The 57671-nt window shown below is 68.2% G+C and carries 49 protein-coding genes, 1 tRNA gene, 1 pseudogene and 1 riboswitch (1 of these 52 running past the window's edge); of the genes and pseudogenes, 15 read left to right on the top strand and 36 right to left on the bottom strand.

Going from position 1 to position 57671, the window contains the following annotated elements; translation table 11 throughout:
• Positions 1-1967: the 3' portion of a protein kinase gene (locus ABZ824_RS13720; protein ID WP_356963540.1), read on the top strand. The gene continues 733 nt to the left of window position 1, outside the view; 1967 of the gene's 2700 nt are visible here — the last part of the coding sequence; its start codon lies beyond the left edge, outside the window; the stop codon is at positions 1965-1967.
• Entirely contained in the window at positions 1964-2680 is a 717-nt protein-coding gene (locus ABZ824_RS13715; protein ID WP_355079177.1) for a cyclase family protein, read from the top strand. The genes ABZ824_RS13720 and ABZ824_RS13715 overlap by 4 nt, the downstream gene beginning before the upstream one ends.
• Before the next feature lie 4 nt (positions 2681-2684).
• Here ABZ824_RS13715 and hpt read toward each other — a convergent pair whose 3' ends face one another.
• Genes hpt through ABZ824_RS13695 form a run of 4 tightly spaced genes read right to left on the bottom strand, consistent with a single transcriptional unit; the run spans position 2685 to position 6990 of the window.
• Complete coding sequence (hpt, locus tag ABZ824_RS13710) at positions 2685-3239, bottom strand: hypoxanthine phosphoribosyltransferase (protein ID WP_039794624.1); 555 nt, start codon at positions 3237-3239, stop codon at positions 2685-2687.
• Position 3240: 1 nt separating this feature from the next.
• A complete protein-coding gene (tilS, locus tag ABZ824_RS13705; RefSeq protein ID WP_356963539.1) occupies positions 3241-4368 on the bottom strand; it encodes a tRNA lysidine(34) synthetase TilS in 1128 nt (375 codons plus the stop codon).
• A 59-nt stretch (positions 4369-4427) separates the two neighbouring features.
• Complete coding sequence (locus ABZ824_RS13700; RefSeq protein WP_356963538.1) at positions 4428-5537, bottom strand: zinc-dependent metalloprotease; 1110 nt, start codon at positions 5535-5537, stop codon at positions 4428-4430.
• Positions 5538-5550: 13 nt separating this feature from the next.
• The gene (locus ABZ824_RS13695) at positions 5551-6990 is read right to left on the bottom strand and encodes a D-alanyl-D-alanine carboxypeptidase (RefSeq protein ID WP_356963883.1); all 1440 of its coding nucleotides are present in this window, start codon (positions 6988-6990) and stop codon (positions 5551-5553) included.
• A 217-nt stretch (positions 6991-7207) separates the two neighbouring features.
• On the opposite strand from ABZ824_RS13695, the gene ABZ824_RS13690 reads away from it, so the two are divergent.
• The gene (locus tag ABZ824_RS13690; RefSeq protein ID WP_355079184.1) at positions 7208-7699 is read left to right on the top strand and encodes an inorganic diphosphatase; all 492 of its coding nucleotides are present in this window, start codon (positions 7208-7210) and stop codon (positions 7697-7699) included.
• Between the two features lie 125 nt (positions 7700-7824).
• Here ABZ824_RS13690 and ABZ824_RS13685 read toward each other — a convergent pair whose 3' ends face one another.
• Positions 7825-8067, bottom strand: a complete 243-nt coding sequence (locus tag ABZ824_RS13685; RefSeq protein ID WP_067794586.1) for a hypothetical protein — start codon at positions 8065-8067, stop codon at positions 7825-7827.
• Between the two features lie 187 nt (positions 8068-8254).
• Complete coding sequence (locus tag ABZ824_RS13680; RefSeq protein WP_356963537.1) at positions 8255-9076, bottom strand: crotonase/enoyl-CoA hydratase family protein; 822 nt, start codon at positions 9074-9076, stop codon at positions 8255-8257.
• Between the two features lie 182 nt (positions 9077-9258).
• Between ABZ824_RS13680 and ABZ824_RS13675 the strand changes: the two genes are divergently transcribed.
• The 3 genes from ABZ824_RS13675 to ABZ824_RS13665 all read left to right on the top strand — a co-directional run bounded on the left by ABZ824_RS13675 (position 9259) and on the right by ABZ824_RS13665 (position 10683).
• Positions 9259-9579, top strand: coding sequence for a 2-oxo-4-hydroxy-4-carboxy-5-ureidoimidazoline decarboxylase (locus ABZ824_RS13675; protein ID WP_355079187.1), 321 nt, complete (start codon positions 9259-9261; stop codon positions 9577-9579).
• Positions 9580-9633: 54 nt separating this feature from the next.
• Complete coding sequence (locus tag ABZ824_RS13670; protein WP_356963536.1) at positions 9634-10110, top strand: YbaK/EbsC family protein; 477 nt, start codon at positions 9634-9636, stop codon at positions 10108-10110.
• Between the two features lie 105 nt (positions 10111-10215).
• Positions 10216-10683, top strand: coding sequence for a flavin reductase family protein (locus ABZ824_RS13665; RefSeq protein ID WP_356963882.1), 468 nt, complete (start codon positions 10216-10218; stop codon positions 10681-10683).
• Between the two features lie 10 nt (positions 10684-10693).
• On the opposite strand, the gene ABZ824_RS13660 is transcribed toward ABZ824_RS13665, so the two are convergent.
• The 3 genes from ABZ824_RS13660 to ABZ824_RS13650 form a co-directional block, all read right to left on the bottom strand.
• Positions 10694-10945 carry a helix-turn-helix transcriptional regulator gene (locus tag ABZ824_RS13660; protein ID WP_356963535.1) on the bottom strand — a complete coding sequence of 84 codons (252 nt, stop codon included), beginning with the start codon at positions 10943-10945 and terminating at the stop codon, positions 10694-10696.
• A 34-nt stretch (positions 10946-10979) separates the two neighbouring features.
• Positions 10980-11336, bottom strand: a complete 357-nt coding sequence (locus ABZ824_RS13655) for a type II toxin-antitoxin system RelE/ParE family toxin (RefSeq protein WP_355079195.1) — start codon at positions 11334-11336, stop codon at positions 10980-10982.
• Between the two features lie 68 nt (positions 11337-11404).
• Entirely contained in the window at positions 11405-12724 is a 1320-nt protein-coding gene (locus tag ABZ824_RS13650; protein WP_356963534.1) for an aminotransferase class V-fold PLP-dependent enzyme, read from the bottom strand.
• A 47-nt stretch (positions 12725-12771) separates the two neighbouring features.
• Positions 12772-12885: riboswitch (SAM riboswitch) on the bottom strand.
• 534 nt (positions 12886-13419) lie between these two features.
• Between ABZ824_RS13650 and ABZ824_RS13645 the strand changes: the two genes are divergently transcribed.
• Positions 13420-17331 (top strand): Pls/PosA family non-ribosomal peptide synthetase, encoded by a 3912-nt coding sequence (locus ABZ824_RS13645; RefSeq protein ID WP_356963881.1) that lies wholly within the window; start codon positions 13420-13422, stop codon positions 17329-17331.
• The gene (locus ABZ824_RS13640) at positions 17331-18674 is read left to right on the top strand and encodes a M1 family metallopeptidase (RefSeq protein WP_356963533.1); all 1344 of its coding nucleotides are present in this window, start codon (positions 17331-17333) and stop codon (positions 18672-18674) included. The genes ABZ824_RS13645 and ABZ824_RS13640 overlap by 1 nt, the downstream gene beginning before the upstream one ends.
• On the opposite strand, the gene ABZ824_RS13635 is transcribed toward ABZ824_RS13640, so the two are convergent.
• Both ABZ824_RS13635 and ABZ824_RS13630 read right to left on the bottom strand, forming a co-directional pair.
• On the bottom strand, positions 18675-18860 hold the full coding sequence (locus ABZ824_RS13635; protein ID WP_355079203.1) for a hypothetical protein: 186 nt from the start codon (positions 18858-18860) through the stop codon (positions 18675-18677).
• Between the two features lie 28 nt (positions 18861-18888).
• A complete protein-coding gene (locus ABZ824_RS13630; RefSeq protein WP_356963532.1) occupies positions 18889-19347 on the bottom strand; it encodes a DUF2752 domain-containing protein in 459 nt (152 codons plus the stop codon).
• Positions 19348-19582: 235 nt separating this feature from the next.
• On the opposite strand from ABZ824_RS13630, the gene ABZ824_RS13625 reads away from it, so the two are divergent.
• Entirely contained in the window at positions 19583-20635 is a 1053-nt protein-coding gene (locus ABZ824_RS13625; RefSeq protein ID WP_356963531.1) for an alpha/beta hydrolase, read from the top strand.
• A 290-nt stretch (positions 20636-20925) separates the two neighbouring features.
• Positions 20926-21381, top strand: coding sequence for a hypothetical protein (locus ABZ824_RS13620; RefSeq protein WP_356963530.1), 456 nt, complete (start codon positions 20926-20928; stop codon positions 21379-21381).
• 8 nt (positions 21382-21389) lie between these two features.
• On the opposite strand, the gene ABZ824_RS13615 is transcribed toward ABZ824_RS13620, so the two are convergent.
• The 5 genes from ABZ824_RS13615 to ABZ824_RS13595 form a co-directional block, all read right to left on the bottom strand.
• The gene (locus ABZ824_RS13615) at positions 21390-22031 is read right to left on the bottom strand and encodes a hypothetical protein (protein ID WP_355079213.1); all 642 of its coding nucleotides are present in this window, start codon (positions 22029-22031) and stop codon (positions 21390-21392) included.
• 166 nt (positions 22032-22197) lie between these two features.
• Complete coding sequence (locus ABZ824_RS13610; RefSeq protein WP_356963529.1) at positions 22198-23778, bottom strand: MFS transporter; 1581 nt, start codon at positions 23776-23778, stop codon at positions 22198-22200.
• A 379-nt stretch (positions 23779-24157) separates the two neighbouring features.
• The gene (locus ABZ824_RS13605; RefSeq protein ID WP_356963528.1) at positions 24158-25150 is read right to left on the bottom strand and encodes a small ribosomal subunit Rsm22 family protein; all 993 of its coding nucleotides are present in this window, start codon (positions 25148-25150) and stop codon (positions 24158-24160) included.
• A 98-nt stretch (positions 25151-25248) separates the two neighbouring features.
• Entirely contained in the window at positions 25249-26499 is a 1251-nt protein-coding gene (locus tag ABZ824_RS13600; protein ID WP_356963527.1) for a SpoIIE family protein phosphatase, read from the bottom strand.
• A complete protein-coding gene (locus ABZ824_RS13595) occupies positions 26496-27305 on the bottom strand; it encodes an alpha/beta hydrolase (protein ID WP_355079221.1) in 810 nt (269 codons plus the stop codon). The genes ABZ824_RS13600 and ABZ824_RS13595 overlap by 4 nt, the downstream gene beginning before the upstream one ends.
• Positions 27306-27641: 336 nt before the next feature.
• Here ABZ824_RS13595 and ABZ824_RS13590 point away from each other — a divergent pair, with 336 nt between their 5' ends.
• Positions 27642-27977 (top strand): DUF4333 domain-containing protein, encoded by a 336-nt coding sequence (locus tag ABZ824_RS13590; protein WP_355079223.1) that lies wholly within the window; start codon positions 27642-27644, stop codon positions 27975-27977.
• A 35-nt stretch (positions 27978-28012) separates the two neighbouring features.
• Here ABZ824_RS13590 and ABZ824_RS13585 read toward each other — a convergent pair whose 3' ends face one another.
• Positions 28013-28882: an SDR family NAD(P)-dependent oxidoreductase gene (locus ABZ824_RS13585; RefSeq protein WP_356963526.1), complete on the bottom strand. Its 870-nt coding sequence runs from the start codon at positions 28880-28882 to the stop codon at positions 28013-28015.
• An 85-nt stretch (positions 28883-28967) separates the two neighbouring features.
• Entirely contained in the window at positions 28968-30602 is a 1635-nt protein-coding gene (locus tag ABZ824_RS13580) for a GMC oxidoreductase (protein WP_356963525.1), read from the bottom strand.
• A gap of 376 nt (positions 30603-30978) precedes the next feature.
• Here ABZ824_RS13580 and ABZ824_RS13575 point away from each other — a divergent pair, with 376 nt between their 5' ends.
• Positions 30979-32073 (top strand): cytochrome P450, encoded by a 1095-nt coding sequence (locus ABZ824_RS13575; protein WP_355079229.1) that lies wholly within the window; start codon positions 30979-30981, stop codon positions 32071-32073.
• Positions 32074-32166: 93 nt separating this feature from the next.
• On the opposite strand, the gene ABZ824_RS13570 is transcribed toward ABZ824_RS13575, so the two are convergent.
• The 6 genes from ABZ824_RS13570 to ABZ824_RS13545 all read right to left on the bottom strand — a co-directional run bounded on the left by ABZ824_RS13570 (position 32167) and on the right by ABZ824_RS13545 (position 39902).
• Positions 32167-33972, bottom strand: a complete 1806-nt coding sequence (locus tag ABZ824_RS13570; RefSeq protein ID WP_356963524.1) for a serine/threonine-protein kinase PknD — start codon at positions 33970-33972, stop codon at positions 32167-32169.
• Between the two features lie 338 nt (positions 33973-34310).
• Positions 34311-34386, bottom strand: a tRNA-Thr gene (locus ABZ824_RS13565).
• A 63-nt stretch (positions 34387-34449) separates the two neighbouring features.
• A complete protein-coding gene (locus tag ABZ824_RS13560) occupies positions 34450-35655 on the bottom strand; it encodes a DNA polymerase III subunit delta' (protein ID WP_356963880.1) in 1206 nt (401 codons plus the stop codon).
• Positions 35656-35929: 274 nt separating this feature from the next.
• Positions 35930-36436, bottom strand: a complete 507-nt coding sequence (locus ABZ824_RS13555) for a DUF664 domain-containing protein (protein WP_355079233.1) — start codon at positions 36434-36436, stop codon at positions 35930-35932.
• Positions 36437-36473: 37 nt separating this feature from the next.
• On the bottom strand, positions 36474-39320 hold the full coding sequence (gene topA / locus ABZ824_RS13550; RefSeq protein ID WP_356963879.1) for a type I DNA topoisomerase: 2847 nt from the start codon (positions 39318-39320) through the stop codon (positions 36474-36476).
• 375 nt (positions 39321-39695) lie between these two features.
• Positions 39696-39902, bottom strand: coding sequence for a cold-shock protein (locus ABZ824_RS13545; protein WP_011206895.1), 207 nt, complete (start codon positions 39900-39902; stop codon positions 39696-39698).
• Positions 39903-40401: 499 nt separating this feature from the next.
• On the opposite strand from ABZ824_RS13545, the gene ABZ824_RS13540 reads away from it, so the two are divergent.
• Positions 40402-42723, top strand: coding sequence for a DEAD/DEAH box helicase (locus ABZ824_RS13540; protein ID WP_356963878.1), 2322 nt, complete (start codon positions 40402-40404; stop codon positions 42721-42723).
• 291 nt (positions 42724-43014) lie between these two features.
• Here ABZ824_RS13540 and ABZ824_RS13535 read toward each other — a convergent pair whose 3' ends face one another.
• The 7 genes from ABZ824_RS13535 to ssd form a co-directional block, all read right to left on the bottom strand.
• Positions 43015-43362, bottom strand: coding sequence for an Rv3654c family TadE-like protein (locus ABZ824_RS13535; protein ID WP_356963523.1), 348 nt, complete (start codon positions 43360-43362; stop codon positions 43015-43017).
• Between the two features lie 163 nt (positions 43363-43525).
• On the bottom strand, positions 43526-43840 hold the full coding sequence (locus ABZ824_RS13530; RefSeq protein ID WP_355079237.1) for a TadE family type IV pilus minor pilin: 315 nt from the start codon (positions 43838-43840) through the stop codon (positions 43526-43528).
• A 38-nt stretch (positions 43841-43878) separates the two neighbouring features.
• The gene (locus ABZ824_RS13525; protein WP_355079276.1) at positions 43879-44064 is read right to left on the bottom strand and encodes a DUF4244 domain-containing protein; all 186 of its coding nucleotides are present in this window, start codon (positions 44062-44064) and stop codon (positions 43879-43881) included.
• A gap of 546 nt (positions 44065-44610) precedes the next feature.
• Entirely contained in the window at positions 44611-45234 is a 624-nt protein-coding gene (locus ABZ824_RS13520; RefSeq protein ID WP_355079239.1) for a type II secretion system F family protein, read from the bottom strand.
• Positions 45235-45630: 396 nt separating this feature from the next.
• A complete protein-coding gene (locus ABZ824_RS13515) occupies positions 45631-46425 on the bottom strand; it encodes a hypothetical protein (RefSeq protein WP_356963522.1) in 795 nt (264 codons plus the stop codon).
• A complete protein-coding gene (locus ABZ824_RS13510; RefSeq protein ID WP_356963521.1) occupies positions 46422-47606 on the bottom strand; it encodes a TadA family conjugal transfer-associated ATPase in 1185 nt (394 codons plus the stop codon). The genes ABZ824_RS13515 and ABZ824_RS13510 overlap by 4 nt, the downstream gene beginning before the upstream one ends.
• Before the next feature lie 10 nt (positions 47607-47616).
• Complete coding sequence (gene ssd, locus ABZ824_RS13505) at positions 47617-48726, bottom strand: septum site-determining protein Ssd (RefSeq protein ID WP_356963520.1); 1110 nt, start codon at positions 48724-48726, stop codon at positions 47617-47619.
• Between the two features lie 576 nt (positions 48727-49302).
• Here ssd and ABZ824_RS13500 point away from each other — a divergent pair.
• A pseudogene (locus ABZ824_RS13500) lies at positions 49303-50079 on the top strand (HAD-IB family hydrolase); the annotation flags it as partial.
• Positions 50080-50568: 489 nt separating this feature from the next.
• On the opposite strand, the gene ABZ824_RS13495 reads toward ABZ824_RS13500, so the two are convergent.
• From ABZ824_RS13495 to ABZ824_RS13475, 5 genes are read right to left on the bottom strand one after another with little or no spacing between them, the layout of a single operon-like run.
• Positions 50569-51315, bottom strand: coding sequence for an oxidoreductase (locus ABZ824_RS13495; RefSeq protein ID WP_356963519.1), 747 nt, complete (start codon positions 51313-51315; stop codon positions 50569-50571).
• Between the two features lie 51 nt (positions 51316-51366).
• Positions 51367-53043, bottom strand: coding sequence for an ABC transporter ATP-binding protein (locus ABZ824_RS13490; protein WP_356963518.1), 1677 nt, complete (start codon positions 53041-53043; stop codon positions 51367-51369).
• Positions 53040-53996, bottom strand: a complete 957-nt coding sequence (locus tag ABZ824_RS13485) for an ABC transporter permease (RefSeq protein WP_355079251.1) — start codon at positions 53994-53996, stop codon at positions 53040-53042. Before ABZ824_RS13485 ends, ABZ824_RS13490 begins: the two co-directional genes overlap by 4 nt.
• Positions 53989-54915: an ABC transporter permease gene (locus ABZ824_RS13480; RefSeq protein WP_355079253.1), complete on the bottom strand. Its 927-nt coding sequence runs from the start codon at positions 54913-54915 to the stop codon at positions 53989-53991. The genes ABZ824_RS13485 and ABZ824_RS13480 overlap by 8 nt, the downstream gene beginning before the upstream one ends.
• Before the next feature lie 54 nt (positions 54916-54969).
• On the bottom strand, positions 54970-56559 hold the full coding sequence (locus ABZ824_RS13475; protein WP_356963877.1) for an ABC transporter substrate-binding protein: 1590 nt from the start codon (positions 56557-56559) through the stop codon (positions 54970-54972).
• 379 nt (positions 56560-56938) lie between these two features.
• Here ABZ824_RS13475 and ABZ824_RS13470 point away from each other — a divergent pair.
• Positions 56939-57671, top strand: a 733-nt coding sequence (locus tag ABZ824_RS13470) for an AMP-binding protein (RefSeq protein WP_356963517.1), incomplete at its 3' end; no start/stop codon positions are given.

Below are 57671 nucleotides of genomic sequence, written 5' to 3'. Positions count from 1 at the left end.
CCACCCTCGCGGCCGTCCCATCCAGCTGGACAAGCCACCCCAGCGACGACGAGACCATCGTGGCGCCGACAACCCGAACGACGAGCCACCCCAGCGACGACGAAACGGTCCCCGGCCCGCGCACGCACAGCGCCGAGAGGCGCGCCCCGACCATCACGGGTGACGCGACAGCCACCGCGCCAGAAGGTATCGATGACGAGACCGTGGTCAGCGCGCCCGACACGACCGCTGCGGTCCGCCCACACAGTGCTCTGATTCCCTGTTCCGGACGATCGGCCGAACCTCGTGACGCCGCCGCGGTTCCGGCTCATCCGGACGCGGTGACCGAGCGATCGAGCGATCCGGACGACATCGCATCCGCGCCCCCGCGACCGCCCCTCGCACCGGAGTCCAGGACGACCGCCCTCCCGCGTCTGGTCTACATGCAATACCTCCCCGGCGGCACGGCGGTCGACCTGCTCGAGCAACGCCGTCGCGGCCCCGTGACCGATGGCGGCGCCCTGCTGCTGCGCGCGGTGGACACCGCCATGGAGGCCAAGGGCGAGATCCGGCCGTCGGATTCGAGCGTGCGCGCCGAGATCGCGCGGCTGAACTGGCCGGAGACCGTGGCGTGGGTGGGCAGGCGGCTGGCCGACGCGCTGGATTACGCCGCACACCATGGCGTGCTGCACCACGACATCAAACCGGCGAACGTGCTGTTCACCGCGGAGGGCATTCCCAAGCTGGCCGATTTCGCCCTCGGTGAGGTACCTGGGCGCACCGCGCCGCACGGTCCCGGCGGGACCGACGCACTGGTCTACCGCTCCCCGGAGCAGCTGAGCCGCTACCTCGACCCCGACGCGCCCGCCCCCGGCGACGCCAGCGACGTCTACTCCCTCGGTGTGCTGCTCTGGGAAATGCTCACGGGCGCAACCCCCTTCGACGATCCGCCACTGGAGCAGAACAGCCCCGGCACCGAGACGTACACGCGGATGCTCGCGGAGCGCCGCGGCGGCGTCTCGGCCGCGGCGCTCGCGCGCCTGCCGGAAGACACGCCGGCCACGCTGCGCCGCGTACTGCTGGACTGTCTGCACGAAGACCCGCAGCGGCGCTGGCGCGGCGGCGCCGAACTCGCGGGACAACTCGACCTCTGCCTGGACACCCGCGCGCGCGACCTGGTCGATCCCCCGCCCGGCAGCCTCGCCCACCGCGCCCGCGGGTGGTTGCTTCCGGTCGCGGCGCTGTGCGTCGGCGTACCGAACGTGCTGGCCAGCTTTTACAACATCCAGCTGAACCAGACCCTGATCATCGACCGGATGTCGACCGCGGACCAGGAGAAGTTCACGGCGGTCGGATTGATCAACAACCTCATCGCGTTCCCGGTCGCCGCGCTGCTGCTGTTGTTCATGACCCGGCGGCCGCTCGCCATCTCCTACCGCCTCGGCCGTGGCGACGGCTACTCCGCGCGCACACTCGCGAAAGCACGCCGCGACACCTTGCTGATGGGTGACTGGGCGGTGTGGATACCCTTCGGCTTCTGGCTGGTCGCGGGCATCGTCTGGCCGCTCGGGCTGGCCTTCTCCGGAGTCGACCTGCCGCGTGGCACCTTCTTGCACTTCTTCGCCGCGCAGATCGTGTGCGCGGCGATCGCGCTCGCCTATCCGTTCTTTCCGATCATGGTCTACTCGGTGCGCGCGATCTATCCACAGCTGCTGGTGCGTGGCGGTATCGGTCCCGACGACGAACGCCAGCTCCGCGCGCTGGCCAGGCGCGGCAGCTTCTACCTCGGTGTGGCGGCATCGGTTCCGCTGCTCGGCGTGGCGAGCGCGACCTTCGTCGAGGCCGACGACCTGGAGCTGGTGATCGTTCCGGTGCGTGTGCTGAGCGTGGGTGGCATCCTGGCATTCGTGCTGACATATCGACTGTTCCGGCTCCTGGAAGCGGATCTGCTCGCTCTGGCCAGGGCGATTCCCCAGCGGACGCGATGACCACACCCCGCCCGCTGGGACGGCTGGTGAACCTGTCGCACGTCCACGATCCGGTCACCACACCGCTGTACCCGGAGGATCCGGAATTCCGCACCGACATCGTGGCCACGATCGCGAACGACGGCTACCTCCTGCGCTATATCCAGCAGGGCGAACACACCGGAACCCATTGGGGTGCGCCGATTCATTTCCGCGCGGACGGACTGGCCGCCGACGAACTCGACCTCGACGATCTGCTGCTGCCCGCGGTGAAGATCGATCTCCGGCAGCGCTGCGCGAACGATCGCGACTACGCGATCACGGTCGACGATCTGAAGCGGTGGGAGGCCGAGCACGGCCGGATCCCGGACAGCGCCGCGATCGTCGCCTGGACCGGGTGGGACGCCAAGTGGGGCACGCCGGAGTTCGTCGGCACGGGCGAATCAGCCGGTCGGCAACCCGGTTTCGCGGTGCAGACGGTGGAATGGCTGCTGCGCGGCGGCAGGCTCGGCCGCCGCGGCGCGCTCGGCATCGACACGTTCGGCCCCGACGTGGGCACCGACGAGACGTACGCGGTGTCGAAGCTGCTCTACGGCGAGCACCGGATCAGCTTGGAATGCTTGGCGAACCTGGCGGCACTGCCCGCAACCGGGGCGTGGGTGCTGGTGGGCGGACCGCTCTATCGCGGCGGTTCCGGTTCGCCGGCAACGATTTTCGGCATCCTGCCCGGATGAGGTCTCAGCCGCCGTAGACCTTGGGGTTGAGGGTGCCGATGTAGGGCAGGTCGCGGTAGCGCTCCGCGTAGTCGAGGCCGTAGCCGACGACGAATTCGTTCGGGATGTCGAATCCGACGTGCGCGACCTCCACCGGCGTGCGTAGCGCGTCGGGCTTGCGTAGCAAGGTGACCACTTCGAGCGAAGCCGGGTTACGGGTTGACAGGTTGCGCTTGAGCCACGACAGCGTGAGCCCGGAGTCGATGATGTCCTCGACGATCAGGACGTTGCGGCCCGCGATGTCCTTGTCCAAGTCCTTCATGATGCGCACCACACCCGAGGACGAGGTCGACGACCCGTAGGACGAGACGGCCATGAACTCCATCTGGGTCGGGATCGGCAGAGCCTTGGCCAGGTCGGTCATGAAGAAGATCGCGCCCTTGAGCACGCCCACCAACAGCAGATCGCCCTCCGGAGCGTCGGGTGGATACCGCTTGGCGATGAGTTCGGCCAGCTCCTGGGTCTTGGCGGCGATCTGTTCCGCGGTGATCAGCACCGACGCGATGTCATCCCCGTACACGTCAGCTGGATTCCCTTCCGTGGTGGTGAGCCCGTTCGGCCGGTTCGGTCTGCGTCATCGGTCCGATGCCAGCCTCACCCAGCCGCAGTGTCAGCCTGCCATGTTCGCGCCCCGCGACCAACCTGCTACCCGGCCTGCCGCCGCCGACCGCGACGCCGCCCTGTCCGCGCCAAGCCGTAACCAGTTCGTCGACTGCCTGTAAATGCTTGGTGGTCAGGGCTTTCGCACCGTGCTCGAGCAGCCATGCCCGAATCGCCCGTTTCCGCAGAGCCGCGGGTGCAGTGGCGAGGGTCTCGATCACCAGCGCCCGCCCATCACCGGCGGTATGCCGCAGCTCGGCGGCGAGCGCGTCGAGAACCGCCCCGTCCTCCCGCAGTTGTTCGGCCGTACGCGCCAGCGCCGGGGCCACACCGCCGCCGAGGATCTGCTCCAACAGCGGCAACGCCTCGGTGCGTAGCCGGACCCTGGTGAACTCCGGCGCCACGTTGTGCGGGTCGTCGTGCGGCGTCACGCCCAGATCGGCGCACACGCGCCGGGTGGTTTCCCGGCGCACGCCGAGCAACGGCCGCCCCCACGGCTCGGCGCACGCGGACATCCCTTGGATCGAGCGGCCACCGGAGCCGCGTGCGAGCCCGAGCAGCACCGTTTCGGCCTGGTCGTCGAGGGTGTGCCCGAGCAGCACCGGAAGACCGTGGCGCGCGGAGTCCAGCGCGGCATAGCGCGCCCGGCGCGCGGCGGCTTCCACACCGCCCTCGGTGCCGACCTGGACCGCGAGCACGCGCGCGGACCGGCAGCCGAGGGCGAGTGCCTGTGCCGCGGCCTCGGCGGCGACGGCGCCGGAACCTGGTTGCAGGCGATGATCCACCACCAAGGCGTCGACCGCGCCCGCCTCGACCACTGCCGCCGCGGTGAGGGCCAGCGAATCCGCGCCGCCGGACAGCGCCACCGCGACCGCCTGCTCCTCGGTCTCACGCGGCCCGAACCTGCTCAGCCAATCCCGGACCGCTCGACGAACGGCCAGCACAGCGGCGGTCTCGGGCAATCGCCGGGCGGCGGACGGCCGCCCGGATCCGGATGTCCCGCTCGCCGGCCCGAAGCGCCCGGGTGTCGTTCCTGGCGCACGCCCCATGGGCGCAGCCTACCGGCCGACCGCGCACGGCGAGTCGCCGCCGAGCCGGGAACCCTCGTTCAGTCCAGTACTCGTTCGATCCAGCGCTGCGGCTGCTCGATCTCGTCGGTGCGCGGCAGCGTGTCGGCTTCGGTCCACACCGTGTTGAACCGCGTCATCCCGACGGTGGCGACCACCTCATCGACGAATTTCTTGCCACGCACGTACTGGGCGACCTTCGCGTCCACGCCGAGCAGCGCGCGCAGGAGTCGCTGCACCGGGTTGGTCGGACGCCTGCGGCGCTGGTCGAAAGCGGTGCGGATCTGCTCGACCGACGGGACGACCGCGGGACCGACCGCGTCCATGACGTGATCGGCGTGCCCCTCCAACAGGGTGCCCAGCATGAGCAGGCGGTCCAGCGCCGCACGCTGCGGCGGCGCCTGGGTAGCACGCAGCAGCCCGACCACACCGCGCGCGGCCGGATCGTCGGGGGCGGTTCCGCGACGGCGGTCGCGCACCTCTTCGACCAGCCGGGACAGCATGTCGCTCACCGGCTCGTCACCGGCCTCGCCGAGTACCTCGACGTTCGCGCGCATGTATTCGCCGAGCCAGGGCGCGGAGGAGAACTGCACCCGGTGGGTCACCTCGTGCAGGCACACCCACAGCCGGAAATCGCTCGCCGACACCCCGAGCGCCCGCTCCACCGCGACGATGTTCGGCGCGACCAGCAACAGAGTGCCGTCCGGCCCCGTGAACGGGTCGTATTGACCGAGGATCGCGGTGGACAGGAAGGCGAGCATGGCGCCCGCCTGCACCCCGGCGGGTTTGCCCGCGAGGAGCTTGCGGTCGGCCTGCGCCTCATCCGCCCCGGTGAGCTGGGCCATCGAGTCGGCGGCGGCCGTGATCCACCCCGGACGGTCGACGATTCTGGCCGCCGGGACCGGCCGGTCGTCCAGCAACCCGCTGACCTCGCGCACCGGCGCCTCGGCCCGCACGGAGGCATCGGCGAGCTCGGCGACCACCTGCTCGGCCGAATAGCGCGACGTGCGCGGACCCGCGGGCACCAGAACGGAGCCGGTCCGCGCGGCCAAACGCCAATCGACCACGCCGGACAAGCCCGAGCGCGGTTTTCGCCGCTCGACCGTGCCGGCGGAGCCGAAATCGGCTGTCTCGGAACCTTGCTGGGTCATGATCAACCACCCGTCACGAGCATCCACAGTTTCGCAGCGTGCCTGCGATCGCGTCCAACGCGGGCCTGCTCACCTCCGGTGGTCGATCGTTCGACATCAGTGCGAAGGTCAGCACCCGCCCATCGGCGTCCAGCACATATCCGACCAACGCGCTGGAGACCGACAGAGTTCCGGTCTTGGCTCGCACCCAGCCCGCCGCCTGACGATCCCGGGTGACGTAGCGGCTGGTCAGCGAGCCCGTGGCACCGGCGACCGGCAGGTTGTCGAGCATCGGCGTCAAGGTCGCCGCGACCCGGCCGTTCTCGGGCTTGGCCTTGGTGCCTGCCGGTCGCACCGCCGTGGCGCCGGTGGGCTCGGCCGCGGTCGCCACGACCCGGTCGAGCAATCGCGCGGGAATCCGGTCGTCTACCGAAAGCCCGCTGCTGTCGTGCATATCCAGGCCGGACAGATCGAAACCGGCCTTGCTCAGCGCCGTGCGCACCGCGGTGACCCCGCCGGTGAACGAGGCCTCGCCGCCGGTGGCGGTCGCGATCTCCCGTCCGATCGCCTCGGCGAGCACGTTGTCGGAGTAGACCATCATGTCGCGCAGCCGGTCGCGCAGCGGCGCCGAACGCACCGAGGCGACCTCGGCCGCGCCCGCGGGTGCGGCGCCCGCCCGGACCCGCGCCGGGTCGAGCCCCAGTTCGGTGGCCAGCCGCCGTCCCGCGTCCAGCGCGGGCGTCGCGGTGCGCGGCGAGTACTCGACGAGCGGTTGCAACCGGCCGCCGTCGATCATCACCGGCTCGATCGGGGCGATGGAACCCTCGGGGATGTCGACCGGGTCCCAGCCCTGCGCCATGGTCGGGCCGGTGTAGGCGGAGAGGTCGACGACGATCGTGTCCACCGCGCGGCCCGCGGACTTGATCTGGGTGACCAGATCGGACAGACGCGGTCCGTTCGGGTAGTACCCCTTGCCGTCCGGCTGCGCGGTGAGCGTCGGATCGCCGCCGCCGACCAGCACCAGTTCGTTCGGCGCCGCACCGGCGACCACCTTCGTCGTCACCCGTTGCTCGGCAGGCAGCGTGAGCAGAGCGGCCGCGGTGGTGAGGATCTTGGCGGTGGACGACGGGATCATCGGCCGGTTCGCGTCGCCGCTCCACAGCACCGTCCCGCTGTCGGCGTCGGTCACCTGGCCCGCGAACGCGCCGAGGTCCGGATTGGCGATCACCGGGGCCAGCGCGGCGGCGATCCCGGCGGAACTCGGCGCGGAACCGGTGGGCTGGGCCGGGACGACCTGCCCGGACGGCTCGGTCGGCGCGGGCGGGGCGGCGATGGTCAGACCACCGTGCCGGAACTCCTCGGTCCACGGCCGCACCGCGAGCAGTGCCACCGCGGCGGCCACGGCCAGCACGACCAGCACGGTCGAGATCAACAGCCATCTGTTGCGGCGCCGCCGGGCGGCCAGCCCACCGATGTTCTCGTTGCCACCAAACACGTCGCCGCCGCTCTCCTGACCGATTCCCGCAGCAGCCGCCTGCCGCACCCATGTCCCCGACGACCACACTATCCTCGTTGCGCAACCGTTCCCCTGAACAACCTGGCGAGTCGGCGCACTCCGCAGCGGCCGAGTCGGCAGTCGCCGAATAGCAGCCGAGTCGCAGAACTCGGCACCGATGCACGAAGGAGATGGCGTGGAGTTCGACGTCACGATCGAGATCCCCAAGGGTTCCCGGAACAAGTACGAGGTCGATCACGAGACCGGCCGGGTCCGGCTCGACCGGTTCCTGTACACGTCCATGGTCTATCCCGCCGACTACGGCTACATCGAGAACACCCTCGGCGAGGACGGCGACCCGCTGGACGCGCTGGTCCTGCTGCCCGATTCGGTGTTCCCCGGCGTGATCGTGGAGGCCAGGCCGGTCGCCATGTACAAGATGACCGACGAGGCGGGCGGCGACGACAAGATCCTGTGCGTGCCCGCGGGCGACCCGCGCTGGGACCACATCCAGGATCTGAAGGATGTCCCGGAGTTCGAGCTGGCCGCGATCAAGCACTTCTTCGAGCGCTACAAGGATCTCGAGCCCGGCAAGTTCGTCAAGGGCTCGGAGTGGGTCGGGCGGGCCGAGGCCGAGGCCGAGGTGCAGGCGTCCATCCAGCGGTTGAAGGACCAGGGCGGGCACTGAAGCCCCTCGGGCACAACGAAAGCGGGGAGTCCGGCAGGCACCGGACTCCCCGCTTCGCGGTCATGGTCACGAAAGGCGAAAAGGGACACCCGGAATCCGGATGCCCCTTCTCTGTGACAGGTGGCTCAGTAGTAGATGTACAGGTCGTAGCCGTCCCAGGTCTCGATGCACTCCCAGTAGTAGCCGCCGGTGCTCGGCGACTCGCCGTCGGCCCGGCACGCGCTCAGCGTGGCGTAGGTGCCGACGTAGGTGCCGCCGTAGGCGACCTCCTGGTAAACCGGTGCGGCGGAGGCCGAAGCGGCCGTCGACACCCCGGCGACGGCAGCGGTGGCCAGCAGACCAGCGGCGAAGAAGGACTTGATACGCATCGCTCTTGCTCCTGAATGCGAGATGAAATTTTTGACGCCTCAAACGATATGGGCGATCGGCATCTCGCACAGCCACCCCTAGGGTGAGGGCAACGCAACCCTGAGGCGAATCACCTTGCCCACCCTCGATACCCACCCTTGGGGTCGGTGACGGCGCACCCGCCCGGATGCGAGCGCGCCGCCGGTGTCAGTGGCCGCGGAATTCGGGCGCGCGCTTCTCGAAGACGGCCTTGACCGCCTCGGCGAGGTCCTCCGACGGCAGGAACGCGGAGTTCCACGCGGAGACGTAGCGCAGGCCCGCGGCGATCTCGTCCTTGCGCCGCTGCTCCAGCACGTCTTTGACGCCCTGCACCACCAGCGGCGGGTTCGCTGCGATCTCCCGCGCGGTGGCGTGCGCCGCGTCCAGCACCGCCTCTTGGTCAGGGAAGACGTCGTTGACCAGGCCGATCTTCTCCGCGCGCGCGGCGTCGATGTCCTTGGCGGTGTAGGCGAGTTCGCGCAGGTGCCCCTCACCGATGATGCCGGGCAGCCGTTGCAGCGAGCCGACGTCGGCGACGATCGCGACCTTCGCCTCGCGCAGACTGAACTTCGCCTCCGCGCTGGCGTAGCGGATGTCGGCCGCCGCGATGAGATCCAGCCCGCCTCCGATGCACCAGCCGGACACCGCCGCGATCACCGGCTTGCGGCAGTCCGCCACGGCCGTGATCGCGGCCTGCATCTTGCGCACGTCGACGAGGAAGTCGGTGCGAGGGGCGGCCAGCGCGCGATCGGCCAGCAACGGGCCGAACGTGCCGCTCATCGCGGGCAGGTCCAGACCGTAGGAGAAGTGTTTGCCGGAGCCGGTCAGCACGATCGCGCGCACCTCCGGATCGGCGTCCAGCGCCTGGAACACTTCCGGCAGCTCGCGCCAGAAGTCGGGACCCATCGCGTTGCCCTTGCCGGGGCCGATCAACGTCACCTGCGCGACGTGATCCTTCGTTTCGACGGTGAAAGCCTGCCAATCTGTCATTTGTACAGCGTATCGAGACAAATCGGAGCCCGTGTCCCGACCCGGTGATGCGCGACTCGGACAGAAAACCTCGCCGCGTGTAAACCCTGCGCAAATTCGCAATGGTGTACTGGTCCGCGGTGGACAGAACAGCGGATCATGAGCAAGTCAGCAAACCTCATTCACCGGCTTCGGAGGACGTCATGCTGATGCATCGCGGGATCGGTCTCGACCGCTTCAACGAAATGCCACGCGGCCGCGCGGTGCACGCGCTGTACGAGTGCTGCTGCAACGTCACGTGGGCCGCGACACTGGCCGACGCTCGACCCTATTCCGATCGGGACGCGCTGCTGAGCAAGGCCGATGTCGAACTGCTCGCGCTGTCCCAGCGGGACGTCGACCGCGCCTTCGAAGGGATTGCGCACGAACCGGTCTCGGCGCGAGACGTGACCGAACTCGCGCGGATAACCCGTGGGCGGATCGCCGGGATGCTCGGCCCGGCCGAGGGCTATCCGGAATACTGAGCCGACCGCGTGACTTCCCCGGCGTCCCGACCGCAATCGCTCTACCCTGGTGGGATGCGCAGGTCGTCATTGCCACCGGTCGCCTGCCGGGTCGCGGACACCCTCATCTCCCGGGGCCATCACGGTCTCATCGTGGCCCAGCCGGAGCCCACCCACACCGCCGACGACGCCGCGCGGGCGCTCGGCGTCGACGTGGGCGCGATCACGAAGTCACTGGTGTTCCTGCTCGACGACGACCCGGTGTTGCTGCTGGTCTCGGGGGCGCACCAGGTCGACCTGGAGAAGACCGGCGCGCGTCTGGAAGGGACGCTGACCCGCGCCCCCGCCGATATGGTGCGCCAGGTGACCGGTCAGCCCATCGGCGGCGTCGCGCCGGTCGGCCACCCGACCAACCTGCCCACTTGGGTCGACAACGCGCTGGCGCACCATCGGGAGGTATGGGCGGCGGGCGGGCATCCGAACACCATTTTCCGCACGTCGTTCCCGGAATTGCTGCGGATCACCGCGGGTCTTCCGATCGACGTGGACTGACCGGCGCGAGCGTCCCAAGATCATGGGCCACGAGACCGGGCGTAGTTTCGTGATGTGACCGAAGCGGATCCGAGCGGCATCACCGCGGAGCAATATCGTGCGTCGATGCGCCACTATCCGGCCGGAGTCACCGTCGTCACGCTGCGTTCGCCGCAAGGGCCGGTCGGCTTCACCGCGACTTCCTTCGCCTCGCTGTCGCTGGACCCGCCGCTGGTGTCGTTCAACATCGCGCACACCTCCTCCAGCCTGTCCGGCATGCTGGACGCCGAGTCCGTCGTCATCCATTTCCTCGGCGAACACCAGCAGCACCTGGCCCACCGGTTCTCCCGAACCGCGGAGGAGCGTTTCACCGACCGATCGCTGTGGACCGCCCTCGACACCGGCGAACCCGTCCTGCACGGCACCCCCATCTGGCTGCGCGCCACCGTGCACCAACTGATCCCCATCGGCGACCACACCTTCGTAGTCGGGTTGGTCACCCGGGTACACGACAACACCGACGAGAAGCCGTCCGCCGCGCCGCTGCTGTACTACAACGGGCGCTACTACCGGCCGACCGCCCTCGGCGAGTGATCCGAGTTCGCTACGCCACCCTCGGCCGCACCTGCACCACCAACTCGGCGTCGAGCGCACGGGCCAGCCGCTCCAGCACAGGAAGGCTGGGCACCGTCCCACCCGCCTCGAACCTGGCGACCGCGGACTGGGTCATACCTGCGGCATCGGCCAGCCCGGTCTGACTCCAGCCCCGCTCCTCGCGCATCCGCCGAATTGTCCGCCCCAGTTCATAAGCCAACCGAGCCGCTTCGTAAGCCTCCGCAGCGCCGGGTTCCTTCATCCGGCGGTTCCTGATTTCCGCCCAATCACCACGCTCAGCCATTGATCTCATCCTCCTCGGCCGTATGCCGCTCCGCGATGCAGCGGTCGAGCGCTCGTCGCGCTCGCTCGACCTCGGCATGCTCCCGCATCCTCGTCTTGACGAATACGGTCAGCATCACGATCCGACGACCAGGTGCAATCCAGTAGGTGAGCCGGACCGCGAAACTGTCCAAATAGAACCGCAGTTCCCGCAGCTTACCGTCCAGCTGCCGGGTATACGGCTCGCCGAGCAGCGGTCCCTTGTCCCCGAGCAAATCGATGTAGAACGCCACCCGGGCGAATGCGACCGAGGGGAGCCTTTCCACCCAATCGCGCACCTCCGGTTCCAACTCCACAATACCCCAACCCATAGCATCAATGCTATATCGGCTGGGAGCCTTAGTACCCTTTTCGACGAGATCGAGGAACAAGCGTCGTTTCAGCCGACTAGGCAGGGAGCCGCGCCGGTGGGGGCGGTGGAGGTGAAGGGGCGCGTTTCCGGGGTGGGGTTCCATACGCCGTTCTCGGCGGCGTAGTTCCAGGTGGGGCCCGTCGCCACGAGGGTGGCGATCGCATCGATCAGGCGGTCCACGTCGGCGGAGGTGGTGCCGAGGCCGATGCTCGCGCGCAGGGCGCCGTCCAAGCCGAGGCGGGTGAGCAGCGGGTGGGCGCAGAAGCGTCCGTCGCGGACGCCGATACCGTGTTCGGCGGAAAGAAAGGCGGCGACCTGGCCGGGGGCGAAATCGTCCAGGGTGAACGCGACGATGCCGACGGAGTCGGGGCTGTCGGTCCAAATGCGCAACAGCCGAACGCCAGGAATCTCGGCCAAGCCGTCGCGGAGACGGTCGGCGAGTCGATGTTCGTGCGCGGCAAGGGTTTCGGCGTCGATGGCACAGAGCGCGTCACAGGCGGCGGCCAGCGCGGCGGCGCCGAGCACGTTCGGCGACCCGGCTTCGTGCCGCTGCGGAGCGGGCGCCCACTCGGCCGCGTCGGTACTCACCTCACGCACCGCGCCCCCGCCCGCGAGGTAGGGCCGCGCCGCGTCGAGCCAATCCCGTCTGCCCACCAGCACACCCGAGCCGAACGGCGCGTACAGCTTGTGGCCGGAGAACGCCAGATAGTCGATTCCGCTGGCGCGCAGGCTGATTCGACGATGCGGAGCCAGCTGGGCCGCGTCGACCAGGATTCGGGCGCCGCACTGGTGCGCGACGGTGGCCAGCCGCTCCAGCGGAAGCACCTCGCCGGTCACATTCGACGCACCGGTCACCGCGAGCAGTGCGGCGGGCCTACTGCACAGTTCGGCGACCAGCCTGCCGATGGTCTCCTCCACCGTGTCGGCGGCCTGCACGACCCGCCTGCCCTGCCTGGTCCAGGGCAGGAAGTTGGCGTGGTGCTCGATGTCGAGCACCACGGTGTCGCCGGGCACGCAGGACGCGAGCAGGTTCAGCGAGTCGGTGGTGTTGCGGGTGAATACCACCACTTGATCGTCGGCGGCGTCGAGGAACCGGGAGACCGACCCGCGGGCGGCCTCGTAGCACTCGGTGGAGATCCGGGAGGCGTAGCCCGCGCCGCGATGCACGCTCGCGTAGTACGGCAGCAACTGCTGCACCCGGTCGGTGACCTGCGTCAACGCCGGCGCGCTCGCCGCGTAGTCGAAGTTGGCGTAGGTGGCCGTTCCGCCTTGCACCAGCGGAACGAGCAATTCGTCGCCGGAGACCCGGGCGAGAGCGGCACAGGTGTTGTCGACAGTGGTAGTCATCACGTGAATCCCGTCGGCTCAGGGACCCGCAATCGCATGATTCGTCGAGTCCGCGCTTGCCGCGCCCGGTCGGGCGGCGGCCGGGTCGTCACCCGGAGCACCCCACCGCGGAGGAGGGTTGCCGGCCAGCAAGCCGGGGCTTCGCGCTGGCACTCATGACCTGACCCGAGGGTGGCAGAAGCGCCCCGGCGCTGTCAACCACGTTCGACCCCGAGTCCCCAGGAGCACCGCGTGGAGATAACCACCAGGCGTGAGCCTTTACAAGCATCCCGACCACAGCACGCGAGCCGCTGCCTCGGGATCCCACGCGCCCCTCGGCAACTGACGCCTTCGACCGCGCTCCGAGGCGGCGGACCGGTCGCAGGCGCCACGAGCCTCGACGCCGCACGCGCCCATCCCGAGGTCCGCACCGCTTCGATGAGCGGAATCACACCCGCACACGAGCGATCTCCCGGCGAACCCGAGGGTCGACGGACCGACCAGCGATTGCCCTGTCGCGGCGGCGAATATCGATCCCACCTGCAACAACGCGCACGGCGCCCGCCGATCCGGCGCCCGCTCGGGTGAACAACGAACGACGACAACCCCGGGTACCGTGGACAACTGGCCATCGTGGCGTTTGCCCTTTGGTAACCCAGCTATGACACAACAACGGGAAAGTGTGAGGCGAGTCGATGGGAGGTGCGCAGAGCACCATGCTCGAGATAGACGTCGACGCGCCCGCGGGCCCGTTGTCGCGCGGTGACCGCGCGCCGGAGGCCAGGACACTGGTCGACATCCTGACCGCGACGGCGCTCGCCCACCCCGACGCCCCTGCCATCGATGACGGCCGAGTAGTGCTCTCCTACCTGGAGCTGGTCGTCGAGATCGAGAAGACCATGGCCCGTCTCGCCACCGCTGGTGTGCGACCGGGCGACCGGGTCGGCGTACGCATACCCTCGGGCACCCGTGAGCTCTACGTGACCATCCTCGCCGTCCTGTACTCCGGCGCGGCCTACGTGCCGGTCGACGCGGACGACCCGGACGAGCGCGCCCAACTGGTCTTCGGCGAGGCGCAGGTCACCGCGATCGTGACCGCGGCGGGCATCGAGACCACCGCCGCGGGCATCCGCGCGGCGGAAGAGCAGCGCGAGGAAAACTGGTCGACGCTGCCGACTCCCCGCGACGACGCCTGGATCATCTTCACCTCGGGGTCCACCGGCACCCCGAAAGGCGTTGCCGTCACCCACCGCAACGCGGCCGCCTTCGTCGACGCTGAAGCCGACCTGTTCCTTCAGGACGCCCCGATCGGCCCGAGTGACCGTGTACTCGCCGGATTGTCGGTCGCCTTCGACGCGTCCTGCGAGGAGATGTGGCTGGCCTGGCGCAACGGCGCCTGCTTGGTGCCCGCTCCGCGTGAGCTGGTGCGCACCGGCGCCGATCTCGGTCCCTGGCTGGTGCGGCGGCGGATCACCGTGGTCTCGACCGTCCCGACCCTGGCGGCGACCTGGCCGGTCGAGGCGCTGGAGGCGGTGCGCCTGCTCATCTTCGGCGGCGAGGCCGTCCCGCCGGAACTCGCCGAGCGTCTCGCCGGAAACGGTGATGTGGCGCGCGAGGTGTGGAACACCTACGGCCCCACCGAAGCCACGGTCGTCGCCTGCGCCGCGCGGTTGGACGGCCAGTGGCCGATCCGAATCGGATTGCCGCTCAACGGCTGGGATCTGGTCGTCGTCGATGCGGCGGGTAACCCGGTGGCCGAGGGGGAATCCGGCGAACTGGTGATCGGCGGCGTCGGGCTGGCCCGCTACCTCGACCCGGCCAAGGACGCCGAGAAGTACGCGCCGCTGGCCTCCGTCGGCTGGGAGCGCGCGTATCGCAGCGGCGACCTGGTGCGCAACGACAGCGCCGGTCTGGTCTTCCTCGGCCGCGCCGACGATCAGATCAAGCTGGGCGGGCGGCGCATCGAACTCGGCGAGATCGATAACGCTCTGCAACGCCTGCCCGGAGTCACCGGCGCCGCGACGGCCATCCGCACCACAAAAGCGGGCAACAAGCTACTGGTCGGCTATCTGACCGGACCCGGACCGGATTTCGATGCCAAGGCCGCGCGCGCGGTCCTCGCCGGACAGTTGCCCGCGCCGCTGGTGCCCCGGCTCGCGGTGGTCGACGAACTGCCCACCCGCACCTCCGGCAAGGTCGACCGCGACGCGCTGCCCTGGCCGCTGCCCAACGCCGCCGAGGACGACGACGACAACGACCTGACCGGCACGGCCCTGTGGATCGCCGGACTCTGGGACGCCATCCTCGGCGCGGAGGTCGGCGATCTCGACGCGGACTTCTTCGACCTGGGCGGCGGTTCACTCGCGGCGGCCCAGCTGGTCACCGCCTTGCGCGAACGGTATCCGCAGATCGCCGTCGCGGACGTCTACGACCATCCCCGCCTGGGCGCGCTCGCCGAGCTGCTGGAGCAGACCACGCCCACCGTGGCCGTCGCCGACCGGACGGTGCGGCCGACGCCACCGCTCGCGCAAGCCGCGCAGGTACTCGCCACCATCCCGCTCACCACCCTCACCGGCCTGCAGTGGCTCAGCTGGCTGGCGATCGTCGGCAACATCGCGGCCTGGTCCGGGTCGCTGCCATGGCTGCCACAGCTGTCCTGGTGGTGGACGCTGGTCGCGTTCCTGCTGTTCATCTCGCCGCTCGGCCGGATGACGATCTGCGTGGCGGGCGCGCGGCTGCTGCTGCGCGGCGTCCGGCCGGGGCGCTATCCGCGCGGGGGCTCGGTGCATCTGCGGTTGTGGGCGGCCGTGCGCCTGTCCGAGGCCAGCGGCGCGGAGAATCTGTCCGGCGCCCCCTGGATGGTGCCGTTCGCCCGCGCGCTCGGCGCGAAGATCGGCAAGGGGGTCGACCTGCACAGCCTCCCGCCGGTGACGGGGATGCTCGAACTTGGCGACGGTTGCAGCGTGGAGCCGGAGGTCGACCTGTCCGGCTACTGGATCGACGGCGACGTGGTGCATCTCGGCCCGATCACCGTCGGCCCCGGCGCGGTGGTCGGCTCGCGCTCGATCTTGTTGCCCGGCACGAAGATCGGCAGGAACGCCGAGGTGGCGCCCGGCTCCGCGGTGGCGGGCAAGGTGAAGGCGGAACAGGAGTGGGCCGGTTCGCCCGCGGTGAAGGTGGGCAAGGCCCAGCACCGCTGGCCCGCGCACACGCCGGCTCGAGCCCGCCGCTGGGTCGGCGTCTTCGGTGTCACATCGATGGCGCTGGCCGCCATGCCGATTCTCGGCATCGGCGCCGGTGGCGCGTTCCTCGCCTGGTTCGTTCGCGACACCCGCACGCTCGCGGGCGGCGTCGCGCGCGCATTCGCCGTGCTTCCCTTCGCGACCCTGCTCAGCCTGGGCGTCTACGCCGCGGCGACCATCGTCGCGGTCCGGCTGCTGAGCATCGGCCTGACCGAGGGCTATCACCCGGTGCGCAGCCGGGTCGGCTGGCAGGCATGGGCCACCGAGCGCCTGCTGGATTCCGCACGCACTTTCCTGTTCCCGCTGTATGCCAGCCTGCTCACCCCGCTGTGGCTGCGCTTGCTCGGCGCGAAGGTGGGCAAGAGCGTCGAGGCCTCCACGGTGCTGCTGCTGCCGAAGTTCACCACCGTCGCCGACGGGGCGTTCCTGGCCGACGACACCATGATCGCCGGTTACGAACTCGGCGGCGGCTGGCTGCACATCGGTGCGGCCAAGGTCGGCAAGCGCGCCTTCCTCGGCAACTCCGGCATGACCGCCCCCGGGCGACGGGTCCCGAAGAACGGGCTGGTCGCGGTGCTGTCGGCGGCGCCGTCCAAAGCGAAACCCGGCTCGTCCTGGCTGGGCAGCCCACCGGTCCGGCTGCGCCGCGCCACGGAGAACGCCGACACGGCGCGCACCTTCGATCCGCCCGCCCGCCTGCGCGTCGCCCGCGGCATCGTCGAGACGTGCCGCTTGATCCCGGTTCTGGTGACCTTCGCGATCGGTCTCGGCGTGCTGTGCACCCTCGCGTGGCTCGCGCAAACCTTCGGCCACCTGACCGCCGGGCTGCTCAGCGGACTGGTGCTGCTGGCGGCGGGTGGCGTCGCGGGGGCGACCTCGGTGGCCGCCAAGTGGTTGCTGGTGGGGCGGATCCGCGCCGAGGAGCATCCGCTGTGGAGTTCGTTCGTCTGGCGCAACGAGGTTTCCGACACGTTCGTGGAAACGGTTGCCGCACCATGGTTCGCGCGCGCGGCGACCGGGACGCCCGTCCTGAACCTCTGGCTTCGCGGTCTCGGCGCAGGCATCGGGCGCGGGGTATGGTGCGAGTCCTACTGGCTACCGGAGGCGGACCTGGTGACTCTCGGCGACGGCGCGACCGTGGAACGCGGATGTGTGGTGCAGACCCACCTGTTCCACGACCGGATCATGGCCATGGACACCGTCACCCTCGGCGCGGGCGCCACCCTCGGTCCGCACTGCGTGGCACTGCCCGCCTCGACGCTCGGCGACGGCGCGACCATCGGCCCGGCTTCCCTGGTCATGCGCGGCGACGCGGTGCCCGCCTCGACGCGCTGGTGGGGCAACCCGATCGCGCCCTGGTTCACGGGCGATCCCGGGGCACGCTGATGGCGGGCAAGTTCTACGAAGCCCCCATCGACGAGTACCTCCCGCAGAACGGCAACCGGGGGTATCGCGTTTCCCGGTACGAGCTGGAACTGGCCTATCGGGTGTCCGCCAACCGGCTCACCGGGCGCGCCGAGATCACCGCCGTGACCACCGAGGCGCGCACTCGGTTCGCACTCGATCTCGGCCAAGCGCTGAGCGTGTCGAAGGTGTCCGTCAACGGGATCAAGGCCGCGAAATTCGCCCATCAGCACGGCAAGTTGGTCGTCACGCCGCAACAGCGGATTCCGGCGGGCGGCGCGCTCGCGCTGGTGGTGCAGTACGGCGGCACCCCGAAACCGGTGCGCGGGCCGTGGGGCGAGGTCGGGTGGGAAGAACTCACCGAAGGCGCGATCGTGGCCAGCCAGCCCAATGGCGCGGCGTCCTGGTTCCCGTGTGACGACCACCCGAGTTCCAAGGCCAGCTACCGGATCTCGATCACCACCGATTCGCCCTACTACGCGGTGGCCAACGGCACCTTGCTGCGCAAGCAGACCAAGTCCAGTCAGACCACATGGGTGTACGAGCAGGCCGAGCCGATGTCGAGCTACCTGGCCACCATCCAGATCGGTCACTACCGCAAGCACCGCATCGGTTCTTCGCACGCGGTGCCGATGCAGGCGATCCTGCCTGCGCGGCTGCGCGCCAACTTCGACCACGACTTCGCTCGTCAGCCGAGGATGCTCGAGGTCTTCAGCGAGAAGTTCGGCCCCTACCCTTTCGCGGACTACACCGTCGTCGTCACCGACGACGAACTGGAGATCCCGATCGAGGCGCAGGGCATCTCCATCTTCGGCGCCAATCACTGCGACGGCCGCCGCGGCGCGGAACGACTGGTCGCGCACGAGCTGGCCCACCAGTGGTTCGGCAACAGCCTGACCATCCGGCAGTGGCGGGACATCTGGCTGCACGAAGGCTTCGCCTGCTACGCGGAATGGATCTGGTCGGAGGCCGCGGGCGGGCCGACCGCCGATCAGCTGGCCCGCGCCGCACGGCACAACCTGGCCCGCGAGCCCCAGGACATCGTCATCGGCGATCCGGGACCGCAGCGGATGTTCGATGACCGCGTCTACAAGCGGGGTGCGCTCACCCTGCACGCTTTGCGCCTGGAACTCGGCGACTCGACCTTCTTCGACCTGCTCCGGGAATGGACCATTCGCTACCGCCACTCGTCGGTGACCACCGAGGAATTCACCGACCTGGCCGGGCACTACAGCCTGGTGTCGCTACGCCCACTGTGGGACAGCTGGCTGCTCGCCGAGCGACTACCGCAGCTGCCCCCCTACGGCGGCGCATCGACGGCCTGATCAGAACACCAGATAACGCGCGGCGAGTTCCTCGACCAGCGGATCGTCCTCCGGCACGTTGGCCAGCGCGTCCAGATCGGTCTCCACGGCGATCTGCCGGGGGTCGTCGTGCTCGGTGTCCCGGGGGTCCTCGATGAGCTGGCGCAGCAGTTTCTGCTGCACCCTGGTCTTCAGCGAATCTCTCATACCTTGGGGCTGCCCGTACATTCGCGTGTTACACCGGTGTGAACAGGGTTCCCCACGGCGTATTGCGTACCACCGTGTAGATCGCCAGCAACGCGAAGAACGTCCACATGGTCGTCCGGCTGATCGACGGCAACCGCATCTTCCGGCCGCGCCACCCCTGAACCGTCCAGTCCAGCACCCACACCGCGAACGCGAGAACCAGCGGAAGCGCGAGCAAGTTGCTGTGCAGAGCATCGATGACATGCCCGTCGGTGAGGTTGTGCACGGCGCGCATCCCGCCGCAGCCGGGGCAGTAAAAGCCGGTCAGCGCGTACACCGGACAGGTGCCGTAGGAACCCTCGACGTGCGGATCGCGCAGGTGCAGCAATACGCCGACGCCCACGCCGACACCCGCCACCAGCAGCGGAAGCGCCGCCCCGCGCCACCCGGTCTTCGGCTCGGTTCCCGGGTCCGTCACGGGCCCGGATGCAGGGTGCGCGATGTCCACGAGTCAACCGTAACCGGGCGATGAGGCGCGCCGCCACGGCAGCGCCCCGATCGTGGCATCGCGGTCCGACAGCCCAAACGAAGCGCGTCTGACTTTTTCTTTCGAAATGATCTTTTGCCGTACCGAATCCGGGGGTACTCCCCGATATAGACCAGGAATACCGTCGTACAGCGCTAACACTAGCAAGCACCGCTGCTTGCACTGTACGGTGACGGTGGACACAAAGGAGTGCCTGATGCTGGTGAAGTCGATGAGGACGCTGGCGGACGCGCATAACGGTGCGCTCACCGCCGATTACCGTGCCGGACTGCGGTCCCGCACCTTCCGTACCGCGTCGTTGAACGCGCCGACCGCTCGCCACGCGGTCATTCCGGTCACCACCCAAGACGGCGCTCGCTTGCGAGTACACGCGTACGGTCCGGCCAAGGGCGATGTCATCGTCCTGATCCACGGCTGGAGTTGCAGCATCGAGTACTGGAACCCGCAGATCAACGCGTTCGCCGACCGGTACCGCGTGGTCTGCTACGACCAGCGCGGGCACGGCGCGAGCGAACTCGGCAAGTCCGTCCCCAGCAAGGAGTCGCTGGCCGACGATTTGTCGGCCGTGCTGAACGCCACGCTGCGCCCAGGACAGCGGGCCGTGCTCGTCGGCCACAGCATGGGCGGTATCACCGTGCAGGCGTGGGCCGCTCGCTATCCGGAGCAGGTCCGCAAGCAGGCCGCGGCCGCCGTCCTGTTGAACAGTACGTCGGGCAACATCCGCTACGACACCGATCTGCTTCCGCTGCTGAACAAGCCGTTGACCTTGGCGGACCGCCCGATCACGGTGTTCGGCGCCACGGTACGGATGCCCATGATCGTGGCCGAGACGCTGCTCACCGCCCCCGTCCCGCTGCCGGGCGGCTGGCCGACGAGCGCGCTGCTCAAGGCGCGCGTGATGAACCCGCACGCAACCGCGGACCAGGTCGAGTTCGCGCTCGGCATCGTGCGCTCGTGCCGACCGCTCACCCGAGGCAGGCACGCCGCCGCACTCGCCGACATGGATCTCGCCGAAGCGGCCGCCTCCCTCACCGTGCCCACCACGGTGATCGCGGGCGCCCACGACCGTTTGCTGCCCGAGCGCATGTCGCGCCGCATCGCCGACGCGCTCGCGGAAGCCGGTCATTTGGCCGCCTACCACGTCTGGCCCACCGGACATCTGGGCAATATCGAAGCCGCCGACCGCTTCAACGCGGAATTGGCCGCCATCGCCGAGCGCGCCCACCTGCGCTCCGCAGCCGCCGGCTGACCCCGGAGAACGTTCTCCTGGACCGGTCAACGGCGCCCGGTCCAGGAGCGGCGTTTCCCGAAGCGCGGTCGGCGATCCTGTCCGCTTCGCGGCGACGGCTCCATTCAGTTTGCTAATGCGTTACCAAACCGATGGCGCCCGCGAAAAACGCTGTCGCTCATCGTGAATTTCTGGCGCGCCGACGCCGAATCGCCGCCGCCCACCGCACCCTTCGTACGCTCCCGTTAACACTCAGCGAACTCATGTCGACACAGCAGGCAGACAGTTCGAGTCCGACGAAGGGAGCAGCGGTGGATGTCCGGCATGGTGTAGCGGTCATAGCTCTGGCCATCGGCACACTCGGTGTGACCGCCCCGGTGGTATCCGCGCTTCCGCTCGGCGTCCCCCCGGCACGAACGCTCTGCGACGGTGGCGGCGCGGGCATCGGCATGATCGCCGCCTACTACGACCCCGACCGCAACTACTCCGGTCTGCCCACGCTGTGGATCCGCCCCGAGTTCGTCTTCGCGCCCGACCGGCCCGGCGGCTCCTGCGGCGTGGAAGTCACGGTTTCCTGGCGAAATTCCGACACAGGCGTGTACGGCACCCTGCCACCGATCCGGGTCGACGACAGCACACCGGCCGAGGAGAACGTGGCAGGCTCATGGATACCGGTGCCCATTCCCTCCGGTCTGGGCCGCGTGGAAGTCCTGATCGCGACGGACGCTCCCCACGTTCCCGGAAAGGGAGTCTTCGTCGTGACGTAGTCGGCGGCTCAGCCGGTGCCGCGGCGTGACTTCATCATCCGAACCCATTGGGCGATGGCCGCCACGGCCGAGAACATCGCCGTCGCACCGGCGAACAGCGCGGTACCGGTGAGTTTCGCGGTCTCGAACTCGACCTTTCGCAGCCCTGGCAGCGGATATTGCCCGTTGCCTGAAGCCCATCGGATCACGTAGCCGACCTGCGTGCCGAGGTCGGTGGGCGGACCGGAGCCGATCATGGAGCGCAACTCCGGCCCCTTGCTGTTGAGATAGACCAGCGTGAAGGCGATGAAAAGCGCCACCGCCACCGCCGAACCGGTCGTCAAACGCGCGAGTGCCTCGGTGCGGGACCAGAGATTGGCCAACGCCGCGAGCACCGTGAGGAATATCGCGATGGTGGCGAAAATGGCCCATGTGCCGCTGAGATTGGAGTGCGCGGGCGGATTCTTCGACCAGAGCCCCACGAGCGTGGTGGTGATGTGGGTCTGGCCGAAGGCGTTGCTCCAGATCGTGCCATCCGGTCCGCCGGTGGCGAGCCACGGCTTGAACAGCAGGGTGAACGTGATGATGCTTCCGCCCGCGGCACACAGATAACCCGAGTTGTCCCGGAGCAAGACCACCAGCGGTTGCGCTGCCGCCCGGATTTGCGGCAAGCGGGTCTGGAGTTTCGGCGGCCGCCCCCGAAGTTTCGGCAACCGCGACCGGAGTTTGGCGACGTCTACCCGGCGTTTCCGAGTACTGCCCGGCGAGCGGCTCGTCGCCCCCGCCTGTTGCTGCCGATCTCGATTCGCTCGCCAAGGAGTTGGCTGCACCATGTCGCTAATCGCCCTTCATCGATTCGACAACTGATGGGCCGCCAGATATCGGCTCGCTGATCAGCGGCTCTCGCCCAACTGGCTCCTCGTGTCGACCGTCGACGGCCACCCCGGGGGCAGTTGCCGTTGGTTTCGCCACGGACAGCGGATCCGCGATGTCCTCCAAGGACTGCCCCTCCGCGTTCACTCCGAAGAACCAGGCGACCAGGCCACCGAAGATCATGAACCCGGCGCCGATGAGGTACCCCACCGTGAGCGGGAACCGGTCGGGGCTCGGGTTGTCCGCGCCGCCGACAAGATGCCCGAAGAGGAACGGCGCGACGACCCCGCCCGCGCCCTGCGCGATGGCGAAGAAGAACGAGATGGCCTGACCACGCAGTTCCAGCGGGAAGATCTCGCTGACCGTGAGATAAGCAGACGACGCCCCCGCCGAGGCGAAGAAGAAGATGACACACCAGAAGATGGTCTGGGTGGTGGCGTTGAGAATGCCCGCATTGAATGCCCACGCGGAAACGAAGAGCAACAAACCGGAGCCCACATAGGTGGCACAGATCATCTTCCGGCGGCCGATACTGTCGAAGAGCGGGCCGAGTACCAGTGGGCCGATCAGATTGCCGACCGCGAACGGGAAGAAATAATAGCCCGTGTGATCAGCCGGCACGTTGTAGAAATTGATCAGCACCAGGCCGACGGTGAAGAAGATCGCATTGTAGAGAAAAGCCTGCGTAGCCATCATCGTGAATCCGAGAAAGGAACGCGATGGATATCGTCCGAAGAAGATCCGGGCCATCTGCAGGTAGGACAGCCGATCCGCGTCCACGATGTCCAAGGCTTTGCTCTCGTCGACCGCGGGGAGCTCGATCCCCCTACTCCGCAACTGCCCTTCGATCTCGTCGACGGTCCGCTCCGCTTCCTCGGCCCGCCCGTGGGTGAGCAGCCAGCGCGGGCTCTCCGGAATGTGCCTGCGCAGGAAGATGATGATGAAGCCGAGGACGGGTCCGATGAAGAATCCGATACGCCATCCCCAGCCGGTCGGGATGAATCGCTCGTTGAACAGGATCAGGCTCGCGGCCGCTCCCAATGCCGCGCCACCCCAGTAGGTGCCGTTGATCGCGATGTCGACGCGGCCCCGATATCTGGACGGCATGATCTCGTCGATCGCCGAATTGATCGCCGTGTATTCGCCACCGATTCCGGTGCCCGCGATGAAGCGGAACAAGTACAGCGACCATGCGTTCCAGGAGAAACCGGCCAACCCACTACCGATCAGATAGATCGCCAGGGTCAGGATGAACAGCTTCTTACGACCGAGCCGGTCGGTGAGCCTGCCGAACACGAGTGCGCCGACAACCTGACCGGCCAGGTACCACGAGGCCATCGCACCGACCTGCCCGGAGGTCAGATGCAGCGTTTCGACGTCTTGCAGCGGTCCACCCATGCTGCTGACGATCTGGATCTCGATTCCGTCCAGGACCCAGGAGACCCCGAGCCCGACGACGATGAGCCAGTGGAACTTGGTCCACGGAAGCCGGTCCATCCGAGCGGGAACCAGACTTCGTACGACCTTGGTTTGCGTTTCCAGCACTTGACGGATCACCTCGATTTCAGAAGAAGGCCGGACCGTCGAGGGGCCTGCGCCGAGCCCCCGACCGAGCGCCACACAGGGATCACCTCGCCCCCTCACGAACTCGACCAGTAGGCGGGACCGACGCCCGGAACGCGGAAGCCCCAGCACAGCGCGGGCGTGAGCCGGGATCGCGCCTCGACATCTGCACTGGTGTCGCTCCTCAACGGCCTGAGCGGAACACGGTTACGCCCGATTTACCTAAATATTGGATCGTTGTGAATTGTGCCACTAGTTGGCGGCTCATTAAAGCCCGGCATCCTTCCCGACCCCAGGCGACACTCGGCGCAGCTTGCCGAGCGGCGGGTCAGGCGGGGGATCAATCTTCGGGCAGTGGCGATCAGTCCGCCGAGCGGTGGGATGGTGGCCAGGTGTCGCCCCATTCCGCGTCCCTTGCTTCGCGGTAAGCCTCGCCCTGTCGCTTCGAGACGAGGGTTTGCCGCACGCCGTCGTCGGCCGTGCAGACTTCCAGCGTGACCAGGCCCTTACGTTTGAGCGGATGTCGCAGGATTCGACCCGCGGCGGGGCCGTGCGCGGTCCGAGAGGCGATCACATAGGAGAACTTCTCGTCTTCATGGCCGAGTTCGCCCCCCTTCAACCGCCGGTGCAGGGACGTCCGGTTGATTCGCGTGCTGAAATGGCACCAGTCCGTCCCCGCGGCGAGCGGGCACATCTGTTGGTGCGGGCAGGGGGCCACGACCGTCAGACCGGCTTCGATCAAGACGTCGCGGGCGGAGAGGATTCTGCGATGGCCGTCCGGAGTTCCCGGCTCGATGACGGCCACCACTTCCGCCCCCTCGGCCGCCCTGGCCACCAGATCGGCTTGGTCTGCCTCGGAGAGTTCGCTCAGCACATAGGAAATCGTGACGAGGTCCGCTCCGCCGAATGCTTGCTGAGCGGCGAAGGAGGTCCGCCGCCACACGGCGGAGCGCATCGCCGCGGAGGTGGCGTCGGACGCGAGCTTGCGCCCTAAAAGCAGTGCTTCGTCCACCTGATCCAGTACGGTCGCCTCGGCCAAGGAGGGGAACAGTTCGCTCGCTGCCCATAGCGCCGCGCCGGTGCCCCCGCCGACGTCGAGCAGTGTCTCCGGCCGAAAGCCGGGCGCCTGCTCGGCGAACCGCTCGAGCGCACTGTGCACAGCGGCCCACGTCGCGGGCATGCGATAAGCGGCGTAGGCGGTGACGTCGGCGGTCGTAGCGAGAATCGGCGCCGCCGCCGGGCGCGGGTCCCGGTAGCGCGAGATCAGCCGGTCGACCGAGGTGGCAAGCTGCCGCTGGGGAACGCCCGCGCATGCCCGGTCGAGGGCCTCGACAAGTTCGACGGGCAGTTCCACCCGGGATAACTCCTCTGGTCTGTAATGGCCGGCCCGTCATTCTGTCACTGCGGTGCCGACCCTACTTTCCTGGCGCTGTGCGGCAGCGTTCCAGTGCGTCACACCTGGGGCGGAGGTAGCGCGTGGACGGCGAGGAGGGCGGTGTCGTCCTCCACCCCTGGTCCGAAGGAGTCGAGCAATTCCCGGATGGCTTCGATACCGCCGGATGCCGTCACGGGCGCCAGCGCGCGAGCGAATTCGAGGAGGGCTCGATCGCCGTAACGACCGCCGTTCTCCGTGACGCGAGCTTCGGTGAGGCCATCCGTATAGAGCAGCAGCGTGTCCCCGGCCTCCAGCCGGAAGCTTCTGGTGACGATCCGGGCGTGCGGGATCGCCCCGATCAGCTGGCCACCCTGGGTGTGCATCTCTTCCACGGCGCCGTCGGAACGCAGGAGCAGCGCCGGCGGGTGCCCGCCGCCTGCCAATGTGATGTCGCAACCGCCGCGATCGGCAGTGGGACGGATGAGCCCGAAGATGATCGTGCAGAACCGGGGCCTGTGACCGTGGTATCGCTCGGTGAGCGTGGTGTTGAGCGTGTCCAGCACTGCGGCTGGGTCGTGGGTGTATGCGGTGGCCGTGCGCAGTGTGTAACGGGCCAGTGAAGTGAGTGCCGCGGCAGGAGCTCCTTTGCCACAGACGTCGCCCAGGAACATTCCCCAGGTGTCGGCAGTGATGGGGAACAGATCGTAGAAGTCGCCGCCGACCTCGTCGGCAGAGGCGATGTGGTAGTACGCGGCGACTTCGACGCCGGGAACCTGAGGCAGTTCGGGTGGTAGCAGGGTGGTCTGCAAAGTGGCGTTCAGACGCTGGAGGCGTTCGCGCTCCTCCTCGGCTTCGCGTCGTGCCCGCAGCAACTCCGTCTCGTAGGCCCGGCGCTCGCGGGCGTCGAAGACGGTGGTGCGAATCAGTAGCGGTTGCCCCTCCCTGCCGGTTTTGACGTGCGAGCTCACCAGGACGGGTAGTCGCCGACCGTCGGCGGTCTTCATTTCCAGGGCAATGCCACGGATGTCGCCCTGCATCCGCAGCAGAGGTGCGAAGTGGGTTTCGTGATAGAGGCGACCGCCCACGGTGAGCAGGTCGGAGAAGTGCTTGCGTCCCACCAGTTCGTCGCGCCGCCAGCCCAGCCAGTCCAGCAGTGTGGCGTTCACTTTGGCGATGCGGCCGTCCAGCGAGGTGGAGAGGTATCCGCAGGGGGCGTTCTCGTACAGGTCCTCGGCGCTGTCCTCCAGTAGCGCGGCGAACACCGCGTCGTCATCGGCCCCCGCTCCGAGAGCGCTGGCGCCGTCTCGGTCGCCCGCCGCGCTCGTCATCCGGTTTCCGCGGCGAAGGCGGCGATGGCGGCGGCGGTCTCGTCGGGAGAACTGAGCTGCGGGCAGTGTCCGGTCGCGGCGAGCGTGACCAGCCGACTGCCCCTGATCCGTTCATGGACGAACGCCCCGACCTCGGGTGGGGCGATGGCGTCGGCCGAGCACTGCAGAATCAGCGTGGGTACACCCACCGCGTCCAGATCGTCCCGGTTGTCGGAGAGGAACGTGACGCGCGCGAAGACGCGCGCGATCTCGGGGTCGGTGCGGCAGAAACTATTGGTGAGTTCCTCGGCCAGCTCCGGCCGGTCCGGGTTGCCCATGATGACCGGCGCCATCGCGCCCGACCAGCCCAGATAGTTCGCATCGAGCGCCTCCAGCAGTTCCTCGATGTCGGCGGCGCTGAAACCGCCTCGGTACCCGGTGGCCGGATCATCGATGAAACACGGCGAGGGAGTCACCAGTACCAGTCCGGCGAATGCCGCGGGCTCGCGTGCGGCGGCCAGCACTCCCATCGTCGCACTGACCGAATGTCCTACGAAGACCACCGGCCCCAGTTCCAGCTCGCGAAGTAGCGCCAGCACATCCTCCACGTAGCCGTCCATGCTGGAGTAACGCGACGGGGTCCACGCCGAGAGATCCGAGCGGCCCGCACCCACGTGGTCGAACAGGACGACGGTGAAGTCACGCTCCAGAACCGGTGTGACCAGGCGCCACATGTGCTGGTCACACCCGAATCCGTGGGCGAGCACGACCACCGGTGCGCCGATCTTGCCGCGCACGATCACATGGTTCCTGCTCAACACCGCCACACAGACACCTTCGCAGAATATCTACGCTGACGCCCACCACCGATATTTTGCCAGGTTGCCCCCTCGGGTGAGGCTCCCGGGCAGCAGCGGAGTGGATGACATCCGGCACGGCGGACCGCCGCCTCGCGCACTGGCGCGATCGGCCGCTTTCTGACTGATCAATCGATCAAAACGGGACAGGGTGAGCGCCCCGGAAACCGTCGCTCGAGGCGCCTTGGGCGCGAGTTCTGTTGAAGGAGTTGAGGTGGACTGTCAGCTCGGTTCCCGCGGCGACGACCCGATGTTGGCGGAAGATGGTCTTGCCAAGTCGTTCAGGGGGTGGATAGGACTATCGGCGTGGTTGATCAACAGAACGTAGCCCGCACTGTCATGGCGGTTTCCTCGGCCGTGGTCGCCGTCTGCGCGGTGGCGGTGACGGTGAAGCTGATGGGCGCCGATCTCGACCCGGTCCAACAGCCGCGGGTGTTCGATCAGACAGCGTTGGAGCAGCAGGTGGCGAACAGGCTGCAAGGCGTGGGGGACCAACCTGCCGGTCGAGTGACCTGCCCCGGTTCTGTTGTGGTCCAGGTAGGCAACCAGTTCAAATGTCAGGCCTGGACGTACCTTCACTCGAAGGATGTGCTTGTCGAAGTGATCAGCGACCAGGGCGAGATCTCGGTGACCCGTTCGTAGCACCCGAGGCCCGGCCCGCACCTGCGGTCCGGTGTTCAGCGGCGGAACCTACGTTCCAGAATGCGCTGGGCTTGGTTGCGGTGGACGGCAGACCAGGCTTGGACCCGGATCGCCCACCAGGGGGCGATGTCGCGGGGTTTGGTCGTGACGGCGTGCGAGACGAGGTCGGAGGCTTCGTCGACGGTCAGACCGGGGGTGCGGCTGAAGTCGGTGGGGGCGCTCATCCTGGTGTGGACCAGGGGCATGTAGATCGATGTAGTGGTGACATCGTCGCAGGCGATTTCGGCGGCCACGCTGCGCAGCCAGACGTCGAAGGCCGCTTTCGAGGCGATGTAGGCCGACCAGCGTGGACTCGGCGGCAGGAGCACGCCCCAGGTGGAGATATTCACGATATGCCCCTGCTTGCGTGCACGCATATGGGGCAACAGAGTAAGCAGCAGCCGCACCGGGCCGAGATAGTTGATGTCGATGGTGCGGGTGAAATCGTGGAAACGATCGTAGGACTCGGCGATGGGCCGCCGAATCGACTTTCCCGCATTGCTGATCACGGCATCTATGTGTCCGTACTCGGCCAGCAGTGACCGGCCGAGCAGGTCGACGGCATCCAGGTCGGTCAGGTCGGTCGTGTACGCGTGGGCCGTGCCACCGTCAGCCGCGATGTCGGCGGCCAGCTGTTCCAGTTCCGGGCGGGACCGAGCCACCAGCGGCACCACCGCGCCCGCCGCGGCCAGCTTCCGCGCACTGGCCTTGCCGATGCCGTGCGAGGCCCCGGTCACCAGCACCACCTTGCCTGCGACAGCCGCCCGCAGTGCTTCCTCGGTGGGCCGGGCTGTCGGATACAGCAACCGGATCGCCAGCCGTTCGGCGAGTGACCGTCCACTGTTCGTGGCCGGAGTCTCGTTCACAGCTCGACTGTATAAGGGCTGATCCGAGAACTCACGTGCCATGGCGAACTGGACCCGAGTCGGCGTCGATAGGCCCGCTCGCCCACTACCCCCCGGAACGAATGATCTGTTCGATATTGCGCTCAGCCAGCGCGCTGATAGTCAATGAAGGATTCACTGTTCCGGTGCTACCCGGCACAGCTGCTCCGTCCATCACGTACAGGTTCCGATAGCCACGCACCCGGCCGTATCCGTCCGTTGCGCGCCCGATCACCGCTCCGCCCAACGGATGGGAGGTGAACGAGGCGTCCGCGTCGAAGGCGGGTCGAGAGATGGGCTGACAGTTGCAGGCCGCGTTGTTGTTGACTTCCCTCGCTCGCGCGAGATAACCGGCAGCGCCGTCGGCCGGCCACCGCAGCTCCACGCGCCCATCGGCCGGGTCGCAGACGAACCGGCCGCGGGTGTCGTCGAGCACGATGCCCAACGATGCGAGAAGGGTGGTGTCGAAGGGCGTCGTGCCGGGGATGTACCAGTTCTCCAGCGACACGGGTGTGCCCGCCTCGTCCAGAATCCGGCTCGCCGACGGTGTGCCCTGCGTGCCCACCTCGAGCGTGCTGAGCGGCCGCGCCAAGGCGACATCGCCGTTGCTGCCCCAACCTTCCCCGACGTGCTCGTTCAGGTTCGGCAGCGCGCCGGTTTCCCGCGCACGCACCAGCAGTTCGGAGGTGCCGATGGAGCCCGCGGCCAGGAACAGCATGTCGCAGGTCAGCGTCCGGGTGCGGAGCACTTCACCGGTCGGGTCCAGTTTGGTCACGGCGACGCTATAGCGACCCGACGCTCCCGGTTCCTCGGCGATGGCATCCACGCGATGGCCGGGGTAGATCCGGGCACGGCCGGTGCCCTCGGCGTAGAACAGGTAATTCTGGTTCAGATCGAATTTCGCGCCGTTGGAGTTGCCCAGGTTCGAGCAGCCGACCGTCGCCGACGGCCTCGATCGCCCGGCCAGTTCGGCGCGGATGACATCCCAATTCCAGGTGCCGTCGATGCGTTGCGGCGTATAACCGGCCACGCGGACCTGTTCGTCCCAGGCCCGCGAGTGCACGAACGCGAAAGAGTTGTAGATATCGTCGGGTATCACGCTGGGCCGCAATACTTCTCGGACCTTGGGGTAATAGACGTCGTGCATCTCGCGATAGTCGACCACGCCGCGGAACACATGGTCGAAGAATCGCTGCTCCGGCTCGATCATCACCCCGGTGAACACCACCGAGCCACCGCCCACACACGCACCGCGCCACACGTCGATGCCCGGATAATTCGTGACATCGAGGACCCCGCCGAACGGATCGATCTGCAGCGGAATCCGGTTCACCCCGGTAAAGGTCGTGCGATGCCAGAAGCCGCGGCCATCGGGAATCGTGTCGGTGGCGAAGATGTCACGCCACGGATCATTCGGCCAGCGCGACCCGCGCTCGAGCACCGCGACCTCGATCCCCGACTGCGCCAGACGCAGCGCGGTGACCGACGCCCCGAACCCCGATCCGATGACGATCGCGGGCACATGGTCGGCGGGATCCGGCAGCGGCGCGAAGATCTCCGGCACCAACATGCGGTACATCGATGTTCTCGGGCTCGGGCTGAAATCGTCGGCCCACGCCGCAGACGCGGCCGTGCTCGCACCGGCGACACCGAGCATCGTCGCGGCCAAGCCGGCACTCTTGACGAAACCACGCCGGTCCATCGTGCCTCTCGTTCGATCCGAACGTCGCTCCACAACACTTCAGCACCCGCATGGACGACCATGCGTAGTACCTTCCTGGCCCAGCTCATCGGCACCGCCTAGTCGGCGACATCCGTTAACGCTAATAGTTCAGCAATGTAATAGCTACTCTTATCATGAGGAGTGGGTCGGGAGTGAGGAGGCGGCGATGTTGACTCGCGCCTGGATTCGGTGGCTATTCACTCATGGCCTGTTACGGACCTATCTCCGATGGGCGGCACGCCGGGGTGACCCGCTCGGGCAAATCGCTGTCGGCCAGGATCGCTTGCTCGGCTCATCGCCATATATCGAGGAGATCCGGCGGCGCGGCCGTATTCCCAGCATGTCGGGCGTACACGTGACGGCAGACTACGAACTGTGCCGACTCATCTTGCGCGATCGACGCTTCGGTGTGGTCACCCCATTCCATCCAGCCCTGCCGAAGCCGATCCGCCGGGCGCTGGACAAAACGGATCTGGGTCTTCCCAACCTCGGGGAGCCGCCTTCGATGCTCGTGACCGATCCGCCGGATCACACCCGGTACCGACGCCTGGTCCGGCACGCATTCGGTCCGAAGGCGATCGCGGCGCTGGAGGGACGAGTCACCGAAGCGACCAACGACTTACTCGATCGCCTGGAATCGAAGCCTCGCCCTGATCTGATCGAGGACTTTTCCGCACAGCTGCCCGTCACGGTCATCGCCGAGATCCTCGGATTGCCCGCCGACATGCATCCGACCCTGCTGAAATGGGGAGACACGGGTGCGCCACTGCTCGAGCGTGGCCTGAGCTGGACCACCTACCGCCACGCCATCGAAGACTTGGTCGAGGTCAAACAGTACTTCGACCACTACCTCGACGAACTCGCCGCCGAACCGAACAACGACGTACTCAGCATGCTGGCGACAGACGGCGAAACCACCCGTCGCGAGCAGGTGGCCAACGCGGCCCTGCTGCTGGACGCCGGCTTCTTGACGACAGTGAACATGCTCGGCAACGGAATCGTCCTACTGACAGGCCATCCAGACCAGCTGGAATCGCTCATCGCGCAGCCGGACTTGTGGCCTAACGCAGTCGAGGAAATCCTGCGCTACGACGGTCCCGTGCGGATGACCGGCCGGGTCGCGAACTGCGACGTCGACATCGCCGGTGAGCGCATCGAATCGGGTTCCCTGGTCCTGCTGTCGTTGGCCGGCGCCAACAACGACCCCGCAGTCTTCCCAGATCCCCACCAATTCGACGTGACCAGGGACAACGCCACGGAACATCTCGCGTTCAGCAGCGGGATACACGGCTGCCTGGGAGCCAGGCTGGCCCGGCTGGAAGGCGCCGTCGCGCTGCGAACCCTCTTCGAGAGGTACCCGAATTTGAGCCTGGACGGTCCGCCGGTCCCCCATCCCTTGCGGAATCTGCACGCCTACCGCTCCATGCCCGCCAAGCTCCTTGCCGACTAGATACCGGGTTCTGCGACGGCGTCGGTCCGGTCCGGCGGGGTCGTCGAAGGAGTGAGGTGCTTCGGCTTCTGGTCGGCGTTGGCCGGTCTGGGGTCAGCCGGCCTGGAGTTTCACCACCGGATCGAGGCCCAGATCGGTGATGTATACATTGCCCGCCGAGTCGACCGCCACACCCTGGGGATTCTTCAAGCCGGTGAACGGCAGTGGGGTGGGCGTCGACGCGCCGGCCGCCAACCTCACCACCCATTTGTTACCCCAGTCCACGACGTACACATCTCCCGCCGTGTCGACCGCCAAGCCCTGGGGATCTTTGAGCCCGGTGAATGGCAACATGGTCGGCGCCGACGCGCCCGCGGCCAACATCCTCACCTGCTCGGTACCCAATTCGGTGACGTATAGGTTGCCCGCCGCGTCGACCGCCACACCATCGGGACCTTGGAGCCCCGTCAACGGCAGTGTCGTCGGCGCCGCCGCGCCCGCCGCCAATTTCAGCACCCGATCATTCCCCCGGTCGGCGACGTATACGTCGCCAGCATTGTCGACCGCCACACCATGGGGATCCTTCAGCCCGGTGAACGGCAGCGGGGCAGGTGTCGACGCGCCCACCGCCAATTTCAGCACCCGATCGTTACTCGTGTCGCTGACGTATACATTGCCCGCCGGGTCGACCGCCACATCCTGGGGATTCTTCAGGCCGGTGATAGGCAGCGGGGTCGGCGTCGACGCGCCCGCCGCCAATTTCAGCACCCGATCGCTACCCATGTCGGTGACGTATACGTTGCCCGCCGGGTCGACCGCCACACCGGTAGGCAGGCTGACGCCCGTGAACGGCAGCGCAGTCTGTGCTGAATAGCCCGGGGCGATAAGTGTGGGCGAGTTGCCACCGCCGCCTGATCCCCGTTGGACACCGACGACGACAGCTACGGCGGCCACCACCACCGCGACCGCGACCGCGAGCAGTCCGGCGGTCTGGCGCGAGAACCTGATTCGCCGCCCATGGCGCGTAGCCACGCCCACGGTGGGACTGACGGGCGAATCGCCCAGCGCGGCGCCGGCGGCCGCGGCCAGTTCACGCACAGTCTGGTAACGATCGCGGGGGTTCTTGGCCATCCCCTTGGCGATGACCGCATCGAACGCAGTCGGTACGTCGGGTGTGGTGGCGCTGGGACGCGGCGGCGGGCTGTGCAGGTGATGGGCGATCACACCCTGCATCCCGAATTCGCTCGCGAATGGCGGCCTGCCGGTCAGGCATTCGAACAACACGCACGTCAACGCGTACACGTCCACTCGGGCGTCGGCCTTGACCTCGGCGTCGATCTCCTCCGGCGCCATGTAGGCGAGGGTGCCGATGGTCTCGCCGGTCGCGGTCAGCGTACGGTCATCGGCGGCGTGGGCGATCCCGAAGTCGATCAGGGAGGCGAACTCATCGGTCCCCAGCAGGATATTGGTGGGTTTGACATCGCGGTGAACCAGCCCGGCGTCGTGAGCCGCCTGCAGCGCACCGGCCACCTGGACGATGATCGCCACTGCCCGCCGCGGCGACAAGGCACCTTCCCGCGCGATCAACGTGCGCAGGTCGGTGCCCTCGATCAGGCGCATATTCAGATAGAGCCGACCGTCGATATCGCCGAAGTCGTGGATGGGGATCACATGCGGCTCGGTCAACTGCGCCACCGCCCGGCACTCCCGGCGGAACCGCTCGCGCAGCTGCTCGTCATCGGCGAAGCGCTCGGGCAACACCTTCAGCGCCACCACCCGATTAGTCAGCGAATCATGCGCCCGCCACACCTGGCCCATGCCGCCCTGACCCAGCAGCGATAACAGCCGATAGCGCCCGAACACCTCGGCTGGCCCCGACCCCCGGGCGGTGTCCCCGCCATTCACTGACGTGTCATCCATGATGCCGTCCCGTGACCACTTGTCTGGCTAACGGCGTACTCGCTTGCAGTTGCACCTGCGAGCAGGTAGCTCCACACTAGTCGATTCAGCCAGGCCGAGGCTCCATAGTCAGGCGGTATCGTCGGTGTACCCGAGGTTGTTCGGCGGCTGCTCGGTACCCGCAGCAGGTGGCTGCTTCCTCACCCCGCACTGCGCAGAAGCTCGACGTACGGCGACGACCGAACCAGGACCACAACGGTTCTCGGGCAACGAGACCGTGTTGACTGCGGCACTGCCATTCGGGTCGAGGCAGTCAGGGTTGATCCCGCAAGCGAAGAAACGTCTTGTACCAGGAATGATGGAGCCGCCTGGGGGAATCGAACCCCCGACCTTTTCATTACGAGTGAAGCGCTCTACCGACTGAGCTAAGGCGGCGTGCCTTTCGGCCAGGGAAGTCTATCGTCTCGCAGGCCCGATCGCGAAAACGGGTGGTCACGGTCACTGGGCGCGGGCCGCGATGAGGGCGGCGGCCATGGCCGCGAGGGCGAAACGGGGTTTGACGTTCTGGTCGAGCGCGGTGCGGCAGGCCAGAACGGCCTCGATGGACTTCAGCAGACCCTCCGGGCGCACGCGGTCGGCCAGATCGTGAATCTCGTCGGACAGGTCGGGGTGGGTGAGCGCGACGCCGGAGCCGAGCCGGGTGGCCCCGAACCGCACGGCCAGTGCGTCCCGATAGACGCCCGCGACATCGATCAGGGCACGATCGAGGGCGTCGCGGCCGGTGCGGGTCGCGCGGGACTTCTGCCGCCGCTCGAGGTCTTTGAGCACGCCCGCGGAACCGCGGGTGGCGCTCGCCGCGCCCTTGCCGGTACCGCCCGCGCCCAGCGCGGTCGCGAGTTCCTCGCGCTCGCGTTCGTCGCGGGCCGCGCTCATCTGCTTGGCCTCGTCGTCGGCCGCGCGCACCAGTTCGTCGGCGGCGGCATAGGCCGCACCGGGCTTGCCGGCCGCGGTGACCAAGGCCAGGGCACGCTGACGGCGGGCGCGTGCCTCCTCGTCGGTGGCGAGCCTGCGGGCACGGCCGACATGTCCGCCGCTGATGGACGCGGCCCAGGTAGCGGTCTTCTCGTCGAGGTTGTCGCGCTCGCGGAGCACTCGCGCGATGGCGGGCACCGATGGCGTCACCAGATGCACGTGGCGGCAGCGGGAACGCAACGTGATCGAGATGTCCTCCGGGTCCACCGAGGGTGCACAGAGCAGGAACACCGTCCGGTCCGGCGGCTCCTCGACGACCTTGAGCAGCACGTTGCCCGCCGCCTCGGTCAAGCGGTCGGCATCCTCGATGACCACCACCTGCCAGCGCCCCGTGCTGGGCCTGCGCGAGGCCACCTGCACGATCTCGCGCATCTCCTTGGTGCTGATGCTCAGCCCCTCCGGCACCACCCGGCGAACGTCGCCGTGCGTGCCCGCCATGGTCGTGGTGCAGGCATGACACCTACCGCACCCGGGCGTCGCCGGATCCGTGCACTCCAGCGCCGCCGCGAAACACAGCGCGGCAACGGATCTGCCCGATCCCGGCGGGCCGGTGAACAACCAGGAGTGCGTCATCGCGCCATCGACCACGCCCCCGCGCGCAGCGACCGCGGCAGCCGTCAACTCGGACTCGACCGCCTCCTGGCCGACCAACCGATCGAAGACTCCCGCCACGTCGTACACCCTAGCCGCCCCTCCCGACAGATCCCGGACGGTCTCGGACACCACGCTCGCCACCGTCGACGGCCCACATACACCAGGCCCGGACGCACCGTCCGGCTCGCCCGCGCACGGCCCGGCCAGCCCACACCACCCGACTCCGCCACGCACCGCTCGGCCGGTCACACGCTGTCCGACTGAGCCGTGCACACGCAGCTCGGCGGGAGCGGGCTGAGTCGGACCGCTATGGATCTTGTCAGCCCATGCGGCCGTAAGCCCTGTTCCGGAACTAGGAGACGCGCTGCTGCGTGCTGTTCGCCCCGTCCAGCTCCTCACGGATGATGTCGGCGTGCCCGGAGTGATGCGCGATCTCCCGCAAGATGTGCAGCACCGTGTAACGCACCGACTGCCAGATCCGCTCCGGAGTCCACGGCGTCGTGGGAGTGGGGATCGAGGTGTCGAGACTGTCCACCGAACGGATCAGCTCGGCCGTCTCCGCCGCCACCTCGTCCCAGTCGGCCAGCAGGCCGGTCAGGGTCTCCTGCTCCGCCATGACGTACTCGCCGCCGAACTTCGAGACATCCAGCTCCGCGTTCTCGTCCCGTCGCACGATCACCGAGGTCCAGTGCCGTTCGCAGCTGACCAAGTGGTGCAGCAGCCCGCCGAGGGTCAGCTCGCTGACCGTGGTCCGCCGCCGCGCCTGCTCGTCATCGACGCCGCGCAGCGTGATCCGGAAAAGCTCGCGCTGGTCGGCGAGCATCGCGATCAGATCCTCGCGCTCCTGTTCGGTACTCATGGCGCTCAGGCTACGGCTGTGGCCACGAGCCGGGAACTCACGACTTCCCGACGCCGGTCTTCTTCGCCGCCGCCTTCTGCGCCGTGGTCTTCTTGGCCACCGTCTTGGTGGTGGTCGCCTTCTTGGCGGCGGTCTTCTTCGCCACGGTCTTCTTGGCGGGCGCCTTCTTCGCCGCGGCCTTCTTGGCGGTCTTCTTCACCGGTCCGCGCGCACGCCGGTCGGCGAGCAGTTCCATCGCCCGCTCCGGGGTGATCGATTCGATCTCGTCACCCTTGCGCAGTGTCGCGTTGGTCTCGCCGTCGGTGACGTACGGGCCGAAGCGGCCGTCCTTGATCACCATCGGCTTGCCGGTGGCGGAGTCGTTTCCGAGTTCCCGCAGCGGAGCGGCGCTCGATGCCTGCCGTCCACGGCGCTTCGGCTCGGAGTAGATCTTCAGCGCCTCGTCCAGCGTGACGGTGAAGATCTGATCCTCGGTGTTCAGCGAACGCGAGTCGGTGCCCTTCTTCAGGTACGGCCCGTAACGTCCGTTCTGCGCGGTGATTTCCTCGCCGCTGGCCGGATCGGTGCCGACCACACGCGGCAACGACAGCAACTTCAGCGCGTCGTCGAGTGTGATGGTGGCCAGATCCATGGACTTGAACAGCGAACCGGTGCGCGGCTTGGGCGCCGCGGCCTTCTTCGCGGTCTTCTTAGCGGGCTCTTGTCCCTCCTCGGCCTGCGGTTCGGGCAGGACCTCGGTGACGTACGGACCGAAACGTCCTTCCTTGGCGACGATTTCGTGCCCCGACTCGGGATCGACGCCGAGCGAACGGCCCTCCTGCGGAGTGGCGAACAGCTTCTCGGCGACCTCAGGGGTCAGTTCGTCCGGCGGGAGATCGTCGGGGAGATTGGCCCGCTGAGACACCGCATTGCCTTCGGGGTCATCGGGATCGGTGACCATCCGCTCCAAATAGGGACCGTACTTGCCGACCCGGACGACGACGTCTCGATCGGCGGCATCGCTGAACAGCTTGATGGAGTTGATCTCGCGGGCGTCGATGTCATCGAGCCGCTCCCCCACCATCTTCTTCAGACCGCCGGACCGTGCGACCGAGCCCTCCACGCCGTGATCGCCACCGAAGTAGAAGCTGGACAACCAGTTTCCGCGCTGCTCGCGGCCGCCGGCGATGGCGTCGAGGTCGTCCTCCATGGCGGCGGTGAAGTCGAAATCGACCAGTCGGCCGAAATGCTCTTCGAGCAGGCCGATCACCGCGAACGCCACCCACGACGGCACCAGTGCGCTGCCGCGCTTGTAGACGTAGCCGCGGTCGAGGATCGTCTTGATGATCGACGAATACGTCGACGGGCGGCCGATGCCGAGCTCTTCGAGCGTCTTGATCAGCGACGCCTCGGTGTAGCGCGCGGGCGGATTCGTGCTGTGCCCATCGGGATTCAGCTCGACCGCGGTGACCGCCTGGCCTTCCTCGAGTGCGGGCAGCCTGGACTCGGCGTCGTCGGACTGGCCGCCCGCCTCCTCGTCGACGCTCTCCACATAGGCCTTCAGGAAGCCGGGGAACGTGATGGTGCGGCCGGAAGCGGAGAAAACGCACTCTTCGCCGGTGCCGGCGACGCCGGTTATGCGCAACGTCAGCGTGGTGCCCCTGGCGTCGGCCATCTGGGAGGCGACCGTGCGCTGCCAGATGAGTTCGTAGAGGCGGAACTCGTCGTTGTCCAACCGCGCGTGCAGTTGGCCGGGCGTGGCGAAGGTGTCGCCCGCTGGACGGATGGCCTCGTGCGCCTCCTGCGCGTTCTTCACCTTGCGGTTGTATTGCCGCGCGGTCGGGTGCACGTACTCCGAGCCGTAGAGCTGGGTCGCCTGCGCGCGCGCCGCCGCGATGGCCGACTCCGACAGCGTCGTCGAGTCGGTGCGCATATAAGTGATATAGCCGTTCTCGTACAGTCGCTGCGCCACCCGCATAGTCCGCTCGGAGGTGAAACGGAGTTTGCGCCCCGCCTCCTGCTGCAACGTCGAGGTCATGAACGGCGGATAGGGCTTGCGGGTGTACGGCTTGGCCTCCGCCGAGGAGACCACCAGGTCGGCGCCGTCCAGCGCCTCGGCCAGCCGCCGCGCGTAGCCCTCGTCCAGCACGACGACGCCGTTGGTGGACTTGAGCCGTCCGTCCGATCCGAAATCGCGTCCGGTGGCGACCCGTGCGCCGTCGACGGTGACCAGTCGCGCGCCGAAGGTTCTCGGATTGGTGGCGTCGCTCGCCTGGCCGTTGCCCGCGTCGAGCTTGGCGGCGATGTCCCAGTACTCGGCCGAACGGAACGACATCCGCTCGCGTTCACGCTGCACGATCACCCGGGTGGCCACCGACTGCACGCGACCGGCCGACAGCCGCGGCATGACCTTCTTCCACAGCACGGGACTGACCTCGTAGCCGTAGAGCCGGTCCAGGATGCGGCGGGTCTCCTGGGCGTCGACCAGATCGTTGTCGAGGTCACGGGTGTCCGCGGCGGCGGCCTGGATGGCGGGCTCGGTGATCTCGTGGAACACCATCCGCCGGACCGGCACCTTGGGTTTGAGCGTCTCCAGCAGGTGCCAGGCGATCGCCTCGCCCTCGCGGTCGGGGTCGGTGGCCAGGTAGAGCTCGTCGGCGTCCTTCAGCAGACTCTTGAGCTCGGTGACCTTGGCCTTCTTGTCCGGGCTCACGACGTAGATGGGTTCGAAGTCGTTGTCGACGTCCACGCCGAGACGCGCCCAGGACTGGCCCTTGTACTTGGCCGGGACATCGGCCGCACCACGCGGCAGATCCCGGATATGGCCGACCGACGCCTCGACCGTGTAGTTACGACCGAGGTACGGCGCGATCTTGCGGGCCTTGGTCGGGGACTCGACGATCACGAGACGACGCAGGGGACGGCCCTGGTCGGCTGCACCGAGGTCTCGTGTTGCCACCGGCGAATACACCTTTCCTGATCGACCCGCGCTGCGTCTTTTCCCGCTGCGCGCGGCTGGGGTGAGCGGCTGCGACGGCTGAACATCGCACCAGACACGTTTATACCGTGACGCCGCGTGTGGTCGAGTGCTTGCGACTCGAACCACCGAGCGTACGCCCGTGAGTTCGAATCAGTATGCCTTGCCGTTTCGCCACACCTGCGCCGCGGCATGCTCGGCGGACCGTTCCGCCGGCGCACGCGGGCCGTGACTACCCCAGATATAGCTCGTCCCTCACCCCGTTGCCGGTGGTGAGGGACGAGCTGTGGATCCTTGCGCCGCTCAGCTGAGCGCACGCACTCCGGTGGCCTGCGGGCCCTTGGTGCCCTGGCCGACCTCGAACTCGACCTTCTGGTTCTCCTCGAGGGTGCGGAAACCCGAACCCTGGATCTCGGAGTAGTGGACGAAGACGTCAGCGGAGCCGTCCTCCGGCGCGATGAAGCCGAACCCCTTCTCCGCGTTGAACCACTTCACAGTTCCCTGTGCCATTCTGTTCCTTCTCTTTTCTTACCGGAACGGCGGACAACTGGGTTCGTCCACCGGGTCCGTTGTGACCGCTGTACTGTTGGTTCCCCCTGCAGGAAAGCACCAAGCACACCGTTCGCAACATCGATCCTGCTGACGGTTTGGACTTTGGATCCGTCCCTCGAACACAGAAGCTTGCGACCAGGAACCAGTGAACCATGTCTTCGGGCAATTCAACAGTCGAGTTACCGACAATTTGCAAAAAAGTTGATCTTGCGAATGCGCAGGTGAGGGACACAATGGCGGAATCCAGACTTGGGGTTCGTTTGCCTGGTGATAACCGAGTCGACGTTCAGCAAAGAAGCTGTGACCCAGGTCGCTATTTGGTATCGAAAAGGCAGGTGGAGGTTCCCGGACACACACGTTTCACACTCCCCGAGCGTGTTGCGGGGTTCCGATCGTGAATCCGCCCGACTTCGCGCTGCGCGGGCGGCCGGGAACCGAGCTCGGCTACGGGACATCGTTGCTGAATCGTGTCCTAGCCGGAGGCCTCGATGGCGACCCCCGGCTCACGCACGTGGCCGAGTTGCCCGCACGAGCCGCCGAACACTCCGAATGGCCCGTCTGGGCATCGCCGGAAGTGATTGCGGCATTGCGTGAGACGGGCGTGGCGGCGCCATGGCGGCATCAGGTGGACACCGCGGAGCAGGCGTTCCGCGGACGGCACGTCGTCGTGAGCACCGGGACCGCCTCGGGCAAATCGCTCGGCTATCAGCTTCCGGTGCTCACGACGCTGCAAGCCGATCCGAAGGCCACCGCGTTGTATCTGTCGCCGACGAAGGCGCTCGGCGCCGATCAGCTGCGCGCGGTCGGCGAGCTCACCCACGAAGGTCCGTTGCGCGATATACATCCGGCCACTTACGACGGCGATACGCCTGCCGAGATCCGGCAGTGGGTACGCGCCAACGCGCGCTGGATCTTCACCAATCCGGACATGCTCCACCTCGGCATACTTCGATCGCACCAGCGCTGGGCGCGGGTGCTGCGCAGGCTGCGTTACGTGGTGGTCGACGAATGCCACGCCTATCGCGGTGTTTTCGGCTCGCACGTCGCGCTGGTGTTGCGCAGGCTGCGGCGGATCGCCGCGCGATACGGCGCCGATCCCGTGTTCGTGCTCTGCTCGGCGACCTCCGCCGAACCGGCGGAGGCCGCGTCGCGTCTGATCGGAGCGCCGTGCACCGCGGTCACTCGGGACGGATCGCCGCAGGGACCGCGGACGATCGCGCTCTGGGAGCCACCGTTGCTCACCGCCGTGACCGGCGAGAACGGTGCGCCGGTGCGCAGGTCCGCCACCGCGGAGGCGGCGCGGATCATGGCGGATCTGGTGGCCGAAGGCGCGCGGACCTTGACCTTCGTGCGCTCCCGCCGCGCCGCGGAGCTGACCGCGATGGATGCCAAAAGGCTCTTGGGCGAGGTCGATCCGGACCTCGCCGCACGCGTGGCGTCCTACCGGGCGGGTTATCTCGCGGAGGATCGGCGTGAGCTGGAAGCCGCTTTGTCGGACGGATCGCTGCTCGGCGCCGCGACGACCAGCGCACTGGAACTCGGCGTCGACATCGCGGGACTGGATGCCGTGGTCATCTCGGGTTTTCCCGGAACGGTCGCGTCGTTCTGGCAGCAGGCCGGGCGGGCGGGACGGCGCACCCAAGGGTCACTGGTGCTGCTCGTGGCGCGGGACGATCCATTGGACACCTACCTGGTCCATCACCCCGAAGCGCTGCTCGGAAAGCCCATCGAGGCCACCATCACCGACCCGCGCAACCCCTATGTGCTGGGTCCGCAACTACTGTGCGCCGCGCTCGAGTTGCCGCTCACCGACGCCGAGGTGGACGAACTGGGCGCCCGTGAAGTACTGGCCGAGCTGACCGTGAAAGGACTGATCAGGCGGCGTGGAACGGGAGATCGCGCGCGCTGGTACGTGACCGCGGAGACGCAGCCGCACGACGCGGTGGACGTCCGGGGCGGAATCGGCGCACCGGTGGCCATCGTGGACGGCGAGACCGGCAGGCTGCTCGGCACCGCCGATGCGGGGCGGGCCAGGGCGACGCTGCACCCGGGCGCCGTGCACCTGCACCAGGGCGAGACCTATGTCGTCGACGAGCTGGATCTCGTTGACGGCGTGGCCTTCGTGCACACCGCCGAGCCCGGGTGGACCACCAGTGCGCGCCAGGTGACCTCGATCGTGATCGACGCGGTGACCGAGCACCGCGCCCACGGTCACGTGACGGCCGGCCTGGCCCGGGTGCGGGTCACCAGCCAGGTGATCGGCTATCTGCGCACGCTGCTCACCGGCGAAGTGCTCGACCTGGTGGAACTCGACCTGCCGCCGCAGACACTGCCGACCAGGGCGGTCATGTACACGGTGACACCGGAATTGCTGGCGCTGGCGGGGATCGCGCCCCAGGACGTCCCCGGGGCGCTGCACGCGGCCGAGCACGCGGCGATCGGGCTGTTGCCCCTGGTGGCGACCTGCGACCGGTGGGACATCGGCGGTGTCTCCACCGCCGAGCACCCGGATACCGGACTGCCCACCGTCTTCGTCTACGACGGCCAAGCCGGCGGGGCGGGATTCGCCGAGCGCGGGTTCGCCCAACTGCGCCAGTGGCTTACGGCGACCTTGTCGGCCATCGAGTCGTGCGGCTGCGTGGCGGGCTGCCCCTCCTGCGTCCAATCACCCAGGTGCGGCAACGGGAACCACCCACTGGACAAGGCGGCAGCGGCGCGCCTGCTCACCGCCGTACTCGCCGAACTGTCCGCTGGTGCGGACGCGCCGCTCGATTCGTGACGGCGTAGAGCCGGACACGTGACCAATTGTCGACCTTGCCAGCGCACACGCTGGGAGGGCTGGGAGACCTCCCAGTGGAATGCCGCCGCTTCACCCCGGTCGAATAAAGAGGATTAGATTCATGTTAACTAGACTATTGCCACTTCATCGTTTGTGGACATGCGCATTCCTCCCTTTTAGATATCCCGGGTCCGCGCGGGCATTTCCCTGAGTCCGCTTTTAAACCCGCCAGTTAAGTTTCCGATTTCCGCCACTGGAAGCGACGCGGGGCCGACTGTGTATCGAACTCCATCACTCTTCAACCGGTCCGGCCCGTGCGCTCGCCCGAACGATCCGATCGCCGTACAGACCTATTGGTACATTCCTTTCCACAGCCACCGTGGCGTCCCACTCCACCGCCTCGCAAACACGGATTCGCGCACCCATCCGCCGTGCCACCTGGTCCGCCTCAGCACATGCGACGTCGACGCCATCGACCAAGGCTCCCGCCGCGGTCAGTGCCGCCGAATCGGCGGCCGCCTGCGCCCGATGCCGCGCCACCACCACGGCCCCCACCTGCGCGATCAATAGCGTCACCGCGATGAGGGCCACGAGCGCCAAGCAAGCGAACACGGTGGCCAACCCCTGTTCGTCACTCACCCGAACCCGCAGCATGCGAGGGACACGCCGCGGGCTGCGCTCGCTGATCGAAACCCGCTCACCGTTCCCTGTCACGTCTCGCTCCGGGCAGCGTCGCGAACCGGAATCCGACCGTGACGGGCACCGCCGCCCGCGAGAAGCCAGACCACCATCGGCACCGCCTTCATTCGGTGGCTCCGGGCTCGAGGGTCGCGACCGCCTCCGCGCGGAGGGTGAGCAGCGGCAGAAGTGGGGTCCGCGCGGAAACCACGGCGATCACACGAGTGCCCTCGGTGCGGAGTGCGATGTCGGCCGACGGCGGGGCGATGCGCTCCGCCGCCGGGCGGGCGTTCGCGTGATCGCCCCGCGCGGCGAGGCGGGCGGCCTCGCCGGCGGCATCGACACAGCGGACCTGGGTCGATGCCGCCAGCAGGGCCCCGAGACAGAGCACGACGGTAGCGACGACCGAGGTCAGGGCGAGCGCGGCTTCGATCGTCACCCCTCCCCGATCGTCGGCGAGCCACGGTGCGGCGACAGCTACACCGATGTGTTCAGTGCCCGGTCGATGATCTTCGTCAGCGCGTTCACGATGCTGTCGCCCGTCACCACCCCGTACAGCACGGCGCCGAAGGCCGCCGCCGCGATCGTGCCGATCGCGTACTCCGCTGTGCTCATGCCGTCCTCCGCGACCATCGCCCGCAGCGCCCGCGCACGCAGGCTTATATATACAGCCCGCACCCTGCAGCCCACGGACCTCACAACCCCCTGGATACGCACCCGATTCCTCCTTTCCGGCCCGTGCGGCCGGTCCGCACGAGCACGCTTCCTCCGATGCAGTGCGCGAGGCTGCCAGCCGAGCACGGTCGCTTTCGCTTCGGTCCACGACGAACCGCCGACGGGTGCCGATCAGCGGCAGCGACGGGTTCCATGAGCGACCGAACGCTGGATACGGCTCAGCACGCAAAGCAGCCACCGAAGCGCCGAGTGCGTGGCACACCGCCGAGCTGCCGGGCCATAGGCGGACCGACCAGCCCCGCGACGGCCTTCCCGACCGGTGGCGGCAGCGACGGTGCGGGGGCTCCGAGCGACCCACCTGACGCGCTCTCGTGAACGACGTGGGCCCGGCCGTCCGCTGTTCTCCCGATGCGATTCCAGGCGGGTCCGCGAGCGCGGGCCGCCCGGTCACGGTCCGCCGAACCTGCGCAAAAACCCGGCGTGAACGCTTCCGTGCGGACACCATGGGCGGCGTGGCCACTGCCCGGTGCGGAGTTACAGCAGCCCACCGCCTAGGACTCGGCTCGCCAAGCCGATGACCACCGGCACTATGCCGAGGCAGACGAAGGCCGGGAGGAAGCACAGCCCCAAGGGGCCGCCGATCAGGACGCCCGCGCGTTCCGCCTTCGCGGCCGCGATGTCTTCCACCGCGGCCCTGCGCTGCTCGGCCAGTTCCATGACCGCTGCCGCCAGCGACGATCCGGACCGCGCCGAACGGCGCGCCATCCGGGCCAGCGACTCGATCTCGTCGGCTCCTGGGCGCCCCTTCGCATCCCGCGCCACTTGGTGCCAGGCCGTGGCCGCGTCGGCACCGAGCGCGAGCAGGTCCGCCGCCCGTCGCAGTGCTTCGCCGAGTGGTTCCGGCGCCTCCTGCGCCACGGCGCGCGCCGCCCCTGCCATGGGAAGCCCAGCACGCAGGCAGGCGGCCAGCAGGTCGAGCACCGAGGCGACAGCCAGCGGATCGGTCTCCCGGTTCACCCGGCGCGACGTCTCGGCCGGTGCGTTGCGCGTCCGGCCGAGGGCATGCAACCGCCTGCTCACGGCCACTCGTCCCGGCAGCGATGCGAGTGCGGCCGCCATCAGCAGCAACGGCAGTGCCGCACCAGAAGTGAACGCCATCAGCAGCCTTCCTGAGCGATCCTGTTGTGCGATGACCTCGTGCACGGCCCACAGTCGGGCCATGCGACGGCACACCACGCGTCACCTGCGTGCCGTCGCCGAAGAGCGGACCGATGAGGCTGACCCGTCGTCGCTCAGCAGCGCGACCGTAGCTTCGGCCGGTCTGCGGGTAGTCAGGGTTGAACGCGCCGTCGAGGTGGTGTGCATCCGCCGTGCGCTGCAGTCCGATTGGATCGCCGACCGGGCGGCGGCTTCGCAGGGCCGCACCGCCTGCGACTACGGCACACACGACCCTTGGAACCGGCGTGCGCGCAAACCGCCTCTCCCCGCCGATCGCAACCGGCTTCGAGTTCGACAACTGCTTTGGCCGGCCGCGACCAGCCATCGAAGAAGACTTCATATCAGCACCTTTCGGGTGATGGCATCGGTCCACAGCAGGCCCGCGCAGGCCAGGCCCGCGCCTACCGGCAACAGCACCGCCCCCGCGGACGAGGCGAACAGGACGTGCAGCGGCGCGGCGCCCATCATTTGGCCGAGGGCGATGCCGAGGAGCGGCAAACACGCCAGGACACCGGCGGTGGCCCGTGCGCCGGCCAGCGCGGCGGTGGTGCGGCCGTGGAATCGGATGCGTCCCGCGAGATCCGTTCGGGCCGCGGACAGCAACTCCGCCAGTGCCAAGCCGTGCTGCTCGGCCACCTGCCACGCCCCGGCGACCCGGGCGAGTTCCGCGGCGATCGGGGAATCCGGCCGGCGCAGACCCTCGGCCGCCGAGCCACCGAGTCGGCTGCGGGCGGCGCCAACGGTGAACGCGCGGGACGACTCGCCCCACACCTCACGTGCGGCGGCCTCGGCGGCGGCGCTCGGATGCGCCCCCACTCGCAATTCCGCGATCACAGCCTCCAAGGCATCGAGTAGGTACCCTTGCTCGGCTTTCCCGCGCCGGTCCCGTACCGCCCGGCGAGCCCGTAGCCCGACCGTTCCGGCGACCAGGCCTGCCGCGAGGAAAGCACCCGTACCGAAGACGGCGAGCACGATCACCACGCCTACGCAGGCACAGACGCGGAACAGCCTGCCGCGCTCCGGTATTCGGTACTCGACGCGTGCGGTGAACAGCTGTCCGAACCGGCGCTGCCACCGAGGCGCCGGAACCAGGACCAACGCCAGCGCGAGACACAACAGCGCGCCGCTCAACGGTCGAGCCGTTCGGCGAGCAGGCTGGTCAGGTCCGCGGCGGCGGGGGCCGCACCCGTGGTATGCCAGGCGGGCGTGATCCGCACGCCCCCATCGCCGTTGCGGTGCACGAGGCCGACCTCGCGCAGCCCTCGCGAGCCGTCGGATCGGCGGTGCATGTGCAGGACGACCTGTACCGCGGCGGCGAGTTGACTGTGCAAGGCCGCTCGATCCATGCCGCCCAGAGCGGCGAGGGCTTCCAGCCGGGCGGGGACTTCTTGCGGCGAGTTGGCGTGCACGGTGCCCGCCCCGCCGTCGTGTCCGGTGTTCAACGCGGTCAGCAGGTCGACCACCTCGGCGCCCCTGACCTCGCCGACCACGATCCGGTCCGGCCGCATGCGCAGCGCTTGACGGACCAGGTCACGGACGGTGACCTCGCCGACGCCTTCCACATTCGCGGTCCTGGCCACCAGCCGGACCACGTGGGGATGCGGTGGCGCGAGCTCCGCCGCGTCCTCGACGCAGACGATCCGCTCGGACGGACCCACCGTGGCGAGCAGGGCCGACAGCAGCGTCGTCTTCCCGGCTCCGGTGCCGCCGACGACCAGGAACGCCAGCCTCGCCCGGATGATTCGTTCCAGCAGGAGTTTCGCGTCGGCGGGCACCGAGCCCGCCACGGCGAGCGCGGACAGCCCCTGGGTGGCCGGACGGAGTACCCGCAACGACAGACAAGTGCCGCCGTGCGCGACCGGCGCGAGGACCGCGTGCAAGCGGACCCCGAACGAATCCCCTGATGCCGCAGCGATTCCGGACAGCCGACCGTCCACCCATGGTTGTGCGTCGTCGAGTCGGCGGCCCGCCGACAGTGCCAGGCGCTGCGCCAGCCGCCGGACCGCGGCCTCGTCGGAGAAGGTGATCGAGGTCTTCTCCAGACCGTGCCCGCGATCGATCCACACCGCGTCCGGACCGGTCACCAGGACGTCGGCCACTCGCGGATCGTGCAACAGCGGTTCGAGTACACCCGCGCCGGTGAGTTCGGTCTGCAGCAGTCGCAGAGCCCGCAGCAGGTCGGTGTCGCCGAGCACCCCGCCCGCTTCGGCCCGGATCGCGGCGGCGACCTGCGCCGGATCCGGGTCGCCGGTCTCGCCCGCCAGGCGCTCCCGCACCCGGTCCAGCAGCTCGCTGGTCAGTATCGCGCTCATCGCCCCCTCCTCACCGCCGTTGTCCCGGTGGTGCACTCAGTACGCCGAGGACGGCGTCGGCCGCATCGCGCAGCGGCCCGCGGCGGGCTACCGACATCCCGCCGCGCTCCAGCCGGTGCGCGAGACCGGGCTGGGCGCGAACGGCGGCGAGCAGCGGGAGATCGAGCACCTCGGCGACCTCGGCTCCGCGCAGGCCGCCGGGCGCCGGACCGCGAACGATCAGGCCCTGGTTCGGGTTTCGCCGCGCGATATGGGCGGACACCGCTTCGGCGGCGGCGACCGCACGCAGCCGCGCCGGAACGACCAGAACCACGAGGTCCGCGCAGTCGAGCATCTGGTCGGCATGCGGCCCGCGCTCACCGGAAATATCGCAAACTATGAAATCGCCTGCGACACGGCCTGCTTCGATGACAGCGCGGACCGCGGGCGCGCCGAGCTCACGTGGCAATCGTCCCGCACCGCAGCGCCCACAGGACAGCACCGCGAGCCCGGGCGCCGCGACGGGTAGGGCGCCGTGCAGCGCGGTCGCTGAGACGCGCCCGTCCTCCACCACCAGGTCGGGCCAGCGCAGGCCCGCCGCGTTCTCGACACCGAGCAGCAGGTCGAGACCCCCCGCGAAGGGTGCGCCATCGACCAGCAAGGTCTCGCGCCGGAACCCCTCCGCGGCGGCGCGCAGCGCGACCGCGACGGCGAGGGTGGACGCGCCGGCCCCGCCGCCCGCGCCGACGACGGCGAGCACCACGCCGTCACCCGCACGCTGCTCGCCGTATTCAGCAAACATCTCGATGAGCCCCACCGCCGCGCCGGGCAAGGCGATAGCCCGCTCCGCGCCGACCGCGGCGGCGGCCTGCCAGTCGAGCAAACCTGGCTCACCATCGGTTACCACCACGACGCCGGCGCGGCGCAGGTAGCCCGCGGCGGCCGCTTCGCGTGCGGTATCGGTGTCCAGGATGACCAGTGGAGCGCCGGTCCAGGCATGTCGGCCGACGAGTCGCGTCCGCTCATCGAGTGGCCGTTCGGCGGCCGCCGCGATACGCCGGACTTCGTCGCGCAGACGGTCGTCATCGATGAGCACAAGAGCGGGCGCCGGCCCGCTCGGCTCCGATGCATCGAGGTTCATGCAGGTCAGCGTCGCGGAACGGGAGCAGGGACAGAAGGGGCGATATGCCGAATGTGGACAACTCCGGGGTTGTGGACAGCTATCCGAACCCGATGTCGTACCGCACTGTCCCTGAAATAGAGGACGGCCCCAGCCGGGGGGGGAGGAGGCTGGGGCCGTCGGGGTTCAGCCCCGGGGGGTCGGGCTGAACGCGCCTGGACCATGTCCAGGTGCCAGCAATACTACACCTAAGCCCCGGCCACCACGCAAGTCTGCCGACGGACATCTTTGTGGCCGTCGTGGCTTCGGCGTCTGCGGGGCAAACTTCATCGCCGCACCGGCCGCAGCCGCGCCACGGCGGGGAACACGCGTGCCGACCAGCGGCAGCCGTGGTGCAGCCGCCGCCCATCCGCGGCCGATCGAAGGCAGGACGGCCACACAACAGGCGCGGTGGCCGGAGAGCGCTGCCACAACCCGCGGTCGGACCGACCACGGGGACACAGCAGCCGCACCACACCTGACGCCTGGCCGAGCGGAGACCATACCGCCGCCTATCCTGGTCGGGTGGACAAGTCAGCCACTGCAGGTGGACGCGTCGCGGCCTTCTTCGATCTGGACAAGACCGTGATCGCGAAGTCGAGCACGTTCGTATTCAGCAAGCCCTTCTACGCGCAGGGGCTTTTGAACCGCCGCGCCGTACTGGAAAGCAGTTACGCCCACTTCCTGTTCCTGCTGTCGGGAGCCGATCACGATCAGATGGAACGGATGCGCGCCCACCTGACCAGCATGTGCGCGGGCTGGGACGTCGAGCAGGTGAAATCCATTGTGGCGGAGACGTTGCACGAGTTGGTCGATCCGCTGATCTACGCGGAGGCGGCCGACTTGATCGCCGACCACAAGATCCGGGGGCACGATGTGGTGATCGTCTCGGCCTCCGGCGAGGAGATCGTCGGCCCGATCGCCGAAGCGCTCGGCGCCTCACATACCGCCGCCACCCAGATGGTCGTGGCGGACGGAAAGTACACCGGCGAGGTCGAGTTCTACTGCTACGGCGAGGGCAAGGTCGCCGCCATCGAGAAACTCGCCGCAGACGAGGGGTACGACCTGTCCCGCTGCTACGCCTACTCCGACTCGATCACCGACCTGCCGCTGCTCGGCGCGGTGGGCCACCCCACTGCGGTCAATCCGGATCGCAATCTGCGCCGTGAGGCCACCACGCGGGGCTGGCCGATCCTGACCTTCTCCAACCCGGTGTCGCTGTGGGCGCGCTTCCAAGCGCCGTCCTCGACGACGCTCGCGGCCACCGCGGCGGTCGGCTTGAGCGCGGTCGTGGCCGGCGCGATCAGCTACCGGATGCTGCGCCGCCGACGCTGAGATCGGACGCTCGAGCAGCCCGTCCCATCTGGGTCGCCAGCGGCTTGCCGTTAACTCAGCCAACTTGACCGATGGCGCTGCGGACCAGGCATTTAACCACGAAACGCCGAGAAAAACGCCGATTGTTCAATGTTCTCGCATCCCTTGATGTGAGTGCAGTCACAGGTGTAGAAAGGTAACTACGGAAGGACGGAAGGCCAAGGCAGCACCGGAAGAGAAGGCACTGTCTCCCGACCCTTCTTCCCAGCACGGGCACCAGGCACCCACGCGGAGCGCGCCGCGACAAGGGCAGAAGCGTTGTGGGCCTGCGAAATTCGGATAGTCGACGGCGAAGGCCTCGCACAGGTTGCGGGGATGAACCGGCCGATGTCCGGATTGTCGCCGAGGCCGCAGAACACAACCCACCTAGCACGCTTGGTAACCGGGTAGTCCGTGCTAGCGGGCGGTGAGGTCGAGAGACAACGCCGCCCGCTTTGACGTGTACGGGGGTTATCCCGCCGCCGAGTCCGCGATCGACGTGGCCTCGCGCGCGCCGTCCTCGAACGCCCCGCAACAGAGGACCACCCAGCCGCCGACCGCCTCCGCCTCCCCGGTTCCGAATCCCGCGGCCGCGTCCAGATACGCCTGACGCCTGCGCAACCAGAACACCTCCGGTACGCCGAGGCTGTGCGGATCCAGCCCACTCGACACCGCGACCAGCCGGGAGGCCGCCCGCGCGACTACGCCATCGGCCGTGCCGAACGGCCGCAGCGCCAGTAGCTCACCGTGTACTACGGCGGCGAGCACCGGCGCGGGCGCTCGCGAACCGAGCACCGTCTGCGCCAGCAGATCCAGCCGCTGCGCGACGCCCGAGTCGCCGCGCGGTCTGCCGAGCGCCTCTTGCTCCGGGATCAGATCGGCCGCGGCGAGCAGATGCAGCCGCGCCAGCGCCTGCAGCGGGGCACGCTGCCAGGTGCCCACCAGATTCCGCAGCGCGTCCCCGTCCAACGCCTGCCCGACGCGCAGCGAGCCGGCCAGGATCGGGTCCGCAACCCGGCCGTCGGCGGGAATGTCCGTGCTGCCGCCGTCGATGGCCGCCGAGGACCGGGCCGCACGCACCGCTGCCTCGGCCGCCGTGGTGGGCCACCCACGCCGGTTCGCCTTGTGCCGGTGCACCTCGGCGAGCGCGTCGCGGGCACGGTCGGCCGCGTCCCGGACACCGGGAAGATCGACGAGGGGCTGTAGCGGATCGGTCACGGCATACGAGGCTACTTGCGCTCGCGCGGACCGATCCGCGCGCCCGGCTCGCTATCCGGCCAGCAGATCGCGTCCCGGTATCGCGTCGAGCAGTTTGCGCGTGTACTCCTGCCGGGGATCGTCGAACACCTCGTCGGTCGTCGCCGCCTCGACCACCTTGCCGCGCTGCATGACGAGCACGTCGTCGGCGATCTGCCGCACCACGGCCAGATCGTGGGTGATGAACAGATACGCCAGCCCGAGCTCGGCTTGCAGCTCGTTGAGCAGGCGGAGGATCTGGGCCTGCACCAGCACGTCGAGCGCGGACACCGCCTCGTCGCACACCACCACTTCGGGCCGGAGGGCGAGTGCCCGCGCGACCGCCACGCGCTGACGCTGCCCACCGGACAGTTCGTTGGGGTAGCGCCGCAGCACACCGGCAGGCAGCGCGACCTTGTCGAGCAGTTCCCGCACGGTCGCCTCCCTTTCCTCGGCGGTACCGATCCGGTGGGTGCGCAACGGCTCCTCGATGGTGCGGTAGATCGTGTACATCGGATCGAGCGAGCCGTAGGGATCCTGGAAGATCGGCTGCACCCGGCGGCGGAAGGCGAAGGATTCCTTACGGTCCAGGGTGGTCACGTCCTTGCCGTCGAATGTCACGGCGCCGGAGGTGGGCGCGAGCAGTCCGAGGACCATCTGCGCCACCGTGGTCTTGCCCGAGCCGGATTCGCCGACGATCGCCGTGGTCGACCCGCGCCGCAGCCGGAACGACACATCGTCCACCGCGACGAACTCGGTCGACTTCCACGGCGTGCGATCGCGAATGTGAAACGTCTTCGTCAGATGCTCGGCTACCAGCACGTCGTCCGGCACCACCGTGTCGGCTGCCGCCACCTGCGCGGCTTGCGCGTGGATCTCGGCCCGGCGCCGCACCGCCGACCGCCGCTGCGCGGCCAGCGACGGCGCCGAACTCACCAGCCGTTTGGTGTACAGGTGCTGCGGATCACGCAGAATCCGCAAAGCGGGCCCGGACTCCACGACACGGCCGCGATACATCACCACCAGGTGTTCGGCACGCTCCGCCGCCAGACCCAAGTCATGGGTGATCAGCAGCACCGCGGTGCCGAGTTCGGCGGTGAGCCGCTCGAGATGGTCGAGGATCTGCCGCTGTACGGTCACGTCGAGCGCCGAGGTCGGCTCGTCGGCGATGAGCAGTTGCGGTCGGCAGGACAGGCCGATCGCGATCAACGCACGCTGGCGCATGCCGCCGGAGAACTCGTGCGGATACTGGTTCACCCGGCGTTCGGCGTCGGGCATGCCCGCTTCCTCGAGCAGTTCCACCGCTCGCTTCTCGGCGGCCTTGCCCTTCGCGATGCCGTTGGCTTCGAGCGTCTCGCGGATCTGGAAACCGATCTTCCACACCGGATTCAGATTCGACATCGGGTCCTGCGGGACCAGGCCGATGCCGCTGCCGCGGACCGCGACGATCTCTCGTTTCGAGGCCGCCGTGAGTTCCTTGCCGTCGAACCTGATCGAACCGGAGGTGACCCGGCCCGTGCCGGGCAGCAAGTCGATGATCGCGTGCGCGGTGGTCGACTTTCCCGAGCCCGATTCCCCGACGATGGCCACGGTCTGCCCCGGATACACCGACAGGCTCACGTCCCGGACCGCGGGCACCGGCTTGCCGTCGGCGGTGAAGCTCACGTTCAGATCGGTGATCTCCAGCAGCGGCCGGTCGGCCTCGCTCATCGCTTCCTCGCCTTCGGATCGAGGGCGTCGCGCACGGCGTCGCCCAGCATGATGAAGCTCAGCACGGTCAGCGCCAGCGCCGTCGCCGGATAGAACAGGATGGCGGAGGTGCGGATCTCCTTCTGACCCGTGGCGATGTCCGCGCCCCAGGACACCACGGTGCGCGGGAGACCGACACCGAGATAGGACAGCGTCGCCTCGGTGACGATGAAGACGCCCAGCCACAGCGTGGTCACCACGATCAGCGGTCCCGCCGCGTTGGGCAACACGTGGCGCACAAGCGTCTGCGGTCGAGAGACGCCCAAAGCTTTCGCGGCCGTGACGTAATCACTGTTCTTCGCTTGGATCACCGCGCTACGGGCGATCCGCGCCGCCTGCGGCCAGGTGAACGAGGCGAGGATGACGATCACGGTCCAGATCGTCCTTGCGTCCAGCAGCTGCATGATCACGATGGCGGCCAGCATCAACGGAATCGCGTAGAAGACCTCCGCGACCCGCGAGACGATCGAGTCCAGCGGCCCGCCGTAGAAGCCCGCCAGCGCGCCGAGCGTTCCCCCGATCAGCACGAACAGCAGCGTCGCGCCGACTCCGGCGAGCACGGAAGCCCGCGCTCCGTAGACGGTGCGGGCGTAGATGTCGCACCCCTGCTTGTCGAAACCGAACGGGTGCCCCGCGCCGCGCGGGTCCATGCTGAAGTCGCCGTTGCAGTACCGCGGGTCCTGATCGGTGAACAGCCCCGGCCAGATCACCACGATCAGCACGAACACGATCAGCACCGCCGCGACGATGAAGATCGGGTTGCGCCGCAGCTGCCGCCACGCGTCGCGCCAGATGCTGGTCGGCGCGCCCGCATCCAGCACGGCGTCGGTGGCGAGCACCTCGACCTCGTCGGGCGGCGCGACGAAATGCTCCTGGCCGCGGCGCGGACTCGCGGCCTCGGTGCGGTCAGGCATAGCGGATCCTCGGGTCGAGTGCGGCGTAGAGCAGGTCCACGAGCAGATTGGTGAGCAGGAAGATGACGATCAGCACCGTGACGAAGGAGACGACGGTCGGCGGCTCCCCCCTGGTGATGGCCTGGTAGAGCGTGCCGCCCACGCCGGGAATGTTGAAGATGCCCTCGGTGACGATGGCACCGCCCATCAGGGCGCCCAGATCCGCGCCGACGAACGTGACCACCGGAATCATCGAGTTGCGGAGGATGTGCACGGTCACCACGCGTGGCCTGCGCAGGCCTTTGGCGGTCGCGGTGCGCACGTAGTCGGCGGACATGTTCTCCGCCACCGAATTCCGGGTCAAGCGCAGGACGTAGGCGAACGACAGCGAGCCGAGCACGATCGCGGGCACCAGCAGTTCGCCGACGGTCGCCTTCCCGGAGACCGTCACGGGCGCGATGCCCCACTTCACGCCGAGCAGGAATTGGGCGAGGAAGCCCACCACGAAGACCGGGACCGCGATCACGACCAGGCTGATCACGAGCATCGCGGAGTCGAACAGCTTGCCTTTGCGCAGTCCGGCGATCAGGCCGAACAGCACGCCGAAGACCGACTCGATCAGCACCGCCATGAAGGCCAACTTGATCGTGATCGGGAACGCACGCGCGAGTTCGTCCCGCACCGGCCTGCCGGAGAAGGCCGTGCCGAAGTCCAGCGTGACGATGCCCTTCAGATACAACAGGTACTGCACGAGGAACGGCTCGTCGAGGTGGTAGCGCGCCCGCAGTTGCGCCTCCACCGCAGGCGTCATGGGTTTGTCACCCGCCAGCGCGTGGATCGGGTCGCCAGGGACGAGGAACACCAGTGCGTAGACGAGCAGGGTCGCACCGAGGAACACGGGGATCATCTGAAGCAGACGCCGCCCGACATACCAGGCCATTTCGCCTCCTGAACAGGACCGCCGAGCGTCACCCGGACGCCCGGCGGCCGGCGGCTACTTCTCGATGTTCTCGAAGTCGAACAGTCCGTTCCAGGCGAGTTCGGCCTTGCGCACCCGGTCGGAGCGGCCCGCGGCGGCCACATAGTCGAACACCGGGACGTCGGCCAGGTCCTTGATCAGCAGGGACTGGGCCTGCGCGATGATCTTGTAGGACTCGTCCTGGCTCGGCGCGGCCAAGGCGGCATCGAGCAGGCGGTCGAATTCCGGGTTCTTGTAGTCGACGTTGTTGGTGTCGGAGTAGCTGTAGTACTGCGAAGTGAGGAACTGCAGCATGGTCGGGTAGTCACCCTGCCAGCCGTAGCGGAAGGCCTTGTTGATGGTGCGCGCGTTCACTTCGTCGCGGATGTTCTTGAAGGTCGGGTACGGCACGCCGATGGCGTCGACGCCGAGGGTGTTCTTCACGCTGTTGGCCACCGCCTCCACCCAGGCCTGGTGGCCGCCGTCGGAGTTGTAGGCGATCTCGTAGCGGCCCGACCACGGCGAGATCGCGTCGGCCTGTGCCCAGACCTTCTTGGCCTCGTCGGGGTTGTACTTCAACACCTCCGAGCCGGGCAGGTTCGGGTCGAAGCCGGGCAGCGTGCTCGCGGTGAAGTCGCGCGCCGGGATCCGGGTGCCGTGGAAGATGTTCTGCGCGATCTGTTCCCGGTTGATCGCCATCGAGATCGCCCGACGCCGCAACAGCCCTTCCTGGCCGGCGAAGTGCGCGACGTTGGACTGGATGCCGATGTGCTGGTTCTGGGCGGTCGGCTTGGTGATCGCGCGGTCACCGAGATCCCGTTCGTAGGAGGTGAGCGCGCTGTCGGGCACGGTGTCGAGCGCGTCCAGATTGCCCGCTTGCAGATCCGCGTAGGCGGTGTCGAAGGACTGATACATCACGAACCGCAGCCCTTTGTTCTTGGCCGGGCGGCCGCCGGGGTAGTCCGGGTTGGGCGCCAGATCGATCTTAACGTTGTGCTCCCACGCCCCGGACCGGGCGAACTTGTAGGGGCCGTTGCCGATCGGGTTCTCTCCGAACGCTTTCATGTCCTTGAACGCGGCCTCCGGCAGCGGATAGAACGGCGCGTACCCGAGTTCGGTCTCGAAATCGATCGAGGGTGCCTTCAGCTCGATGGTGAAGGTGCGGTCGTCGATCACCTTCAAGCCCGACATCGTCTGTGCCGTAGGCTTTTCCGCAGACACCTCGTCGAAACCGACGATGGGACTGAACACATAGCTCTGCAACTGGGCGTTGGTGCCGAGCGCGCCGTAGTTCCACGCGTCGACGAACGACTTCGCCGTCACCGGGGTGCCGTCGGTGAACTTCCAGCCGGGTTTGATGGTCACCCGGTAGCTCTTCCGATCCGTGGTCTGGATCGACTCCGCCATCTCGTCGTGCGCCTTGCCGCTCCCGTCGTAGTACTTCAGGCCCGCGAACAGCCGGTCGACCACGCGGCCGCCCATATTCTCGTTGGTGTTGGTAGGCACCAGCGGATTCTGCGGCTCGCCACCGTTGACCGTGACGATGTCGGCATCGGCGCCGTCGCCCGAGGAACATGCGGACAGCCCGAGGCTCGTGGCCAGTACGACCGCCGCGGTCAGCGCCATCGCTCTGTGGAATTTCAACGCGTCCTCCCGGTGCGAGAAGGGGGTAGCCGATCGGCACCCGCAGGAGGCCCGTCAGCGCATGCCGACGCGATCCCCCTGTGTGGTTGGCAGAGTAACCACCGGCGCGGGCACTGTCACCTGATTGATCCGAGTTCGTTGTACTTGTTACCGATCCGGCAACATCGCCGAAACACCCCGAGTTTCGTGCGGAAACGGCCGCGCGGCCGGAGCATCGCGTTCGCCGCGGGAGGCAGGCGCGGCGGCGTGACGCGGGCGAAACCCGATCGACACACCGCACGCGGCATGGGTCACAGTTGATTACTGTCGAACTCGGCTGCGTCGAATCGTGCGCTCAGGCTACGTGGAAAGAAGAGACGAGATGACCGAAACCAGCGCCGAACACAGGGACTCGTATCCGCCGAACGCGGAGTTCGCCGCCCAGGCGAACGCCGACGCCGGACTCTACGAGCGGGCGGCGGCCGATCGCGACGCGTTCTGGGCCGAACAGGCCGGGCGGCTGCACTGGCACGAACCGTTCACCCAGGTGCTGGACTGGAGCGGGGCTCCGGTGGCGAAATGGTTCGTCGGCGGAAAGCTCAACGTCGCCTACAACTGCGTGGACCGCCACGTCCTGGACGGACACGGCGACCAGGTCGCCATCCACTGGGAAGGCGAACCCGGCGACTCGCGCGCCATCACCTACCGCGAACTGCTCGACGAGGTCTCCCGCGCCGCGAACTACCTCACCGAACTCGGCCTGGAGACCGGCGACCGGGTGGCCATCTACATGCCGATGGTGCCCGAGGCCATCGTCGCCATGCTGGCCTGCGCTCGCCTCGGGCTGACCCACTCCGTCGTCTTCGCCGGATTCTCCCCCGCCGCGTTGCGCCAGCGCGTCGACGACGCCCGAGCCCGCCTGGTGATCACCACCGACGGGCAGTGGCGGCGCGGCAAAGCCGCCCCACTGAAGGAAGCCGTCGACGAGGCCCTCTACGCCCACGGCGACACCCCATCCAGCGTCGAGCATGTGCTGGTGGTGCGCCGCACCGGCATCGAAGTCCCCTGGACCGAAGGCCGCGACCTGTGGTGGCACGACACCGTCACCACCGCCG

The sequence above is a fragment of the Nocardia sp. NPDC047038 genome (genome assembly GCF_040644075.1).
GTDB lineage: Bacteria > Actinomycetota > Actinomycetes > Mycobacteriales > Mycobacteriaceae > Nocardia > Nocardia sichangensis.
The sequence above is the reverse complement of the archived record's forward strand: the minus strand, read 5'-3'. Positions and strand labels throughout refer to the sequence as shown.

Coding starts and splice junctions, on each gene's coding strand:
- ABZ824_RS13715 (WP_355079177.1), top strand. CDS start 1,964: ATGACCACACCCCGCCCGCTGGGACGGCTGGTGAACCTGTCGCACGTC.
- tilS (WP_356963539.1), bottom strand. CDS start 4,368: ATGGGGCGTGCGCCAGGAACGACACCCGGGCGCTTCGGGCCGGCGAGC.
- ABZ824_RS13700 (WP_356963538.1), bottom strand. CDS start 5,537: ATGACCCAGCAAGGTTCCGAGACAGCCGATTTCGGCTCCGCCGGCACG.
- ABZ824_RS13685 (WP_067794586.1), bottom strand. CDS start 8,067: ATGCGTATCAAGTCCTTCTTCGCCGCTGGTCTGCTGGCCACCGCTGCC.
- ABZ824_RS13680 (WP_356963537.1), bottom strand. CDS start 9,076: ATGACAGATTGGCAGGCTTTCACCGTCGAAACGAAGGATCACGTCGCG.
- ABZ824_RS13675 (WP_355079187.1), top strand. CDS start 9,259: ATGCTGATGCATCGCGGGATCGGTCTCGACCGCTTCAACGAAATGCCA.
- ABZ824_RS13670 (WP_356963536.1), top strand. CDS start 9,634: ATGCGCAGGTCGTCATTGCCACCGGTCGCCTGCCGGGTCGCGGACACC.
- ABZ824_RS13665 (WP_356963882.1), top strand. CDS start 10,216: ATGCGCCACTATCCGGCCGGAGTCACCGTCGTCACGCTGCGTTCGCCG.
- ABZ824_RS13660 (WP_356963535.1), bottom strand. CDS start 10,945: ATGAAGGAACCCGGCGCTGCGGAGGCTTACGAAGCGGCTCGGTTGGCT.
- ABZ824_RS13655 (WP_355079195.1), bottom strand. CDS start 11,336: ATGGGTTGGGGTATTGTGGAGTTGGAACCGGAGGTGCGCGATTGGGTG.
- ABZ824_RS13650 (WP_356963534.1), bottom strand. CDS start 12,724: ATGACTACCACTGTCGACAACACCTGTGCCGCTCTCGCCCGGGTCTCC.
- ABZ824_RS13645 (WP_356963881.1), top strand. CDS start 13,420: ATGCTCGAGATAGACGTCGACGCGCCCGCGGGCCCGTTGTCGCGCGGT.
- ABZ824_RS13640 (WP_356963533.1), top strand. CDS start 17,331: ATGGCGGGCAAGTTCTACGAAGCCCCCATCGACGAGTACCTCCCGCAG.
- ABZ824_RS13635 (WP_355079203.1), bottom strand. CDS start 18,860: ATGAGAGATTCGCTGAAGACCAGGGTGCAGCAGAAACTGCTGCGCCAG.
- ABZ824_RS13625 (WP_356963531.1), top strand. CDS start 19,583: ATGCTGGTGAAGTCGATGAGGACGCTGGCGGACGCGCATAACGGTGCG.
- ABZ824_RS13600 (WP_356963527.1), bottom strand. CDS start 26,499: ATGACGAGCGCGGCGGGCGACCGAGACGGCGCCAGCGCTCTCGGAGCG.
- ABZ824_RS13580 (WP_356963525.1), bottom strand. CDS start 30,602: ATGGACCGGCGTGGTTTCGTCAAGAGTGCCGGCTTGGCCGCGACGATG.
- ABZ824_RS13570 (WP_356963524.1), bottom strand. CDS start 33,972: ATGGATGACACGTCAGTGAATGGCGGGGACACCGCCCGGGGGTCGGGG.
- ABZ824_RS13555 (WP_355079233.1), bottom strand. CDS start 36,436: ATGAGTACCGAACAGGAGCGCGAGGATCTGATCGCGATGCTCGCCGAC.
- ABZ824_RS13545 (WP_011206895.1), bottom strand. CDS start 39,902: ATGGCACAGGGAACTGTGAAGTGGTTCAACGCGGAGAAGGGGTTCGGC.
- ABZ824_RS13520 (WP_355079239.1), bottom strand. CDS start 45,234: ATGGCGTTCACTTCTGGTGCGGCACTGCCGTTGCTGCTGATGGCGGCC.
- ABZ824_RS13510 (WP_356963521.1), bottom strand. CDS start 47,606: ATGAGCGCGATACTGACCAGCGAGCTGCTGGACCGGGTGCGGGAGCGC.
- ssd (WP_356963520.1), bottom strand. CDS start 48,726: ATGAACCTCGATGCATCGGAGCCGAGCGGGCCGGCGCCCGCTCTTGTG.
- ABZ824_RS13490 (WP_356963518.1), bottom strand. CDS start 53,043: ATGAGCGAGGCCGACCGGCCGCTGCTGGAGATCACCGATCTGAACGTG.
- ABZ824_RS13485 (WP_355079251.1), bottom strand. CDS start 53,996: ATGCCTGACCGCACCGAGGCCGCGAGTCCGCGCCGCGGCCAGGAGCAT.
- ABZ824_RS13480 (WP_355079253.1), bottom strand. CDS start 54,915: ATGGCCTGGTATGTCGGGCGGCGTCTGCTTCAGATGATCCCCGTGTTC.
- ABZ824_RS13475 (WP_356963877.1), bottom strand. CDS start 56,559: ATGGCGCTGACCGCGGCGGTCGTACTGGCCACGAGCCTCGGGCTGTCC.